The organism is Streptomyces sp. NPDC088733 (genome assembly GCF_044751185.1).
GTDB lineage: Bacteria > Actinomycetota > Actinomycetes > Streptomycetales > Streptomycetaceae > Actinacidiphila.
Genome location: NZ_JBIVLH010000041.1, coordinates 1 through 43,638, shown reverse-complemented (window position 1 = coordinate 43,638; position 43,638 = coordinate 1). Strand labels below are relative to the sequence as shown.

The 43,638-nt window shown below is 67.6% G+C and carries 37 protein-coding genes and 1 pseudogene; 16 read left to right on the top strand and 22 right to left on the bottom strand.

The features are described 5' to 3' along the window. Positions 1 to 719 precede the first annotated feature (719 nt). Complete coding sequence (locus tag ACIP64_RS39745) at positions 720 to 1,361, bottom strand: hypothetical protein (RefSeq protein WP_401597260.1); 642 nt, start codon at positions 1,359 to 1,361, stop codon at positions 720 to 722. A 477-nt stretch (positions 1,362 to 1,838) separates the two neighbouring features. Here ACIP64_RS39745 and ACIP64_RS39740 point away from each other — a divergent pair, with 477 nt between their 5' ends. From ACIP64_RS39740 to ACIP64_RS39725, 4 genes are all read left to right on the top strand, one after another. Next, a complete protein-coding gene (locus ACIP64_RS39740) occupies positions 1,839 to 2,573 on the top strand; it encodes a hypothetical protein (protein ID WP_401597257.1) in 735 nt (244 codons plus the stop codon). A gap of 619 nt (positions 2,574 to 3,192) precedes the next feature. Next, entirely contained in the window at positions 3,193 to 4,443 is a 1,251-nt protein-coding gene (locus ACIP64_RS39735; RefSeq protein ID WP_401597254.1) for a hypothetical protein, read from the top strand. A gap of 109 nt (positions 4,444 to 4,552) precedes the next feature. Continuing rightward, on the top strand, positions 4,553 to 5,002 hold the full coding sequence (locus tag ACIP64_RS39730; protein WP_401597266.1) for a transposase: 450 nt from the start codon (positions 4,553 to 4,555) through the stop codon (positions 5,000 to 5,002). A 249-nt stretch (positions 5,003 to 5,251) separates the two neighbouring features. Beyond that, positions 5,252 to 5,539 (top strand): hypothetical protein, encoded by a 288-nt coding sequence (locus ACIP64_RS39725; protein ID WP_401597251.1) that lies wholly within the window; start codon positions 5,252 to 5,254, stop codon positions 5,537 to 5,539. 111 nt (positions 5,540 to 5,650) lie between these two features. On the opposite strand, the gene ACIP64_RS39720 is transcribed toward ACIP64_RS39725, so the two are convergent. Next, a complete protein-coding gene (locus ACIP64_RS39720) occupies positions 5,651 to 6,427 on the bottom strand; it encodes a hypothetical protein (protein ID WP_401597248.1) in 777 nt (258 codons plus the stop codon). Positions 6,428 to 6,891: 464 nt separating this feature from the next. Here ACIP64_RS39720 and ACIP64_RS39715 point away from each other — a divergent pair, with 464 nt between their 5' ends. Beyond that, on the top strand, positions 6,892 to 7,242 hold the full coding sequence (locus ACIP64_RS39715) for a hypothetical protein (RefSeq protein ID WP_401597245.1): 351 nt from the start codon (positions 6,892 to 6,894) through the stop codon (positions 7,240 to 7,242). Positions 7,243 to 7,571: 329 nt separating this feature from the next. Beyond that, positions 7,572 to 8,510, top strand: a complete 939-nt coding sequence (locus ACIP64_RS39710) for a hypothetical protein (RefSeq protein ID WP_401597242.1) — start codon at positions 7,572 to 7,574, stop codon at positions 8,508 to 8,510. 34 nt (positions 8,511 to 8,544) lie between these two features. Here ACIP64_RS39710 and ACIP64_RS39705 read toward each other — a convergent pair whose 3' ends face one another. Beyond that, positions 8,545 to 8,745 (bottom strand): hypothetical protein, encoded by a 201-nt coding sequence (locus ACIP64_RS39705; protein ID WP_401597239.1) that lies wholly within the window; start codon positions 8,743 to 8,745, stop codon positions 8,545 to 8,547. 388 nt (positions 8,746 to 9,133) lie between these two features. On the opposite strand from ACIP64_RS39705, the gene ACIP64_RS39700 reads away from it, so the two are divergent. Further along, entirely contained in the window at positions 9,134 to 9,385 is a 252-nt protein-coding gene (locus tag ACIP64_RS39700; RefSeq protein WP_401597236.1) for a DUF4279 domain-containing protein, read from the top strand. A 269-nt stretch (positions 9,386 to 9,654) separates the two neighbouring features. Here the strand turns inward: ACIP64_RS39700 and ACIP64_RS39695 are convergent, their stop codons facing one another. Next, the gene (locus ACIP64_RS39695; RefSeq protein ID WP_401597233.1) at positions 9,655 to 10,074 is read right to left on the bottom strand and encodes a hypothetical protein; all 420 of its coding nucleotides are present in this window, start codon (positions 10,072 to 10,074) and stop codon (positions 9,655 to 9,657) included. 47 nt (positions 10,075 to 10,121) lie between these two features. Further along, entirely contained in the window at positions 10,122 to 12,269 is a 2,148-nt protein-coding gene (locus tag ACIP64_RS39690; protein WP_401597231.1) for a hypothetical protein, read from the bottom strand. Between the two features lie 736 nt (positions 12,270 to 13,005). Here ACIP64_RS39690 and ACIP64_RS39685 point away from each other — a divergent pair. Both ACIP64_RS39685 and ACIP64_RS39680 read left to right on the top strand, forming a co-directional pair. Further along, positions 13,006 to 13,156 (top strand): annotated as a pseudogene (locus ACIP64_RS39685) (repressor LexA); the annotation flags it as partial. A gap of 125 nt (positions 13,157 to 13,281) precedes the next feature. Then, on the top strand, positions 13,282 to 15,639 hold the full coding sequence (locus tag ACIP64_RS39680) for an AAA family ATPase (protein ID WP_401597228.1): 2,358 nt from the start codon (positions 13,282 to 13,284) through the stop codon (positions 15,637 to 15,639). 115 nt (positions 15,640 to 15,754) lie between these two features. On the opposite strand, the gene ACIP64_RS39675 is transcribed toward ACIP64_RS39680, so the two are convergent. From ACIP64_RS39675 to ACIP64_RS39660, 4 genes are all read right to left on the bottom strand, one after another. After that, positions 15,755 to 16,840, bottom strand: coding sequence for an AAA family ATPase (locus tag ACIP64_RS39675; RefSeq protein WP_401597225.1), 1,086 nt, complete (start codon positions 16,838 to 16,840; stop codon positions 15,755 to 15,757). A 34-nt stretch (positions 16,841 to 16,874) separates the two neighbouring features. Further along, complete coding sequence (locus tag ACIP64_RS39670; RefSeq protein WP_401597222.1) at positions 16,875 to 19,127, bottom strand: Mu transposase C-terminal domain-containing protein; 2,253 nt, start codon at positions 19,125 to 19,127, stop codon at positions 16,875 to 16,877. Then, a complete protein-coding gene (locus tag ACIP64_RS39665; RefSeq protein ID WP_401597264.1) occupies positions 19,124 to 19,762 on the bottom strand; it encodes a TnsA-like heteromeric transposase endonuclease subunit in 639 nt (212 codons plus the stop codon). The genes ACIP64_RS39670 and ACIP64_RS39665 overlap by 4 nt, the downstream gene beginning before the upstream one ends. Before the next feature lie 233 nt (positions 19,763 to 19,995). Then, the gene (locus ACIP64_RS39660) at positions 19,996 to 21,006 is read right to left on the bottom strand and encodes a TniQ family protein (RefSeq protein ID WP_401597219.1); all 1,011 of its coding nucleotides are present in this window, start codon (positions 21,004 to 21,006) and stop codon (positions 19,996 to 19,998) included. Between the two features lie 393 nt (positions 21,007 to 21,399). Between ACIP64_RS39660 and ACIP64_RS39655 the strand changes: the two genes are divergently transcribed. Beyond that, positions 21,400 to 23,772: a Helicase associated domain protein gene (locus tag ACIP64_RS39655; RefSeq protein ID WP_401597217.1), complete on the top strand. Its 2,373-nt coding sequence runs from the start codon at positions 21,400 to 21,402 to the stop codon at positions 23,770 to 23,772. 74 nt (positions 23,773 to 23,846) lie between these two features. On the opposite strand, the gene ACIP64_RS39650 is transcribed toward ACIP64_RS39655, so the two are convergent. Then, a complete protein-coding gene (locus ACIP64_RS39650) occupies positions 23,847 to 24,020 on the bottom strand; it encodes a hypothetical protein (protein WP_401597214.1) in 174 nt (57 codons plus the stop codon). 495 nt (positions 24,021 to 24,515) lie between these two features. Here ACIP64_RS39650 and ACIP64_RS39645 point away from each other — a divergent pair, with 495 nt between their 5' ends. Further along, positions 24,516 to 25,079 (top strand): HNH endonuclease, encoded by a 564-nt coding sequence (locus ACIP64_RS39645; protein ID WP_401597211.1) that lies wholly within the window; start codon positions 24,516 to 24,518, stop codon positions 25,077 to 25,079. A gap of 429 nt (positions 25,080 to 25,508) precedes the next feature. Here ACIP64_RS39645 and ACIP64_RS39640 read toward each other — a convergent pair whose 3' ends face one another. Then, a complete protein-coding gene (locus tag ACIP64_RS39640) occupies positions 25,509 to 25,781 on the bottom strand; it encodes a hypothetical protein (protein WP_401597208.1) in 273 nt (90 codons plus the stop codon). Between the two features lie 364 nt (positions 25,782 to 26,145). Next, the gene (locus tag ACIP64_RS39635) at positions 26,146 to 27,885 is read right to left on the bottom strand and encodes an AIPR family protein (protein WP_401597206.1); all 1,740 of its coding nucleotides are present in this window, start codon (positions 27,883 to 27,885) and stop codon (positions 26,146 to 26,148) included. Positions 27,886 to 28,967: 1,082 nt separating this feature from the next. Between ACIP64_RS39635 and ACIP64_RS39630 the strand changes: the two genes are divergently transcribed. Beyond that, a complete protein-coding gene (locus ACIP64_RS39630) occupies positions 28,968 to 29,234 on the top strand; it encodes a helix-turn-helix transcriptional regulator (protein ID WP_401597203.1) in 267 nt (88 codons plus the stop codon). A gap of 619 nt (positions 29,235 to 29,853) precedes the next feature. After that, positions 29,854 to 31,326 (top strand): UvrD-helicase domain-containing protein, encoded by a 1,473-nt coding sequence (locus tag ACIP64_RS39625; RefSeq protein ID WP_401597200.1) that lies wholly within the window; start codon positions 29,854 to 29,856, stop codon positions 31,324 to 31,326. 600 nt (positions 31,327 to 31,926) lie between these two features. On the opposite strand, the gene ACIP64_RS39620 is transcribed toward ACIP64_RS39625, so the two are convergent. From ACIP64_RS39620 to ACIP64_RS39600, 5 genes are all read right to left on the bottom strand, one after another. Continuing rightward, positions 31,927 to 32,106 carry a hypothetical protein gene (locus tag ACIP64_RS39620; protein ID WP_401597197.1) on the bottom strand — a complete coding sequence of 60 codons (180 nt, stop codon included), beginning with the start codon at positions 32,104 to 32,106 and terminating at the stop codon, positions 31,927 to 31,929. 205 nt (positions 32,107 to 32,311) lie between these two features. After that, on the bottom strand, positions 32,312 to 32,596 hold the full coding sequence (locus tag ACIP64_RS39615) for a DUF6233 domain-containing protein (protein WP_401597194.1): 285 nt from the start codon (positions 32,594 to 32,596) through the stop codon (positions 32,312 to 32,314). Positions 32,597 to 32,830: 234 nt separating this feature from the next. Further along, positions 32,831 to 33,919, bottom strand: a complete 1,089-nt coding sequence (locus ACIP64_RS39610) for a hypothetical protein (RefSeq protein WP_401597191.1) — start codon at positions 33,917 to 33,919, stop codon at positions 32,831 to 32,833. Beyond that, on the bottom strand, positions 33,916 to 34,479 hold the full coding sequence (locus ACIP64_RS39605; protein ID WP_401597188.1) for an RNA polymerase sigma factor: 564 nt from the start codon (positions 34,477 to 34,479) through the stop codon (positions 33,916 to 33,918). The genes ACIP64_RS39610 and ACIP64_RS39605 overlap by 4 nt, the downstream gene beginning before the upstream one ends. An 880-nt stretch (positions 34,480 to 35,359) precedes the next feature. Further along, a complete protein-coding gene (locus ACIP64_RS39600; protein WP_401597185.1) occupies positions 35,360 to 35,548 on the bottom strand; it encodes a hypothetical protein in 189 nt (62 codons plus the stop codon). Between the two features lie 683 nt (positions 35,549 to 36,231). On the opposite strand from ACIP64_RS39600, the gene ACIP64_RS39595 reads away from it, so the two are divergent. Beyond that, a complete protein-coding gene (locus tag ACIP64_RS39595; RefSeq protein ID WP_401597182.1) occupies positions 36,232 to 37,227 on the top strand; it encodes a hypothetical protein in 996 nt (331 codons plus the stop codon). Positions 37,228 to 37,505: 278 nt separating this feature from the next. Further along, on the top strand, positions 37,506 to 37,766 hold the full coding sequence (locus tag ACIP64_RS39590; protein WP_401597179.1) for a hypothetical protein: 261 nt from the start codon (positions 37,506 to 37,508) through the stop codon (positions 37,764 to 37,766). Positions 37,767 to 37,830: 64 nt separating this feature from the next. Here the strand turns inward: ACIP64_RS39590 and ACIP64_RS39585 are convergent, their stop codons facing one another. Both ACIP64_RS39585 and ACIP64_RS39580 read right to left on the bottom strand, forming a co-directional pair. Continuing rightward, a complete protein-coding gene (locus ACIP64_RS39585) occupies positions 37,831 to 37,971 on the bottom strand; it encodes a hypothetical protein (RefSeq protein ID WP_401597176.1) in 141 nt (46 codons plus the stop codon). A gap of 57 nt (positions 37,972 to 38,028) precedes the next feature. Next, a complete protein-coding gene (locus ACIP64_RS39580; protein WP_401597173.1) occupies positions 38,029 to 38,778 on the bottom strand; it encodes a hypothetical protein in 750 nt (249 codons plus the stop codon). Between the two features lie 169 nt (positions 38,779 to 38,947). On the opposite strand from ACIP64_RS39580, the gene ACIP64_RS39575 reads away from it, so the two are divergent. Then, a complete protein-coding gene (locus ACIP64_RS39575; RefSeq protein ID WP_401597170.1) occupies positions 38,948 to 39,616 on the top strand; it encodes a DUF4145 domain-containing protein in 669 nt (222 codons plus the stop codon). A 204-nt stretch (positions 39,617 to 39,820) separates the two neighbouring features. On the opposite strand, the gene ACIP64_RS39570 is transcribed toward ACIP64_RS39575, so the two are convergent. The 3 genes from ACIP64_RS39570 to ACIP64_RS39560 form a co-directional block, all read right to left on the bottom strand. Then, the gene (locus ACIP64_RS39570; RefSeq protein ID WP_401597167.1) at positions 39,821 to 39,949 is read right to left on the bottom strand and encodes a hypothetical protein; all 129 of its coding nucleotides are present in this window, start codon (positions 39,947 to 39,949) and stop codon (positions 39,821 to 39,823) included. A 200-nt stretch (positions 39,950 to 40,149) separates the two neighbouring features. Continuing rightward, positions 40,150 to 40,680, bottom strand: a complete 531-nt coding sequence (locus tag ACIP64_RS39565) for an SMI1/KNR4 family protein (protein WP_401597164.1) — start codon at positions 40,678 to 40,680, stop codon at positions 40,150 to 40,152. A 54-nt stretch (positions 40,681 to 40,734) separates the two neighbouring features. Further along, on the bottom strand, positions 40,735 to 43,194 hold the full coding sequence (locus ACIP64_RS39560) for a Helicase associated domain protein (protein WP_401597161.1): 2,460 nt from the start codon (positions 43,192 to 43,194) through the stop codon (positions 40,735 to 40,737). Positions 43,195 to 43,638 lie beyond the last annotated feature (444 nt).

Here is a 43,638-nt window from a genome sequence, read left to right as displayed (position 1 = left end):
AACCCGCTACGAGAAGACCGCCACCTCCTACGAAGCAGCGGTCACACTCGCGTCGTTCCTGCTTTGGGCAAGATCCGTTTGAAGACGGACCCTAGTACTCCAGCCGGGCTTTTGGCTGCCGTGGCAGATGGACTGGGCGGCCGGGGCGCGACAGGAATTGGACGCGATGTCCACCGACGGCCGGCAACTCGGCCCGGGCTGCCCGCGCGGAACCGATCACTGCCCCGGACCCCTACTACCGCGGTATCGACACCGACGCTTCCCTGCCGCACGGGATCACCGTCCGCCCCCTCGCCTCCACCAGCCCCGGCGGGCCCCGCATTGCTGATCTCGCCGGCGGTCGTGGATGGCTCATCTGTACCTTCATCCGCTGCCACGCCGGACCTCGGATCACCGTCACCGACGCCTTTTGGACCTGACAGGGCGGTGAGCTGGCAGCACCGTCCCAGCTCCACAACGCAGTCGTCGTGCGGAGCCCCCTCAGGGACCTGACCGTCCTCAACGACGTAGAACCGTCCGCCCCTCCTGGATGGCGCCCGTGCTCCCGCCGTACCACCGTGCCCACCCCGGGACGCCCCGATGGCGCGGATTGCCACCGCTGTTCCGGAGCAGTGGGCCGGGCAGCCTGTCAGGGTCTCGGCCTCACCTGACTCCCGCGAAGCCGGCTCGCCCGTTCCGCTTGCACGTGGCGACCGGCAGTCCTGCGGAAGCGGGTTCGTTCAGATGATCGCAAGGGGCACGGGATCCAGGTTCAGCTTGTTCCGGCATGAGTCGACGGCCTGCGTGACCCAGGCGGTCATGGCGTCGTGATCTGCCGCGATCGCGTGGAGCTCACTGGCCTTCTCCTGGGCTTGGACCATCCACGGGGCCAGCGGGTCTTCTCTAAGGACTCGTTCGAAGTGATCGCGGGCTGTGTCCGGAACGCCGACCAGGGCGGCTGCGATCCCGGCGTCGAAGCTGTCCCAGAAGTATCCCGGTCGCACCGGCCTGGACATCAGGTACCGGGCGACGTCCGGCAGGGCCGGGAACCTCTCCCTCAGCGCGGTCACGTGCGCAGCCGCCTGCCGGTTGAGTTCGAGTGCCAGCGGCGTGAACTGGTGCGGGGTGCGAAACAGTTCGGAGCCGACACGGACTGCGTCCACGTGGAAGGCCAAGTGGTCCACGTCGTGCCACAGCCACATTGCACCGACGTGCAAACCGCTGCCGGCGATCCGCGACGGGGTGAACTCCGCAACCCCGAGCCACCACCCGTGATCGTCAATCCACAGCCGCGACCGCCCACGCCGGGTCAGGCCGAGCGGCTTCAGGGACTCCCGCGCCGCCGAGGTGATGATCCGGAGCACCGGACTGCGATCTGCCATGACGGGCATTATCGACTGGCCCACTGACAGATTGCTGGTCGTGACGGCCTGAGCCCATGTGGTGAGGGGGCGGGGTCCATGGCCCGCGCCATCCTCCCCAGGAGGCTCCGGGGGACCCCTTTGTGCTCACCCTCCTTCGACTGCGGACCTCTGGCGTTGTCCGGCCGGGCTCTCTTCGTCACGCACGTGGGCAGAGGCCACCGGCAGCGGGTCCGGTGCCAGTCGGTCACGCCGGCGGCGCCACGGCAGTGAGGTTCAGCAACCGCTGCGACTGCAGCCGACCGTCACGAACTGCCCCCGACCTGCCGACCAGCCCAGCTCTCAGTGCTCCTCAGCGACCGTCATGCCTGTGGTTCGCATCGAGGGGGCCAGGGCGACGGGACGGTCCGGCATCGGTTCTGACCGCAGTTCCGTGAAGGATCCTGGAGTCTCTCGGCCCGGTGCGGCCCGTCCGGAGTCGCCTGGTTGGATGAACGTATGACGCAGTGGTCGGAACTCACCGACGCGTGCGGTTCGGCAGAGCACGTTCCTGCTCTGCTGGATCGGTTCGAGGCCGATCCGAGTGGTGTGTGGTCCGAGTTGATGGACCATCTGTGTCCGCAATTGGACACTGCCTGCACCGCCGGCTTCGCGGCACTTGCGCGCTTGGCCGAGATCGCGACCGCCTGCAGCCGGGAGACCTTGGGCGAGGTGCTGCTGGCGGCGGGAGCCGTCGCCTCCTGTGCGCCCGGGACGTCCGATCCCGACAGCCCGCTGGCGGTGTTCTCGGCGCCGATCGCGGTCCTGCACGACCTCACCGATCGCCGCCTGAGCCAGACGGCCGGGGCCGAGGAATACGTGCACCTGCTGCAGGCCCTGCTCTCCTTCGAGGGCGTCGAGATCTGGGACCGCTCCCTGGACGGCCTGCAAGCCGGGGAGTACGAGGTCGACTGCCCCTACTGCGGCGTCAACGTATTCGTCGTCATCGGACAGGACGACTCCTTCTGCTGCACCGACGACTACGCGCTGCAAGACGTGCAGAAGTCACCCCTCCGACCGGCGCTGACGCAGCAGTTGGAAGGGCTGCCCCGAAGACTGTTCACGCGGGCCATGGCGGACGGCCAGGAGGGCCTGGCGCATGGCGTCCGCCACCTGTTCGGGCGAGCCGCCTGTCCGGACTGCGGGACCGACTTCTCGGTGGCCGAGCGTGTGGTGGCCGGCTGGATCCCGTGACGGGCCGAGGCTCTGTGTGCCCCGCGTGAACGTTCCTGCATTCACCGTCCGACCCGGGCTTTCACGGAATTGCGGTCAGAACCTCGAAGCTCACCGCGTCCACGGTCCCCACCACTTCGCAGGCGGCGGGTCCGCCGGGGCTGACGTCGGCTGGTCGGGATGCAGCCCGAGCCGCCGAAGAGTGTCGGCACGGAAGCGAACAGCGATCGTACCGTGCCAGTGCCCGTCCGAACGCACGCCGCACACCAGGTCAACCCTGACCTCGTCTTCGGCGAACGGGCACCAGTCGATACCTCGGTCCCGTAGTCAATCCGCCGTCAGCTGGCCCGGCCGCGGGCAGCCGGCAACGTTCTCGTAGCGGAAGAGAGTCACCCATTCGAAAGCCTGATCGCCCATGCCGTCATCATGCCGCAGCGCGGGAACTCACTGCTCGACCTTTACCCATCACGCGAATCCGGTCAGAGCCATGAATTTCCCCCACCGGCTGCGTGGAGGTTCCTCAGACCTGCTCACTGCGCCTCCCCACCTGCGGCACGTTGTGGACCGGTGCCGCTCGGGCGGGACCAGTCGCTGCTGTGCCCCGGGAGGCTGTGTCAGTGCCTCCTGCGATCCTTCTTCGATGATCAACGAGTACGAGAAGCTGCTGGCGGGGCTGGACGATGTGAACTGGGCCGGCCTGTCCCACGCCTACGAGTCGGCGCATGACGTTCCCGGGCATATACGCACCCTGTGCGGGAGCGACGACGAGGCGCGCAAACAGGCGTTCAGCAGCCTGTTCAACAGCATTTTTCACCAGGGCAGCCGCTATTCGGCCTCTCCGGTCGCCGTGCCGTTCCTCGCGAGGATCGCCGTCGCGGGCCCCGCGGCCGCCCGCGAGGACACGATGTGGCTGCTCACCCGCCTGGCCGTGGACTGGCACGACGAGTACGACGTGACCACCGGCATCAACGTGGCCGGATGGCGTGCGGCCGCCGCGGAGGGCGGACCGCAGGAGCTCCTGCCGTGGTACGAGGAGCAGCTGGCCGCCGCAACGGATGCCGACCGGCGCGCACAGCTGCAGGAACTGCGGGACTGGGTGGCCGCCGGCAACTCGCCCGACTCCCGGTGGTCGGCACTCCAGTCGTACGACGCCGTCCTGGCCGAACTCCCCGGCCTTCTCGCCCTGCTCGACGACGATGACGCACGACTGCGGACCCGGATCGCCTACCTCCTGGCCTGGTTCCCCGAATTCTCCACCACCTCCCTGCCCCGCCTCCTCGCCCTTGCCGCACAAGACACGGACCCGGTCACCGCGGCCACCGCACTGCTCGCCGCCGGCCTCGTCGGACCTTCCTCCACGGCCGAGGACATCACCCCGTACCTGGATGCCGCAGATCCGTTGATGCGGTGGGCCGCGGCCACCGCCCTGATCCGTCTCGCCGGCCTCGACGCAACCCCGGTCGGCGCCGGCCTGCTCAGCCGGACTGTCACCGAACTCACCGCAGCTGCCCGCAGCCCGTTCGATCGCGTGACCGACTACTGCGATGGCGACCTTCACGGCCACATCGAGCGCACCCTGCACGCCCTGCCGCCCGGCCCGGACCCGGCCGCCGTGCGCGAGGCGCTCGACGTGTGCCTGCCCCGCATCGTCTGGGACTACTACGGCTCCCGCACCCGCAGGGCGATCCAGGAGCTCTTTCCCGCTCCGCAGCCGCACCCCGCACCCCGCTACGCCGACCTGACAGCGGCGCAGCAGCAGCTGTTGGGCGATCTCGCCGGCCACCGGCACGCCTGGCTCATCCGCTCGTCCGCCGACCGGCTGCGGGACCTCGGCCTTCCACACACGCAGGAAGACTTGCAGTCCTTCGTCGGAGCGCACCGCACCGCCTGAAGCACCGCAGCACCACGCAGCGAGCCAAGGAGCGCTCAGGAACGCAAGAGCGGCATGGCTGCTCGGCGCGACAGGGTTGGTTCCCGAGCACGCCCCGGTCACCTGCGGCATGGTCCGCGCCTACATCGCCACCTTCCGCGGGGCTCCGGCCGAGGCGCCGCCCCGGCCGCCGACGGTGAGGCAGGTGACAGGCCGGCTCACCCGTCACCCCGCTACCTTGACCGAGGAAGAGCGGGCCGGCCTGAAGGAGGTCCTGGCCCGCTGCCCCGAACTGGACAAGGCGGCGGAACACGTCCGCGACTTCGGCGAGATGCTCGCCGACCGGCTCGACTCCACACTCCCCACCTGGATCGACGCAGTGGACGCCAGCCGGCTTCCCGGCCTCACAGGCTCTGCACTCCACCTGCTTCGAGACCTCGACGCCGTGACGGCCGGGCTGACTCTCGACTGGAGCTCCGGCAGCATCGAGGGCGCGGTCGACCGCATCAAGAAGATCAAGCGGCAGCTCTACGGGCGAGCCGGATTCGGACTACTCCGCAAGATGGTCCTGCTCCAGTAACACTTCGAGACGCTCCCCGAGACCTGCGCGAGAATTGGGGAATAGGAACATTGGCTGCTACAGGGGTCCGTACGGATGTCCAGCCGCGGCAGTATGACCTCATGTTGATCCGAAAGGGCGATGCCGCGTAGGCGTCCCAGGGCCGTCCGTGCAGAGCGGTGGCGGCCACGATGGCGGTATCCGGTCCTGAGAGTCCGCGGTGTCTCCGCGCAGACTCGTGCAGCGATCCGCCGGGTCGAAGACCAGCACATGTGGCCCAACACGGTCGCCGATGCGCTCTCCCGCTTTGAGCGGGCCTTCAAGCAGCCTGGGCGCTGTCTGAACGCCTCCGAGGCCGTTTCGCCCGGGATGGAGGTGGAAGATGCCCGGGACGACCTGGAGTGCGCGATGCGACTCCTTCCTCCCGGAGCCAAAAGGGACTTGGGGCGACTGGTCACGCACATCGATGAGGAATTCGAGCGCCGCACCTTGCCGGAGCCCAACAACATCGAGTGGGCAATGGAAGGCTGGTGGTGGACCAGGATGCGTGAACGCTGACGAACCCCGGACCCGTGTGCCTTCAGTCGAACAGCACCGTCACCTTCTGTTACCGGTCCCCGAGATCTGTGCCAGAACCGAGAAACAACAGCGCGAGCGACGCGCGGTGCGTCATTGCCCGGCGGGTGCTCGGGTGAGTCCGATTCCGACCTTGTTCAGCATCTGTCCGAGGAGGTGGAGGGCTCGTGGCCGTGTTGGCACTGCGCGCGCTGTTCCCGTCCAGTAGGCGTCAGTGAGCTTCTCGGTCACTGTGAGGATCTGGTCCTCGTCCTGGGTGGCCAGGACGAGGACGAACCGTACGTAATCGCCGATGTCGGTGCCCTGGGGGTGCTGGTGCGTGAAGGTCCGTAGGCGCGGTGTCAGGGCGGGCAGGGTGCGGTCTGTCGGGCAGACCACGGCGAGTCCGGCGATGGCGAGGCGGACCGCTGGGCATTCGGCCGGCCAGCGTGCCAGCAGATCTGGAACGTGAGCCTGGACCACGCTGCTGGCTCGGGCCTCACTGTCGGGATCGGCATGCTGCGGGGTGGCCGGCCAGGTCGCGGCGAGATGGCGCTCAGCGACAGTGGCAGCTTTGAACAGCAGGCCAACGGCTTGGAACCGGTGTCGGGCGGGAATCCGGTCGTCGGCGGCGAGGGCCGCGAGCAGGACGAGGCCGTCAGCGGTGGCGGGTTGGCAGGTGTCCTGGTGGAGGATCTCGTTGTAGAAGTCGCCGAGGAAGCGCCGGTCGTCCCAGTCGGGGTCGACCTCGCCGTCGAACAGCATCGCCGCCTGGGGCGGCCTGCGACCGGGCAGACGGTCGGCAATGACGTCCCGGAACAGTTGCCGGATCGGCGGACCAGCACCGTTCGTGGTGTGCCGGGTCTGCTCGGGTTCGGCGTTCGTATCCATGGCCGGCGCAGCCTACTGGAGCGTCTCAGGCCGACGGCCCGTCGCCTGGGCGGGGCGGGGCGAGGCGCTGGCCTGGTGGAGACGGCCGACCGCCAAGGGCCACAGCAGCCCCGAAGACGGCTCGGCTGGCGCCGAAGAGAGGGGATTCCGTGGCCGTCCCGGCGCATGCGTCCGCACAGGCCGCCGGGCACCGCCGACACGGAGGCCGAAATGACGGGCGGGGGAGGCACGTCGACCGGGACACACAGATCATCGAACTGGTCCGATCCTGGTCCGGCTCCGCCGGACGCGGCCGACGTACGGTCACGCTGACGCGCCGGACTGCGCCCCGCTCGGCGCGCCCGCCGCGCGGCAGCAAGGTTCCGGGAGCGTGAGGTGAGAACCGCGGTGGCTGGGTCGGCCGGCCCTCCGGATTTGTCCGGCCGATCACGTTCGGAGCGGGTGGGGATGCCAGGGAGGGTGTTGTGGGGCGGGATGTTCAGCTGGTGCGGGACTTGGTGGCGGCCTCGCCGGGCTTCGAGGACCTGTTTGATGCTCACGTCGTCAACGAGGACGGTGTCCTGCCCCATGTGTTCTTCTGGGATGTCGTTCAGGAGACCGTCGCGTCGTTCCTCGGCGGGGAGGAGACGGACTGGCGTGTCACGCTGCGGTTCCTGGAAGAGCAGCTTCGGCTCGATGCCCCGGAGGTGACCCAGGTGATTGTCACCTCGTTCCTCTTCAGTCTGCCGTGGCCGGACCAGCCCGGATACGGCCTTGTCAACCACCTTGGCCTCACCATGAGCGCACGCTTTGCGGCGATTCGACCATCCGGCTAGGACCTGTCCGGTCGCGCTGATGACCACTCGGTGTCCAGCTCCTTGATGTGGACCTCGGGCGGGGTGATCTGACGGATGTCGAGTGGGAGCGGCTGCGGCCGGGCCTGCCGGTCAGCAAGAGACGCGTTGTGGCCGGTGGCGGGATCACCGGCGGGGCGCCGCTGGCGCCCAGCCTTCCACCGCTGTGGCCGGAGCCACGGCACCAAGCCCAGCCCAACCGGGAACCACCTGCTGGCGCCCTGGGCACGAAGCCGGGTCAGGCCTTCGTCGATTACGCTCACCGCGGCTCCTCAGAGGGGCGGCTGCGGGGGAACGGAAGGGGCGGAGGCATGGGCGTGGAGCGCAGCGATGTCACGCGGGACGACGGCACGTGGATCGGCCTGTCCCTGGACGTACAGGACCGTCACCAGCCGGGACTGTGCGTGTTCAGCGCCGGGCAGCGGCTGCTGGTCTCCCAACTGTCGCGGCCCCTGTTGCTCGCCGTTGTCGACGAACACCTCCACGGCGTGGACTTCTGGCGCACTGACGAATACCACTCCTTCGTCCCGCCACTACGCGCTGATGCGGGGCGCGCCCTGGCGGGCAGCCCGGACCGGTGGGCTCACCGCTTTGCCCAGCACCTCATCGAATCTCCGGACAGCCCGTTGCACGAGGGCCGGTGGCTGCTCTCGTGCGAAAGCCCGCTTCGGCGCTGGCGTCATGCCGACACTTCGCATGCCGAGTACTGGAGCTCCATGCTCGTCGACGGTCATCCGAACGGATACATCGACTGGTTCATCCACAATCATTCGTGGGAGATCCTTCCGCTGCGGCCGATGCCCGATGCCGACGACAGCCGGGTCAAGGCGTACCGCAAGCAGGCCCGTGAACGGACACTCCCGCCCGTCCTGATGTGGTGGGTCAGTGGCCTTGACTGCCATCTGATCCTGGACGGTCACGCGCGACTTGCCGCGGCGATAGCCGAGTCCGTCGATCCTCCATTGCTGCAGCTGCACCGCACGGTGCCACGCGATGACCGCACTGCGCGCATCGACGAGGCCGTGGGCTTCTACGAGAACGAACTGGCCCGCTTCGCCGAACTCCGCGCCATCCACGGCCCCACCGTCCCGGACGGCGCCACCACCGCCGGCCCACAGCTCGTCCGCCTCCTCCACGACCTGGACACCGCGGAACAGCCGACCTGGGCCTGGCCCCTACCTGGCGGGGAGGAACACTGGCGCCGCATCGCACGCGAGGTGACAGCCGGCCAGGATCGGCCCTGGACCTGAGACCGGGTCGGAGACCTGATGGTAGGAGGTCCGGTTACTTCAAGAAGTCCTGCCAGAAAGGGACAGTCGCCTTCGGGTTCCATTTCTCCTGGTCCCATTCGTGGTCCTCGTTGAACCCGTTGTCGATGTATTCGGCCAGGTCGGTGCCGTAGTAGATGATGTCGGTGCCCCAGATGGACAGGACGGGGTGTCCGTGGTTTCCGCGGCCCGCCGGAAGGAACCGGTGTGCGTACACGGGAACCAGCCGAGGCTGCGGCACACCGTCCAGCGGATCCTGGCCCGGCTTCAGCATGAGCTGGGGGCGGAGATCGCCTACTCGACCGTGTGGGACTACGTCCACCGGTGCCGGCAGGAGATCGCCGAGGCCGCCGGGGCCGCACCCTCAGCGGGGTTCGTGATCCGCCACAATCAGCCCGGCATGGAAGCGGAGGTCGGCTTCGGCGAGGCCTGGGTTGACCTGTCTTTCACCGACCCCGGCTCTGCGTGGCCATTGTCGATGCCTCACCTTCAACGGCACCATCATCGAGACCGGCACCGAGTCCTACCGCCTCCGCGAACCAAAGCCAGGCAGCAGGCGAGGAGATAGTCAGGCGGCCGTGCGGCTGCGTCGGTAGTCTCCGCGGGTGTCGTTGACTCAGTACGTCTACTTTGCGATCTCCAGCGCGGGCACCACTGCCGACGAGATTACCCAGTTGCTTGGCGTGGAACCGGACGAGGTCACGGTGCGGGGGAGTCTCACCACACCACCTCACACCATCCCGTTCTGTCACTGCTGGAAGGTTTTCTGCCGCGAGCCCGGCCTGCCAGTCGATGAGCAGATCGACCAGGTCATCGGCTGTGAGGTCTCAACTTTTCAGCGGGTACGACGGCAGTAGTTAGGGATCTGACCTAGTCATCTGGTGATTGAGTGAGACGGACTCCCGCTCGCTTTGCCCGCCAACTCGCCCTAGATATAGGACTGCTGCAGTGATGACCTGGGGTTCCGTCGATTAAGTGAGATTACGCTGCTCAGTTGAGACTGCCTATGGCGCCTCCGACCTCCTGTTGGACTTTGTGAGACCCTGCCGCGCCTCCCGGAAGGGATGGGGGGATGCCGCAGGGTGCGGCATCCCCCTCCCGTTCGGGCGTCTGCCCGGTGGACCTACTACCGCAGCGCCTTGGCGAGTGCACGCGGGGGTGCAGCCAGGTCAACTCGCGGGTGTGCCGAGCCTTCTTGGGGGCTGAGGAGCAGAGCCGCCCAGCCTTCGGCCGCCCGCACCGTCGTAAGCGGGGCGTCGGCACGGATCGGCAGCACCGACAGCAGTGCCCAGGAGGCGCGCCGGCGGGAGCCGTTGGAAATGGACCGGAAGTGCTCGTCGAGACGGTCTGCGATGGCTGTGTCGTGGCCGCGGCAGACGCTGCCGACGTAGAGGCAGTCGCCGCGCCGATCCCAGGCGACGTAGACCGCCTTGGCGCACTCCATGGTCTGGCGCAGGGCTTGGGGCTGAGCACGCCAGGTCCACGGAGGCAGCGGAGCGCCGGATGGGCGGGACGCCTGCGAGGCCAGGAGCGGTGCGAGAAGCACCTCCACACGGTTTAGGCGGCCTGCGATGTGCGGGGGCAGGGTGCTCATCAGGCGCCGGCCTCCTCGTCGCCCTCATTGAGGTCGTCGTCGAGGTCGAACGCGGCATGGCTCGGCCCGTACCGCAAGAGGATGTCGCTGATGCCCGAGAGCTTCTGCCGCAGCGCGTCGACGCCCTCCGGGGAGCCGAAGATGTCCCGCTCGCGGCCCTTCTGCACCACCATGCGCCTCAGGGCGCCGGCCGCCCGGGACGCGTCGGTCACAGCCTGGGTGAGCTGCTGGCGCAGGCGGACATGCTCGGGGATCTCGATGCCCGATCCGCCGTCCTTCTTCTTCTGCTGCTGCTCTGCCTGGAGCGTCGCCTTACGGCTTGCGGCCTCCGCCGGGTTGGCGTAGTACACCAGGTCCCACTCGTACTCCAAGGTGACGCGGGCCCCGGCACGGTCGATGACGGGCTGGCCGTCGTCGACCGCGGTGCCGTCGATCACAGCGTTGGCGGTGTGGAAGGCCTTCGGCAGGGTGGCCGGGTCATCGGCGACGTGGGCGACGGCGATGGAGTGGAGCATGCTCAGTCCGCCCCGGGTCCGGGAGAGCATGGTGAGCAGCCGCGTCGGCGTCGCCCGGAAGGGGGCCTTGAGGTCGGCGCGGGTGTAGTCCTCCTTGGAGCCGCGGTCGCGAGTGAGGAGACCGTCCAGGATGGCGGCAGTGCCGCCCAGCACCGTCAGTTCTGCGACCGCGTCGGGGTCGCCGGCCAGCGCCTTGTCGAGCAGTCCGTCCAGGATCTGCACGGGGTCCTCGCCCTTGGTGAGGTGCCAGTCGTGCCCCCAGACGATGTCGGTGATCGTGCCGCCGTTGTCGAACGTACGGACGGCTTGGTCGTGGTTGGCGGCGCTGCGGTAGGGAGCGAGGGCGACCGTGCCCATACGGCTGCCGAGGGCGGTTCGGGTGACGCGGCTGATCCCGAACTCCTGACGAACCAGGTCCTTCATGCGCCGGTAGTTGCCGGCCAGGAGCACCTGCTGTGGGACGGCAGTCGCCCACAGGCGGTGGGCGGGCAGCTGCAGGTTGCGGCGCATCTCGTCCAGGTCAGCCTGGCCAGTGAGTACGCGCATCACGGACTTGCTGATCAGGCCCTGACGGACGGCGTGCTGGAAGAGGCGCTGCATACCCTGGGCGGACTGGGCGCCCTCAGTCCACGGCGTGACGTGGACGTGCAGGTTGGCGAGGAGGTCGTCGCGGCCGGCGAGCAGGTCCTCCAGCGGGGTCCCGTCCTGGCGGCGGGCGCCGACCACCACGGTGGCCGGGAAGGTCATGGTGTGGCCCTCGCGCCTGGTCGCCTCAGTGAGAGTTTTCTCCCCCAGGCCCCGCAGCACCCGGGCAGCCATGGCCTCGACCTGCTGTCGGCTGTGCCGGATCTCGCTGGTGCTGCGGGGGCCGGGCTTGCCGAGCGGACCGATGACGGTGGCGATGCACAGGCGAGCAGCTGCATCGATGTCGCCACCACTGCGAGCCAGCCACATGCTGACGAGACGGCTGTTGCCGTCACCGCTGACCAGGTAGGTGTCGCTGGTCCCGTCGTCGTACTCCACGCGCACCAGGAACAGCGTCAGAGGTTCCTTGACGCCCTGCTGCAGGACGCTGTCGGTGTAGTCGTTCGCACCCCCCTGCGCCTCGTGGGTGCGCCGCATGCTGTCCTCGACCGCCTTGGCGAGCGCTGCGCGGTCCTTGATGCGGACCGCGAAGACTGCCAGGTACTCGACCTTGCCGTCGATGGTCACGGCGAGCGTGTCGTAGGTGAGCCGGGGCAGCGTCGGCGGCTCGACATCCATGGGGGTGTGCAGCTGGTGCGCCCAGCGCTGGTTGATGAAGTCCGGCAGGACGCCGAGGTCGGTGTACCTGCGGTGAGGCGCGATCGAGTACAGCGTCCCGCCGACGACCGGCTTGGCCATCAGCAGATTGGTGCCCTCGCCGTCGACGAGGGCGGCGAGCAGTTCGGGGTCGACCGCGCCGGAGGTGACCGCGGTGGCCGCGTCCTCGTCGAGGTCGGTCAGCGGGTTGTCCAGCAGCATCTTGCGGGCCCCGCGCAGTGCGGTGACCGGCGCGGGGCCGGGGGTCGGCTCCGGGCGGCGCAGTAGCGGCGGGAGGGAGGTGTCATCGGCGTCGTCGAACTCGGAGTCACCGAAGGCAGGAGTAATCATAAGCTCGCCCTTTCAGCAAGCAGCGCGCTCGTGGACCCGCAGGTCCGGCTGCCCTGGCGCCTTGCCAGGACCCGCCGCGCGCCGCCGGAGGGCGGCGAGCGCCGTCACGTCTCGGGGCCGGCTCATGGTCCGACTCGATCAGTGCCGACCGGCATTCGGCGGTCCCGGGTGGGCTCTTGGTCAGCGGGGTCAAATCGACCCCGGTCTCCCGTCGAGGACGGGTGCCAATTGCCCTTCACGTGCAGTTCATACGCCTGCGCGTGCGGTTCCGCGTATCCGGAGCGGTGCGCGGTCAGTGCAGATTTACCTACACCGACTCAGTTAGCGTACATGCAGGAGCATTTAGAGTGAAGTCGTCGGCATGTGCCAACACGTGGACATCTAGCGCTTTGCGAGGAGCCGGAGTTGATCGTTGTGATGTGCGTGTCGCACTCCGAGCGTGGACTTCCCCAGCTCGGGGAGGCTTGACCCCAGGCAGGGTCGAGGCCTGGGGGGAATGCCGTTCTGGACTGCGGCAGGTGGCGTGGGCGGGTTACGGGATCTTCGGGAGTGGGTCGGGCAGGTTCCGAATGCGGAGGTGCGGCCGCTGGTGCGCGAGGCGTACCGGAGTACGGGGCCGGAGCAGCACGGGCGGTGATCGTACTGACATGGACGGCGGTGTGGGCCGCCCTGATCGCAAGGTGCCCGCGGAGCAGGTCGCCGTGCATCCAGATGGAGGGTTCACTCCTGCAGACCGCCGGTGCTGGCCGAGGAGGCCATCGAGGACCTGCTTGTGCTGTCGCGGGCAACTGGTCGGTGAGACGGAGCTGTTCGCACACCAGGTGGTCGGTGACTCCATGGTGGAGGCGGCGATCTACCGCGTCGACGTTGTCACCGTCTGCCGCCAGGGCGGGCGGGTCTGGCTGATGCCGGCGTAGGCGCACCCGAAGCTGCCTGGGACCGGCCTCCTGTCGGTGCTGGGGCCTAATATGACTGTCAGTTAGTTCAGGGCCCCTGGGAAAAGAGACCTCGGATGTTCATCGCCAACGTCTACATCCGCTTCTTCCGCTCATTCAACTTCGACTACCTCCGCAAGGCCGATGACAGGTTCGTTCCAGACCCCTGGGACGCTCTGGGCTCTGACGGTCTGCAGTACCCCTTTGTCAGAGTGCCGCTCGAGGACGGCGTGACCACGGTCGTAGGGGCCAACGAGTCCGGAAAGAGTCAGCTCCTGGGGGCGATCAAGCGTGCACTGACCGGAGAGGACCTTGAGCGGGGTGACTTCTGCCGTTACTCCCAGTTCTTTGCCGTGGACAAGTCAATGTCATACCCGGACTTCGGCCTGGAGTTGAAGAACCTGGATGCTAGTGACCAGGAAGCAGTACGGAAGGCTTGTGGCATCGAACTCGATGACGAGTTCGACAGCTTCTCGCTGTTCCGTCTCAACAACGCAGACCCAGTAGTCTTTCTCCGACAGGGTGACGACTGGGCCAGGTTCGAGGTCGAGGACTTGCAGATCCTCGACGAGATACTTCCCGAGTGGTTCGAGATCGACGCACATGTCGCGCTGCCGGAGAGCGTCTCGATTCAGTACCTGGCCCAGGGCAAGGCTTCCCTGCGCACCAGTCCGAGAAGGGGACGTCAAACGTTCCTCGGTGTCCTCTTCGATAACACCGACTGGTTCACCTCCGCAGAGCATATCGCTGCGGCGGCACCCAGCCTGGTCAGCGCTTTCAGCACGGCGAGCCAGCAGACTGACAGCCACGACAAGCAGCTCGTCTTGGCTGAGGACCTTCTGCTGAAGGTGGCAAAGATCGATCGGGTCGCCTTCAAGGAGCTGCTCAAGGCCGTGGATGACAGCAGAGACGGCTTCGCCAACGGCATCGTCGAGCGAATGAACGACGCCTTGGCTGCTTCCCTGAACTTCCCCAGATGGTGGTCACAAGACCACCAGTTCCAACTTCTGTTGACGCTGCGTGACCAAGACCTCGTCTTCACCATCCGCGACAGGACCGGCACCGAGTACTCCGCTGATGAACGCAGTGGTGGACTGAAGTTCTTCCTCAGCTACTTCGTGCAGTACCTTGCCCATGAGGCGCCCACGTCCGGCGCCCGAGAGATCCTGCTGATGGACGAGCCGGACGCCTACCTGTCCAGCACTGGCCAGCAGGATCTGCTGCGCATCTTCGAGGACTTCGCCAGTCCTCAGGATCCCTCCCGCACTCCCTGCCAGGTCGTCTACGTCACGCACTCACCGTTCCTCATCGACAAGAACCACGGGGAACGGATCAGGGTCCTTGAAAAAGGGGAAGGTGACGAGGGGACCCGCGTGGTACGCAATGCGGCGCGTAATCACTACGAGCCGCTGAGGTCCGCCTTCGGAAACTTCGTTGCTGAGACGACTTTCATCAGCAACTGCAACCTGATGCTGGAGGGGATGTCTGACCAGGTCCTCCTCGCCGGGATGTCAGCGCGGCTCAGGCGCCAGGGGTCGTCCTCGCTGGACAACCTCGACCTCAACACGTTGACACTGGTGCCGGCTGGCTCCGCACCTCATATTCCGTATCTGGTGTACCTCGCCCGCGGTCGCGACGCCGACCGGCCCGCTGTCATCGTCCTTCTCGACAGCGACTCCTCAGGAGATCAGGCAAAGAAGGCGCTCCAGCGCGGCCCCTTGGGTAAGGCATTGCTTGATTCCCAGTTCATCCTGCAACTGGGGGACCTGCCGGCCGATCGAGTCGAGAGCACGCTGCCCGCAGGTGTGGTTGCCATCGAAGACCTCGTACCTCTCGAGATCGCTGTCGCGGCCGTCAAGCGATACGCACATGACTTCCTGTTGCCTGATGAGGCAAGCAAGGTAGCGAGCCTGCGGGCCGAAGATGTCTCTGTCACTGACCAGGCCAGCGCCCATGCCGCTTTGGTGAAGGCGTGCGCGAGCAAGCTTCCCGATTTCCACCTGGACAAGGTGGGCTTCGCCCGAAGTGTCATGGAAGCCGTCCGTCACGACGACGACCTGGTCGACGCGGCGGCCATCATGGACCGGAATTTCCGGACGCTGTTCCGTGAACTGGCCCGCATGCAGCGCCAAGCGATGAGGGAGATCACCACAGAACGCACCAGTGCCAAGATCAAGCGCCTCAAGAGGTCCTTCCTACTGGATCACCCAGTTGGAGCCACTCGAGAGGCCGCCGCGCTCCTCCTGGAAGACGTCGAAGCTCTCCTCGACAACTCTGTAGATGCAGAGGCTCTGAGGAGTGAGATTCGCGGGATCGTGCGCACGTTCGACCTCGACGATGACCCCATTGAGCCGATCACGAACTTCGAGGCTTTCCGGGGCGCGTTGGAGACGTTGGTGTACCGCGAGGTCAACGACGCACAAGAAGACGAGTGAATGGTCGATGCTCCCGCGGGACTAACCATGAAGTTCGCGACCTCCGGTGTGGGTTACCCGCGCCGAGGATGTACTGCCTAAAAAACGAGGTGAGTGATCGCCGCTGCGCGAGTCGCTACCCGGCCGTCTGTGACCTTCCCCTGCTGGTGAAGCCGATGTTGATGGATTCCAGGAGTTCCAGGGTGATGGTCTCTTCGCCTGTGTAGATGGCTGCTTGTGCGGCTTGGCACACGAGGTGGGACAGGTAGAGCAGGCGGCCTCCGGTGCGCTGGTGGAGGTATGTGGCGTGCCGGGTGAGGTCGCCTTCGGTGAGGCGGTGCAGGCGCAGCTGTTTCTCGAAGCCTTTGACCAGGCGCGGCCAGGTCTCCAGGTCGACGCCGTTTTTGAACGGGATGGGGTCCAGACGGCGGATGGGGAGGGCGTTGCGCTGCGGGTCTTTGGCGTACCGGTTGGCCTTCAGGCGTGCTGCGTGGAGGATCTCGGTGGCGCCGGTGCCGCAGTAGATGGTGGCGATGCCGAACTTGTTGCGGAGGTAGTCGCTCAGGGGCAGGAACACGGCGAGTTGGTCGACGGTGATGCGGTGGATGTCGTCGACGAGGAGCATGCGGGTCTTGGCGTGTTCCAGCACGTGCATGACCGGGATTTTGAGGTCGGGGTAGCGCGGCTGCTTGGTTTGCGCCCACTGCATGGCTTCGGCGAGGGATTTCGGTTCGGGGGCAAGGCCGAGGAACTGCCCGATCTCCCACAGCCAGGCTTGTTCGGTGTCCGCGTTGTGCGGGGCGAGGATGTGCACGACCGGGATGCGGTCGCTGTACTGCTTCTCGATTCTCTGCTGGAAGTCGCGGCCGATGGCGCGGAGCAGGAACGTCTTGCCGGTGCCGTCGTCTCCGTCCAGGGCCATGCCCAGCAGTCCCTGCGGGCGGGTGATGTTGGTTCCGTAGACGCGGGCTGCGTCGAGGATCGCCTGCTCGATGACGGGGATGTTCACCACGCACAGATGGCCGTTGTAGATCACGCGCGGGTCGGTGTCGTCGACCTTGGTTCCGGCTGGTGCGCAGTCACGCAGGTCGGGAGGCTTGAGGTCGGTGCGGGCGAAGTAGTTCCAGCCGTCCAGGCGCACCAGCATCTCGGGAGTGAGGAGACGCGGGGCCAGCACGGCCCGGCGCAGCGCCTCGGGTTGTTGCGTGTCGGTCTTGGGCATCGGCTTCTCCGTTCAAGCGGGTCAGGAGCGGGGGTCAGGTATCGGGGTCCTCAGGGCTCAGCTCGCCTGCGGGGCCGGGCTCCGGGTAGTCCCCGGTGGCGGGGGAGGGGAGCGTGGGGGAGGCCAGTAGGTAGGTGTCCCTGCCGGGGATCGGCAGGGACTCGTAGGGCTGGATGGCGACGGGGTCGAAGTCGGGGACGCCGGCGTAGGGGTCTTCGGGTTCCTCGTCGTGGACCGGCAGCGTGAAGCCGCCCTGGAACGGCATCGGAGGCTGCGCCGGGGGCTGCGGCCCGCGCGGGCGGGGCGGGCCGGCTTTGGCGCGCAGCCGGCGGTCCCTCATCGCCAGCGCGATGCCTTCCTCGTCCGATGCCGCGCCGCCCTGCTCGACGTACTGGGCTGTGGCCTCTTCCCAGCAGTACTGGGTCCATGGGTCTTCCAGCAGGGCCTCCTGCACGAACCGGGTCTGGAGCCAGTGGCCCTGCTCGCGGTGGTCGTACACCCACACCACGGCGGGGTGGTACGGGTCCCAGCGGGCTTCCCAGCGGCCGCCTGCCTCGGTCAGCCCGGAGGACCGGCCCTGCAGGCCGGCCAGCTCGCGGGTGGGGGACTGGTAGGTGCGGTTCTCGACGGTGATGCCCTTGTCGGTGACGGTGACCCAGGCCGGGATGAGGAGCTTGCGGTTCTCCTCCGGGGTCATCAGCCGTGGCCGGTGGCCGGTGCCGGCAACCAAAGCGGCGTACATCATGTTGGGGGAGACCACCATGCCGGGCGCGTACGGGTTGCGCAGGCCTTTGTGTGGGCGCTGCTGATGTTCGAGGGCGACCCACTCGTAGGCGAGTTGCTGCAGCTGGGTCAGGGTCCACAGCGGCTTGCGGTCCAGGCGCTTGCCGCGGTGTTCCAGCCGCCTTGCGGTCCAGCCCACGACGTGCTGGCTGAAGCGGTCGCCGAGCGTGCGGAAGTAGCGCTCGGCCAGCGGCTTGTCGGTGGGGCATCCCTTGCGGGCGAGGCGGACGCTGATGCCGAGGAAGTCGCAGGCGGTCTGGAAGTGCTCGCTCAGGTAGGGGCTGCCCTGGTCGATGATGATGGTGCGGGGCCGGATCACCGGGCGGGCTGCAGTGGCCTCGGTGAAGCGCGGGTCGGCGGCGTTCAGCGCCGCATAGGGCAGCGCCGAGCCGGCTGCCGCGGTCAGCGGGGACCACCCGGGGCGGGTCGGCATCGGCGCCAGGGCCTGGGCCAGGGTGAGAACGATGTCGAAGGCGCGGGTGGCGCGGCCACCGATTCTCTTGCCGACCGGTCCGTCGCCGGGGACGACCGGCACCATCATGACGGCCATGATGGTGCGGGTGGCGACGTCGACCATCGCGGTGAGCTCGACGGAGATCATCTTTCCGTTGTCGCCGAGCGCTTTGATTTTCAGTGGGCAGGTGTCGATCTGCACCAGCTGCCCGGGCAGCATGGCGTGCGAGGGCGTGTAGGGAGGGGGCGGCTTGCGGACGCGGCTGCTGCGGGTACTGGTCGGTGCCTGCAGCAGATCACTCAGTCCGAGGTCGTCCATCCGCCGGTAGTACGTTGCCCGTGAAAAGCTCAGCCTCTTGCGTTCGGCGGGATCGTCCAGGTCGATGCCGAAGCGCTCTTTGGCCAGCCGGGCGATCGCGTCCATGTGACTGTCGATGGTGCTGGTGGACTCATCCGCGTTGGCGTGGGCTACTTCGCGCAGCAGGTCCAGCAGCCGCGGATCGGTTCGGCCCGCCGGCAGGCGTGCCCGGGTTTTGCGGCCGTCGACCAGGGCCAGCGGATTGCGGTTGGCGCGCAGCCATTTGCGGCGCTTGGCCTCCAGGGCCTTGACGCTGATGGGCTTGCCGCGGGCCGCGAGTTCCGCGGCCTTGGCCGCGTACCGTTCGCCGAGTGTGGTGCGGTCGGGGTCGTAGCCGTCCCGCGGTTTCTGGCCCGGCCGCCGCACCCCGGTGTCGATCTCCATCATGTCTTCGTGCAGGCGCAGCAGCTTCTTACGCTGCTTGCGGCTCAGCGTGCTCTGCATGGTTCCCAGCGCTGGCAGCACGCTCGGTTCGGCCGACGTGTCGTCGGCGGCGAGGATCTGGAAGTCCTGCGAGGAGAGCATCGCCCGGTACAGGGCCTCCACGGGCGCGCCGCTGGTCTCGGGCAGCAGCACCACGACGCCGGTGTCGTTCTTGAACGCGGCGACCTGGTAGGTCGCCCCGAGCCATGTCACCCGGTCCCCGAGGCCGACGTCGTCACCGGGTGCCTGGCCGGGCAGCGGGCGGCTCATGTCGCCGCCCAGGCGCGAGCGGTGGGGAGCAGCGGGGCATCCCAATCGATGTGCAGCCGGTGCCGCCAGATCAGCCGGTAGGCGTGGTCCAGCGCCAGCAGTTCGGGCATGCCACTGGCCCTCGCCCCCTCGATCAGCCGCCTTGGCTCGGAGAAGGCCCGCAGCAGCTCCTGTTCGCACGCCGCCTCGTCCTCGATGGGATCAGGGCCCCGGTACTCGGCCAGCCATTCCAGGGTGTCCCGCCGCACCCCGCGCGGCACCTGCCGCACCTCGACCCGCCAGCCGGCCTCCTCGGCCACCGCATGCAGAAGCACGAGCTTGTCCCGCCACTCCTGGTCGGGACTGTCCGGCTCCACGGCCACCACCAGCCGGTCACCCTCGGCGGTGCGAGCGATGAAGTCCGGCCGCCACCTACGCCGTCGGCCCTTCGCGGTCTGCCACCGCAGCTCCACCGGCTCCCCGGAAAACCACGCCACCTCAGGGTCCCAGTCCAGCCCGATCGCCACCCGCATCCGCCGCAGCGACCCACACGCCACCTGGGTCCGGGTCGTCGCCGACCACCACCACGTCACCACACTCTTCCGGCCGTGATACGCCACCGGAGCCGTCGGCGGCCTGCGTTGCTCCAACGCCACCCCGCGCAGCTCGCCAGGGGCCGACCGCACCAGCAGGCCACGTTCGTCCAGGTGATGAGCCCACACCGAATCCACCGGCACCTCCGCACCGTCCCCGCATGCCACGGCATGTTCAGCGTGGCCACACCACCGGCCTCGGCCGGCCCTGGGGTGGTGGCCGTTCACCCGAAGGAGGGAAACGCTCTTGACGACCTCCCCAGGCCATGCCGCGCCCAGGCCATGCCCTGACCGGGCTACTCCGCATGTCCCAGGCCTAGTTGCCACGGCAGACAGGACCGGTCGACCAGAGAACCGGCCATTTCCGCACTGCTCTGATGCCCCGGGCCCAGCGCCAGCAGCGGCCGGCGCCGGCTGCCTCCGGACCGCGGAGCCGGCTCGCGATGCCGCATCACCCACTCCCGCAGCGGCGACCTGGCGCGTGCCACGTCCAGCCCCCACCGCTCCAGCGCCACGTCCAGCACCGCCAGGACCACGGCCCCGTCACCGCCCGCTGCCAGGCGCCGTTCGTAATCGACCAGGGCACCGGCGACGAACACCGCCTCCGGGTAGAACACCAACGGGGCAGCCCGCGCCTCCAGCGGATCCAGGCCCACTTCGGTGGCACGCTCGTGCCACACCGGCGTGCCCGGAGCGGAGCTCCACCAGTGCCCGGCGATCTGGAAGGCATCGGCGAACAGGCCCTCAGCGGCCGCTCCGACCCGACGCCGCCGCGACAGCCGCCGCCGGTGGGCGTCGATCACCTCCGGCAGCTTGTCCAGCCGCACCACCCCGGCGGTGTCACCGCGCGCGTCATCGGTCCACCGGCTGTGCCGCACGCAGATGTGCCAATTGTCCGGGCACATCAGCCACACCGGCTCGCGGGCTCCCCGCGCCGCGGCGCACAGGTCGCAGCCACGGACCAGGTAGCCGTCCGTCGGCTCCCACGGCCAGTGCCAGCGGGCCGGCCCGTCCCCGGGCGGAATCCGCTCCGGCGCCAGACTGGGAAGCGCCTGCTGCAACGCCGCCGCGGGACGGCCGGCCAGCACCGCCAGGTACTCCAGCCCGGCCTGGTTGACGTACATCTCCGCATACCGCGGGTCGACGGCCGTCTGACCCAGCCCGACCCGGTCCAGCAGTTCGCCCAGCTGAAGACCGTTGGCGCGGGCGAGCCGGTTCACGAACGATCCCGTCGACTCGCCCGGCACATGGCGCACCGGCAACGCCAGCCGGACATGAGGCCCCCACAACCGTGGCGCATCCAGCATCACCGGAACCTCCCAGCTGCCCGGGCTCACCCGTCGCCGATACGGGCGGGCGTAACTGCCATCGTGGCCACCACCGGGAGTGCGGGACATAGCCCCTCACTCCTTCGAGTGAACTCCAGCCGTCCGGCCTGGACATGACCCGTACACCTGGAGTCCGACCCTTCCCGACAGGCAGCAGCTGCCCGCAACGATCAGCCCCTGGCCCCGCACGGGCCCCTGCCGCTGCTCCGCACCTGTCCGCTGTACGCGCCGGCGGAGAACTGTCCCGCCTGCGATGCCTCGCGCAAGACCCCGCCACTCCTTCGAGTGAATCCCCGCCCCCGTCCGACGTGCTGCCACACGCGGCTCCTCCACTCTCACAAAGGGAAGGCAGCAAAACCGTTCGGAGGAGCCATGGCCACGCTGACCAGGACCGACACCGGCCTGAAAACCGTGCTGCGCGGACACCAGGAACTCGCGGTCGACGCCTGCGTCAGCCACTTCCTCGACGGATCAGACCGCATCTCGGTCATCATGGCCTGCGGCACCGGCAAGACTCTCGTCGCCCTGAACGCCGCCCACGAAGCCGCCCCCCGCGGCCGCGCCCTGGTCGTCATGCCAACCAAGAAACTCCTCGAGCAGACCGCAGCCGCCTGGCACGCGGAAGGCCGCGGCGGCCTCTACATCGCGGTCTGCGGACTCGACACGCCAGAGGACCCCGACCTGCGCGGCGTGCTCACCACCACCGGGCAGGCGGGCACCGCCACCGAACAAGCCCGCTTCCTCACCAACCAGATCGCCCAGGCCGACGGTCCCGTCAGCGTCTTCAGCACCTACGCGTCCCTCAACAAGATCGCCAAGGCGCACCGGGACTTCCTCCTTCCCGACTGGGACATCCTGATCGCCGACGAAGCCCACCGCACCGCAGGCAACGCCGAAAGCCCCTGGGCGATCGTTCACGACAACGACGAGCTCCCTGCCCGCCACCGCCTCTACATGACCGCCACCGAGCGCGTCTTCGACTACCAGGCAGTGGCAGACGGCCGCATCGACATGCCGCTGACCGAGATCGCCTCCATGGACGACCTCAGCCTGTACGGACCCGTGGTCTACCGGCTCTCCCTGGCCGAGGCAATCGAACAGGGACTCCTGGCCGACTACCGGGTCGTGGCCGTCGTCATCGACGACGACGACCTGCGCACAGTCCTCAACCGGCACTCGTGCTTCCGGTCCTCCACCGAAGGTCTACGGGTCGCCGCAGCACAAGTCGCACTCCTGAACGCACAGCACACCTACGACCTACGCCGCACCCTGACCTTCCACACCCGCGTCAGGTCCGCCGAGATCTTCGCCGATACCCTGCACGAAACCGCCGCCCTGATGCCCCGCCGCCTTCAGGGGCCGCTGCAGGTAGGGACCGTCAACGCCGAACAGAACCGGTTCGACCGCCTGCAGGCCTTCACCCAGTTCGCTTCCGCACCTCTGCACACAGACCCGTCCACCGGGGCGCCGCTGCGCTCCGTGCTGACCAACTGCCGCTGCTGCACTGAGGGCGTCGACATCCCGGCGATCGACTCCATCCTGTTCGCCGACCCCAAGACCAGCTCGGTGGAGATCACCCAGGCCGTCGGCCGCCCCCTGCGGCAGACCCCCGGCGCCGGCAAGGTCTCCACCATCGTCATCCCGGTCTACCTCGAGCCCGGCCAGGAGATGGCAGAAGGCACCAAGCGCACCGCGTACCGGCTGCTCTACCAGGTCCTGATCGCCCTGTCGGTCTACGACGAGCACGTCTTCTACCGCTTGGACATCAAACACTGGAAGCCCCCGCCTCCCCGGATCCTGCCACCGTCGGTAGGGCCCGAACGCGCCGACGAAATCATCCCCGTCCTCAGCCTGGAAGCCGAAGAATCACCCAACCGCGTGTGGGAGCTGGGCTTCGAAAGCGCCGAACGCTTCCACACCGAGTTCGGCCACCTCGACGTCCCCAGCCGCTACATCGGCCCCGACCGGTTCTATCTGGGCTGGTGGATCGGCAAACAACGCTCCCTGCGCATGAACCGCATGCTCCTGCAAGAACGCATCGACACGCTCGACACCATCCAGATGCGCTGGGAGCACCCCCCGCACAGCATCGAACACCGCCTGCTCATCGCCCGCGACTACGCCGCCCATCACGGCCACCTCCACCCCCTGGCGAAGGAAACCTTCGGCGGTATCCGCCTGGGCCGGTGGCTGGCCGAACGCCGCCGCGAAGCCCGCGAACGCACCCTGCCCCACCCCTACCACCGGGCCCTGAACGAAATCGACCCCTGGTGGAACGCCCGCTGGTCCCACGACTGGCAACGCACCTACGTTCAGGCTTTGGCGGCCGCCCGCCGCGGCGACCTGGCCCTGGCCGACCTACGGCCCGACCGTGAGGACACCGCCCTCGCCCGGTGGTTGGAAGAGCAGATCACCGCCTTCGACGCCCTCCATCCCGACCAGCAGAACCTTCTGGGCGTTCTGCCCCTCCGCCACCCTCTGGCCGTGCTGCTGCGCCGACCCCGCGGCGCCGCCGAATACGCCTTTATCCGCGGCCTGCGCGTCGCCCGCGCCTACTGGCGCAGCTACCAGCACCTCAACGTCCCCCTCAACTACGTCGCCACGAACCGTGGCTCCGTCTTCCGACTGGGGGAGTGGATCTCTGGCAAACGCCGCCACCCAGAGCACCTGACCCAAGCGCAGCTAGACGCACTTGAAGCCCTGGACATGCGTTGGATCCCCCGCCAGTCCGTCAGCCGCCGATAGCCGGACCGCAGTTACGAAGGAGAACGCCGACGATGCTCCCTGCAGATACCGTCGGCTTTGTCGGCGAAGGCGCTTCACTTGCCGGTCAAGAGAGCCTGGTTGCCCTCAAGCACCCGGAGCTGATCCTGCAACGCAGCAATGTCTGAATTGATCCGATGACATTCCTTCGCGATGAGCTCCAGGTCAGCATCGACCTTGGAGACGTAAGCAGCGCGGAGGGCTAGAAGGTCCACTTCGGTGTCTGCCATGGGTACCCCGCTCTCCAGGCTCAGCACTCTCGATCACGACGCTACCGGCCGACCTCGTCTCGAAAACGCCCGAGTACGCAAGAGATCTGTCGGCTGACCACGTGTGTTCAGAACCGCTCTGCAGACGAGCAATTCTGACGCGATCGGGCGTTCCACGCCGCGCTACTGCTGGCGGACTGCCTGCTCGGCTATGCCTCAACCCCTCTTGGGTAACTCTCGCAGTCTGTAGCCCGACTGGGGAGGCGAAGTAGACGAATGCGACGCACCGGACCCAAGTTCTTGAGCCTCTTCTCGGCCCACGCTGGCGGGGCGTCGGCCGAGCGAGCCCAGATCACTCCGAGGCAGCATCCTTGCCACTTCTTCCAGAGGCGGCCTGCTGCTCCTCGGTGCGGCACCGCTCATTGGACTGGCTATCAAGTTTGCGGTGGCTCTCCAAGAGTCGGTGAGTAGTTGTCAGTGGTGCTCGCTACCTTCTTCGGGAGCCAGGGAGGGCAGTTGGGGCGCAAGAAGCAGGACATGTGGGTCCGATTGATGGTGTTGTTCGCCAATATGGGGCGCTGTGTCTACTGCGACTGTGCCGAGTCGCAGGTGATTGATCACGTTGTCCCAGTGAAGGACGGTGGGTCGGAGCACTGGCACAACCTGGTCCCGGCCTGCGAGGCGTGCAACCTAGGCAAGAGCGGCAAGGGACTGTTCGAGTGGGTTACGCAGCTGACATACCAGCGGTACGGCGCGGAGGCCAGCACCTGGCCGCACGGCCCCAAAGGGCTTTGGTGGATGCGCGCCAAGCTCGAATATGCCTTCGATGAGGCTGTAGCCCGCATCGAAGGCGTCAAGTCGGAGCTTGACGACAAGGCGCGCAGCGATTGGTTCTTTGACCGGTACTGGAAGCTCACGAAGAACGATCCGGTGTATCTGTGGCGTGGCTGGGTGGCCGCGTCAGTGACAAAAGCCCGCGAGAACGGCTGGCCCAAGCCACCCCCGCCTCCGCGCATGCGGATCGTTCGAGACCGCCTTGGGCAGCTGTTCGAGCCAATTCCTGAGGACGATACAGCCTGAGGCTGGCTAACGCCGAGGTCCGTGGAGCGACCCTGGTGGCGCGAGAGCGCAAGATTGATGCCTTGGCTGCAAACGGCAAACTGGGTGGGCCGCCGACGCTACGACAGCCCACCCAGGTGGTTCAGCTTGACCTTTGTTGGCCTCCACTATTGAGCATCTGCAGGGCGTCCTGGGTGCGCAGAAGCCTTGAGACGTGTGACGGGTACCAGTAGCTCCCACCTCCTGGAGTGGGCTCACCGCGTCTGTTCAGTTCAGTGGCAATGTCGATCAACTTCAAACCGTTATGCCGGAGTGCCACTGCCAGGGCCAGCACGTGGTCAGGGCACGCCCGTGGCCTTCCAAGCCGCACTCCAGAAGCACGTTTGACAGCCAGGGCTTCGATCGTACGTGCGGAAATGAGGTTTCGTCGTTCGTGAGATGAACGGCTGCTCATACGCAGCCGCCCTCGGTCCGTTCCACGCCTGCTTCGGGAGGGCCGGCTGGCGTGCCGGTCTCCGAGGCGGCGGGTGGAAACTGCCGCAAACGAGGGATGAGGACCGCCCATTCCCGCGGGCTAAATGCGCGAGCGATGGCGGGTGTGGCTTTGAGCCCTTCAACGCCGTACCACTTGGCGATGACGAGGTTGAACAGCAACCAGGTGATCCACGCCGTGAGAACGAGGAGCACCGGTGCCACAAGGACAAGCGTCCAGTGAGTGTCCATGATGGGGTGCTCCAGAGAGTCGACTGTAAATGCATCAGTGATCCCTGAAGCCGCAACGCATGGCCGGCTTGCCATGCTGCGTCCACCGGTGGTGCTCTTTTACCTGCGGGTGGTGTCCTCCCGCAGAACGGACCGCGCGCTAGCGGGCCGTCTGGGCTCGCATACCCAAGCAGTCGACTTCCATGACGCCATGGTGGCACGCGTGATGACCGTTCCCGCTAATCGGTGCCGCTCTCCGCACATCGGGGTACAGCGCCTCGGAGAGCAAGCTCATTCACCTGGTCTGTCTCAGCCCTGGCGGGTGGCGGCGATCCGTCAATCGTCGCCTGCGTGGGGTGGACAGAGCCTTCCAATGCCGGGCGGACTAGCGTTCGATGTGGAAGCGGCCTTGAGAGATGACGGCCTGGCGGAGCTTGGTGGTGAAGTCCGGCGTGCGGGCGATGCGGTCCACTCCGCCGGCTTTGCTCTGGCGCAGGGCGGTTTTGAAGTTCTGCTCGAGGACTCCTGTCATGCGGGTCATCAGGTCGTCGTTGAGGTGCTCGAGGTCGATATGGAGCAGGTCCCGCGGGGCGGGCTGGCGTAGCCGCGTGAGGGCGTAAGCGGACATGGCGGCTACGGGGTAGAGCCAGTTCTCCAGGGTTTCCCCGAGCAAGGGGTGGTCCTCGGCGTACTGGGTGAGGAAGGCGCGCAGGCGGGCGTGCACGTCCAGACACAACCGGTAGATGTCCAGGTCCTGCTTGGAGGTGAAGATCTGGCTGTAGTACTGGTCGTCCAGAAGCAGCGCTTCTGAGTGCCGGAGCGCGGTGTGCGGCTCACGCAGGACGAACGCGGTGAACTCGCGTGCCAGGCGCGTCATGCTGACGACCCGGTCGAGGGGGAAGCCGAGGTTGCGGTAGTAGCTGGCCCGGCGCTCGTAGTAGTAGCCACCGGAGTGGGTGAGGCTCTCTTCGATGTCCTTCTGGATGGGCTCTGTCGCCCGCAGTGCGCCTGCCGGCAGTTGTGTCTGGCTGTTAGTGGCGCGGATGATCCTGTCGCGGGCGGTCCCTGACTCCGGTGCCACGACGATCTTGACCAGGAGAGACCTGTCGCGGTGCTGTCCGCCGTCTTGGAAGTAGGCGTAGACCTCGTGACTGGTCTGGAGGCCGTTGACGATCTGCGGATCCTTCACGACGATCTTCTTGCCGGCTATCTGGGCCGCATCGGCCACCACGGTGACGCCGTTGTTGAACCACCAGAAGTCCTCGCCGGTACCCGACTTGAGGGTCTCACCGATGGCATTGTTCACAGCGGTGGATCCCGCGTAGTCCCGCACGTTCGACTCGAACAGCTCCAACCGCAGCGCCTCGTTGTCGGAGGTGATGAACCGGTAATACTCGTCCAGCCGTGCCAGGCAGACGTACCCCTCACCCAGCGAGGTGCTCATCGGGGTCTCGGAGAACACCAGCTGCGCCACGGCCTTGGCGCCGCGGGCGGTGCGTTCACGCAGGTCCGCGGCATTGAGGTACTCGATGGTCGCGGTGGCATCGGAGGTGATCTTCGCCAGCTCCCGCCGTAGCCGGTCGCCCTTGGACTTCACGTTCGGGTGGGGACTGTCGGCGGCCTTACTGGCGTAGATCACCTTGATCCGCACCTGGGGGAATGAAGAGGCCAGCTCCTCGAGGATGTGCAGGAAGCGCCGGGTGCGGTCCAGAAGCTTGGCATTCGTGTGCGGCGCCAGAGCCTCTTCGTCACGGCTCATATCGAGTAGCTCAGGCAGATGGAAGTGCAGCTTCTCGATCACCGTCTCCTGATAGCCCGTCGAGCTCTTGGACTGAAGGATGACCAGCTCGATAGTGCCGGCGCGCGAGGGCAGATATCGGTGCGCGTCAGCGGTGACGTACCGGCCGTCCACGAAGGTCCAGATGCCGTCGATGCCGCAGTCGTGTGCCCCGTCGACGATGCCGTCCATGATCTCGTCGTTGTCGAGATCCCAGTCCTGCAGCGCTTTGTCGGCGGAAAAGAAGGTGAAGAAGTCCTCCCGACCCTTCTCCGGCGCCAGGCGCCGGTGCTGGTCATCCAGGATGCGGTCGAGCAGCCGCTGGTCGTTGTTCTGCACGGACGTCATGCAACCCCCCACTGATCAGCAAACCCCAAAAAATGCTGACAGGAGATGGCTTGAGTGAACACCCCCATGCACGTGGGTAAGCGACACGCGAACCGATTGCAGGCGACTACCGTCCGCGTTCCGGGCCTTGGCCGTGCAGCGTCACCCGATCGTGCAGCGGACCCTTCTAGGGGCGGGCGGCTGCAGCAGGCCACGCCGTGGTCAGGGCGGTGTGGGCTTGAGACGTGGTCGCGATCCGCGACCAGTACGTCGCTTCGTAGCGGACAGCACGTTCGTCGTATCGCGTAGCAAAGGCCCGGTGCCGCTTCAGCCGGTTGACGCCGCATTCGACGGCGTGCCCGGCGTTGTGGACCTGCGGGGGTCGATTCGGTGGACGTCCGCCGCCGGGGGCGGGTGTGTGCCGCCGTCACCCGTACAGCGCGCCATCGGTCCACCAGGGTGCTTCCTCGGCCGCAAGTTCCGGATCGACCACGTGCAACGGATCGTCACTCCTGGCAAGAGCTCTGCTATTCAGCAGCGCCGTATCGCTCGCCCCTCCCTGGGGTTCGCGAACGGCTGCGGCGTGCCGTGTGGCGGCCGCACAGGCATGGCACGCATCGGTAAGACGCCAGATGCGGCGGCAGGTGCTGCGCGTCAGCAGGAGCGAGATCGGCCCGTCGCAGCCGCGGTGGCGCTGATGCCACTGGCAGCCGTGCTCACCGCACCGGCACGTCCGTAGGTGGCCGGGGAGTGGTTCGGAGCGTGCGTGCTGTGCCAGATGCCTGACGACCGCTGCCTGCGTCGCGACTGCCCCAGTAGACGCCGGGATACGGCCGCAGTGCAGGCAGATGAGGTCTGTCTCGCCAAGGATGGGACGGACCTCGAGTGTCCAGGTGCGCCGCACCGGGCGGGGGAGTGCGCCGTGCCCCATCGAGAGCTGTCCTCCCTGCTGAATGACGGGTGGTCCGGCCGGCGCCCTGAGTGGGAGGGCCGGTGGCGGCACCGTAGTGCAGACCCCTGCCCTGCCGCTCGGTGGCCCGTCTGGGCAAATAGGGCAGAGGTCTGCACTGACAGGGCAGGGTTCTGCACCGTCGGATAGAGCGGTGACGATCATTCCGCCGCCCGACCCGAACCTCGACGCGCTCCGCCAGGAGTTGTCGCGGCTGCGGGCCGAGCGTGGCTGGACCTACGACGAACTCGCCGCCAGAACCGGCCTGTCACGCCGCACGCTGATCGAGATCGAGCAGGGCCGCACCATCGGCACCCTCGCCACCTGGTACGCCCTCGCCCACGCGCTGGGCGCCCCGCTGGACCAGCTCTTCGGCACCCTCTGCGTCGGCCATCAACCCCCGGCGCCCCCGGCCTCCTGACCTGCGCCGAAGCACCGATCGCCAGCCTTGGGCGGCTGGGGGAGCGTCACCCGATCCGGCACCTTGCCGCGAACGGTTACTCGAAAACGGGAACGCCAGTACGGCACGTGAGGCCGGCTGGGCGATGGGACCGGCCCCGATACCGCTGATACGGCGTGTTGGCCGTCATCGTCTGCGGTCATGCGCTCCACCACCAACGTCTCCGCCGACAACAGCCGTGCCGGTGACACCGGCTGCGCCGGCTCAAAAGGCGCCTCTGAAGCCCCGTCACCGCAGATAGGTCGCCGGACGGCGAGCGAACTGGCCGGGCAGCCTAGCCCTGACCCCACCCGCATCCCCGCTCAGTCTGGGAGAGGGACTTTCGCCATCGTCCTCGCCGCCTGCCCCAGGTGCGAGGTCTGGGTGACGTCTGGTCGCCGATCTTGCTCGTACCGCAACTCCGCCCAGCCGGCCCTGGTGTACTGCGCAGCGATTGTCGGCGACCGCCGGCAGCGGGCCGACGTTCCCCGCCGAGGGTGCGGCGCCAGCGCAGATGCGCGGCTTTGTGATCGATGAAGACGAGACCTGACCCGACCTCTGGGCGCACTCGCGCCCTGTTCAGCTCGACGGAGTACTTTTGATGCTGCAGCCCACTCACGAACAGGCCGTGGCGGCCGATGCTTTCGCCAGCGGGGATCATCTGGTGATTCAAGCCGGAGCCGGCACCGGGAAGACCATCACGCTGACTCAGCTCGCCGCCAGCACCTCGCGTCGTGGCCTGTATGTCGCGTTCAACCGGTCGATCGCGCAGGACGCGGCGACGCGCTTCCCGGCCTTGGTGCTGTGCAAGACCGCGCACTCCCTGGCCTATGCGGCTGTCGGTTACCGGTATCGGGCCCGGTTGAACGGGCCGCGGGTGCCTGGCCGGCAGACCGCTCAGGCGCTCGGGATCACCAAACCGATCAAGGTCGGGAACCGGGTCGTGCTGCCTCCGGCGCTGACGTCGACGGTCCAGCGCACCGTGACCCGGTTCTGTCATTCCGCGGACCAGACGATCGGACTTCAGCATGTGGCGCGGCTGCGCGGCATCGACACCGAGGACCTGCACGCCGAATTCGCCCGCCGTGTCCTGCCGTACGCCCGCGCTGCCTGGGCGGACCTGCAACATCCCGACGCCGGGGCGGTGCGTTTCGAGCACGACCACTATCTGAAGATGTGGGCGCTGTCCGACCCGAAACTCAAGGCCGACTTCGTTCTCCTGGACGAGGCCCAGGACACCAATCCGGTCCTGGAACAGGTCCTGCTCAACCAGCGCGGCCACGCCCAGCTGGTGATGGTCGGGGATTCCGCGCAGGCCATCTACGGCTGGCGCGGCGCCAGGGACGTCATGACCGGCTTCGACGGCGCCGCCCTGTCGTTGACCCGGTCCTTCCGGTTCGGTCCCGTGCTGGCTCTGGAGGCCAACCGGTGGCTGGCGCTCGCCGGCGCCCCGATCCGACTGGAGGGCACCGAGACGATCCCCACCGAGATCGACACCGTCACCAGGCCGGACGCGGTCCTGTGCCGGAGCAACATCGGCGCCATGGCCGAGGTTTTTCGCCTTCTCGGCCTCGGCCGCCGGGTCGCCCTGGCCGGGGGAGGGGACAGCCTGCGCACCCTGGCCTACGCGGCGCGGGACCTGCAGGACGGCCGCCGCACTTCTCACCCGGAACTGGTGCTGTTCACCACGTGGGGCGAAGTCCAGGACTACGCGGCGCAGGATCCCGCCGGCGGCGACCTGCAGCCCTTCGTCGACCTCGTCGACCTGCACGAGGCGGACGCCGTCCTGGCCGCGGTCAACCGCCTCGTCGACGAAAAGAACGCGCAGGTCACGGTGTCCACTGTGCACAAGGCCAAGGGACGTGAATGGCCCCAGGTGAAGATCGCCGAAGACTTCCACCCGCCCAAGGACATCGACAAACACGACGAGCACGGCAACCCCCTGCCCGGGCCGATCGACGACGCCGACGCCCGCCTCGCCTACGTTGCCATTACTCGTGCGCGCTCCCGCCTTGACCTCGGCGGCCTGGAATGGATCAATGACCACCCCGATGGCCATGCTGGGGCAGGCTAGCCACTGGGCAACCACCCAAGTCCTGCTCGGCATGCCCACCTGCCGCTGGGCACCCACATGCGGGCTGGCCGTCGGTCCCGCACCGCCGTGCGGTCCGGGACCAGGGCAGAAAGGTTTCACGACCGTCGAGGTCATGACGTCCCCCGGGTAGGCGAGGCCGCGACGAACTTGAGCGCCCCGGCAACGGACATGGAACAGGTGTCCGCGTCCGGAGCGTGCCCCGCCGGGCACGCAGTCGTACCGTCCGCTTTCCTGCGATACATAAGGATTTACCACTTACGTGACTACGCCGCGTGACTTTCAGGGCAACACGGACGAACTCGGCGAACCGTGACGCCCCGTGGATCCCGGACTGCGGCAGCCCGGGGACCGGTACGGGACAGCGGGCGGCGCAACGGAAGGGGCCTGGATGCTGCTCCGCCTGTGCATCGGCTGGTAGCCGTTCACGAATGCCACGTTCGTGCTCCCCGTCGAGCCGAATCCGCTGTGCGAGGGCAGCCGCCATGCGGCTGGCGCGGGGTGGCCAACCGGACGGCGAGCCCGCAGCCCGCAGCGCACCACTGTGTCTGGCCCCCGGTGGAGACTGCGTCGTGACGCCTTTCACCGTGAGGCCGCGCAGTCCTCGAGCTCCGCTGCGAGTTCGGGATCCGGCTTGGGGATGGTGCCGAAGTCCGCGTTGCGGTGCGCTTCCAGGCGCTGCACGGCCTTGGTGATCGAGTTCGACAGCGGCAGGGACGAGGCGGGCCGGCACGCACGATGAACGACATCGACCGTGACCACGGTGGGCACCGTCGCTGTCCGGGACGGCGGCGGCCCCCACAGCCAATGTGTCAGGGCCCGATCGGTTGTCGCCTGCGACCACCTTCAGCCACGGCGAACCGTCCATTCGCCCGTGCACGTTCCCCGCAACGACGCCCCAGCCCGGCTCCTCCGCGATGACCATCGCCTGCCCGTGACGGCCGCACCGGCCTCGCAGTCAGTGGCGCTAGAGCAGTACGCGGTCGGGCCGGCAGACGGGACACGGGATCGCACCGCGCTGGCAGAGGGCCGCCTGTGCCTGTCCGTCGTCAACGGGTCGATGATCTCCGTTACCCGCTCGACAGTCGCCGCGGTGCACGAGATACCGGTCCGCCTCGGAGACATCGACACGGTGCTCTATGGACCAGGACAAACGCGCGCTCGCCCAGTCGCTGGGAACTGTGGAGTAGTCCTGGCCGGCTACGGGGGAGCAGTCCGGGGCCGGTGCCCAAAACCGTACGGGGGAAGGCATGACCCGTCCAGCTCCTGGCGGCGGCCGCGCACGACCGCGTAGATGCTCTGCCCGTCAGGCAGCGCCACGCGCGTCACGGGGCCGTCCGTGACAGGCAGCTTTCCACCCTCAAGCATTGTTCGATGTTAGTTCGAAACCGTGGCGAAGCTCAGCCGGGCGACCCGTGCCCAGGCCTCATGGCCGAGCTCCGCTCACGCTCTGGCCCCTACTGAGACCTTTGCTGCTTCGTCACGCTTACTTCCTCCCCCTAGGAGTCTGCGATGGTGCCGCGGGAGCCTCCGTCCGCTTGCCCAACGCTTCGAGCACTTCCCGAGGGCTGCCTAGGCTGAAGACGATCACACAGCCGTCCGCTCGAGCCTCCCGCCAGATTGCACCGTCCTCCCCGGAATGCGACTGCATCCGCGCTGGAAGCGGTTCGAGGTCGAACGTGTAGATGAAGCTGCCGGCCCTGGAGTCCAGGGACCGCTTGAGGTCCTCGGTGTCCGGGCTGTGGTGCTTGCACCGGAGGAGTTCCAAAGGCATCGCAGGCAACGAGGAGATTTCCCTGGGCGAGCAGGCTTCTCTAGGCAGATTCGTGTAGGGGGAGGAAAGCCAATCAAGCCGATCGCGCCGGACCGTATGCATGTAGAGGGAGAACGTCTTCCCTCCGCTGTGCATGAGGTCGACGCGGCCCGTACCGGAGCTGTCCTCGGGCTTCGCAGTGCTGACTGCGTCTGCTCCCTTGCGGGCCTGGACCAGGATCGTGTCGGCTTCCCGATGTGCCTCGGTGAGGATCGTGTCTGCCTCCCGGCGGCTGGTGGTGATGACCTCGGCGGCTTCCTCGCGGGCCCGGGACACGATGGCCTCAGCTTCCTGGCGGGCCGCCGCCCGGATTTGGCGCGTGCGCGCCGCGGCGGTGACCCCCGCCAGGACATCAGGCTCTGCCGGCTGGCTGTGCTGCGCCGAGTCACCACAAGCCGGGGTGGGGAAGGCGATCAATGTCTGTGACGGGACAACCTTGTGGGAGCTGATGTCCACGGCTCGGCGCCGGAAGTCGCCGGCGCGGGCATCGGCTGCGGCGAGTACGTCCTGGGCGCCGGGCACCTGGTAGCGGGCGGCGGTGCGCAGCCAGCGTTGTGCGGCGGGCAGGTCATTGCGGTCCAGGAGCTCCAGACCCAGCAGATAGGCATCGTGGCCGAGGAGAGCGTGCTCGGCACGCTGCCTTACAGCGTCGGTTTCCTGCTCGGTGAGGCTGTCCAGGTCGTCCATGATGGCGGCGAAGCCTGCCGTCAGTTCGTCCTCGGTGACTTCGAGGCGCTCGTTCCGGTCGTTGTCGTAGGTCACTTGCGCACCTCCTGTGACATGGCCTCGGGTCGGTAGGACTGCAAGGCAGGCAACCCGCGCAGAGTCGCCATTGCGGTTTTGAGGAGCTTCTTCACGGTGTTTTCGCTAATGCCCATCTCGACGGCTGTGGTCGGCACCGTCAGGTCCTCGGTATAGCGGTGGAACAGAGCCTGTCGCTGCCTCCTCGGCAACGTGGCCAGTGCCTTCTCCACGTCGAGTTGTGACAGGGCTGCATTGAGGGCCAGTTCAGGCTGGACCGCCTCGGCCAGCATGCGCAGGGCTGCCAGGTCCCCGTCTTCGGTGGCCGTCTCATGTCTGCCGGGACGTGATCGCCAGAATTCTGGAATGTAGTTTCTGGCGATCCCGTACAGCGCCTGTCCTGGTTCTTCGTAGTCCGCAAGGACCGCGTCGAAGATTGCGAAGAAGCGCCGCCAGATCTCCTGGCACACGTCCTCCGCATTCAGCCGACCGTCGACTCTCTTCGCCACGTACGCCAATAGGCGAGGATGCCGCACACGGTAGAAATCCTCCATGGCCTTGCGACGTTCAGCACTGGTCATCCGACCGCCTGGATCACCATCCGCTGAGTGGCTCACCGGCGCCGCCCGTTGACCGACTGCGAGCCTTCGGCGCCTTCCAGACCAGGACCGGTAGCAGTACCCAGGTCCAAGGACCACTCGCTGCCCCCAGCGCGTTGCCGAGCTCGAACCGCCCGACCGTCCCCGGCTAGCGCACCGGCGACTTCCGCCATTGCCCGCCGCTGCTCCCGGGCCAGCCGTACCCGGCACCGCATCGCCGCGACGACGAGGCCCGCCAGACCCGTGACGACGGCCGCGATCGCGGGATCTTGCAATTGGAGCACCTTGGACCACCTGTTCTTCACCGTGCTGAAATCGTGTCACCTCCTACATCGGGCGCACCTCCCGAAACCGGGTACCCTCCCGTCAAAAATCGCTCCAGACACCACCGCTAGCGGGGTCCGGATCGCGGTGTCGCGCTGCACCACTGAGATCGGCCCTGATGCGGCCCTGCGGGCAGCCCCGGACCCGCCGACCCGCCGACTCGGCGCTCTGCGCCCCGCCGGAGCGGCGTGCTGATGGCAGGGGCGCCGGACTCCATACGGCGATCCGAATCCAACTCGCCGCCAAGAGCGGGCGGCCAGCAGACCTCGCAGGTGCCGCGGAGACGGGATGTGCCCGCCGTCCTCGGCATGGATGGCGCAGCGCGCGATGCCCTGCTCCTCCACGGCGGAATGAAGCGTCACGGGGATCGTGACGAGTCCGGACGTGATGGCCAAGCACGCAACGGTCTGGGGTAAGACCTCATCGCACCCGGCAGTGCGATGCCCCGTATTACGTGCAGGCCAATTGGGACGACAGCCCGAGGGCCCCGCACCGGCGTGATGCGGGGCCCTCGCGGCAGTGAGTGCCTGTCGGAGCATCAGCGATAGTGCTGCCACCAGGCGATCAGCACGATGGCCGAGTATTCGCCCAGCTGGTAGGCGGCGCCTTTCACCGTCTCCAACGTGATGGCGGCGCGGTGCCGGCGTATGGCGGAGCGGATGGCATGGCCCGCTGTGGTGATGCGCTTGCGGGATCGCTGCGCCGTCCGCCTACACTGTTGGTGCATTCAGGCTCCGTTCTGTCGTGAGGATCGTTCGGGGTCGCACTTTGGGAGTCCTTCGACCGTGGCCTAGGAACCGTGTGGTCGGGAGTGGCTCCCTTTGTGCTGCGGAACAGAGTACCGAGGGGGTCCGCTAACCACGGACCGGACGGCGGTCGGTGAGGGGCTTTCAGGTTCATGCGGTCACCCGGTGGGGGGATATAAAGGCCCGCTGGGATCCGCGTTCACATCCTCCGAACTGGGGCTTTGGCGGCGCCTCGAAGTAGCGTGTGGCCGCCATCACATCTGTGACACCGGAACGCGAAAACGGACTTTTCGGCTTCCTCCGAGTCACCCAACCGTTGTCGATTTCGGTCCGGATGTCTTTGCTGCAGGCGTTGGCCAGCCCAATCGTCCACCCCAGTCGAGCAATATGACCTCGCCAGTGTTGTCCACCTACCCCTCGACGTTTCCGACGTTGGCGGTCTTGGCTCTGTTGGTTGGTTTCGAGAACGTCTGTTGCTCAGTGGCAGGAACGCTCTCCTCATCCGGGAAGTGATGTTGCCGAGATTCGGGAACGCCTACGTTGTGTCAGAACCGTGGTTGTGCTCGGTCCGGGGCGCGTTGATCTGGCCGGACATGGTGTCCTCGTGGGAGGGATCGCGGTAACCCGTTCGCGTGGCATGCTCCCGGCCGCGTACGTTCCGCCTATGACCAGGACAACGCCGGCCAGGCCGGTTGCCGTGGAGGCCGTGTTCCCGGAGCTGGCGGCATACCGAGGGCGGACGACCCGCCTGCACCCGCGGCCGGGGCAGCCCGGGCGGCACGACAGCCATGTCGGAGGGCCGTTGCTGTGGCCCAGCGACGAGCCGTGGCCGGTCTGCCGCGAGCCGCACGAGCCCGAGAGTGAGGGGTACGCACCGGAGGACATCCGCGTCGCCCGGGCCGCGGGCGTGTGGCCCCGGAGTCGCCCGTGGCCCGGCGCCGGCAGCCCGGGGGAGGACGGGCCGACGCCCTTCGTGGGGCTCGCCCAGTTCTTCGGCCGGGATGTCCCAGGCCTTGCCGCCGGTCCCGGCGGCGCTGACCTGGTGCAGCTCTTCCGTTGCCCGCGCACCCACGGCCCGTACCTGGAGCGCCGATACCTCCTGCGGTGGAGGCTGGCCGCGCAGACGGAGCAAGCGGACCGCTTCCTTGCCGCCGCGTCCGAAGTGCCGCTGCTCCGGTGGGAGCACGAACTTCCCGAACCCTGCGTCGTGCACCCCGAGGTGGTGGACACCTATCCGTGGGCGGAGGACGACACGCTGCCCGCGGCTCTGATCGCCTGCATCGATGCCTGGGACGACGCCCAGGCAGCGGAAGGCGGCCGCAACGCCCCGAATTACCAGGGCGCTCTCTCGATCCCGCCCGGCTGGCGGGTCGGCGGCTTTCCCAACTGGGCGTCGACGGGCCCGATGGACATCACTTGCGCGTCCTGTGGCGCCCCGATGCGGCTCCTGCTGACGGCCGGGGGCGACGAGATGGACCCTGACTCGCACAGCTGGATGCCGCCGGAAGACCGCGATCCGTCCCTGCAGGGGATGGCCTCGATCCGGGGCGGCCGGTCCGTCGCCCAGCCCACCCGGCTCCGCTTCGGCCGTGACCGGGACCTACACGTCTTCACCTGTCCGGACGACCCGGGACACCCGCCCCAATGGGTGCTCTCCTGATCCGTTCCAAAGGCGGCAGATCCGGCCGGCACGCACCGCTGCGAGCCGTCGGCTCCGTTCCTGGATCTCGCCGACATTTCCCACGACAACCAGCCGCGACCGTTCCCCGAATCCAGCTGCAACCGTTCCTGCAAGTCGCCTACGTAGCCAGCGGTCTGGACGACGATGCCAGGTCGCCTGCGGTGTCCGCGCCTGCCGGTAGCGTGGGGATACTTCGGACTGCCGTGGGCCGCAGAGACCCGTACCCGCTGGGTGGTCCCTGTGTGCAGGAGGTTCCGATGGCCCGTTTCGAGATCGATCAGAACGCTGTGGATGCCGCCATCAATGCGGGCATGCAGAAGTTCACGTCCAACCTGACCAGCGCGCTCGGAGCCCTGTCCGAGCAGTACCAGGGCAGGCCGCTGGAAGAGATCAAGCCGGAGATCCAACGCGTCTGGGCACAGCGGACAGGCGGAGGAACCATCATGGACCCGGAGCTGACCCAGTACGCGGAGCAGATCCAGGCGGGCGGCACGGTCACGTTCCGCCCGGAGTCCTGAAGCAGCCTGCAAGACGATGGGGCCCCGCCTTCTCAGGCGGGGCCCCATCACGTTTGTGCACCTTTTACGGTTCGGTGGTCAGGGATTGCATCGACAGATTCACCTCGCGGGTCAGGGGCGGGTAGTCCGCGTCGACCCTCTCGTGCCAGCGGACGTGGCGGATGTCGAGCGAGTCGAAGCAGTCGCGGAGGCCGCTGCCCTCCACTGCGGCACGGTGAACGGGTTGGCCTCGAACTCGCAGGTCTCTACGTCGATCACTGGTTCAGGCCCCCTGTTCGGTGGCTACGGAGTTCTGTATGGCCAGGACATCGGCGATCTCGGCTTCAAGGCGAGGCAGAGCCCTCTCCACCCGCGCTCGCTGGTCGGCGCTGAGATCGTTGCCGGTCAGGGCGTTCTGGAGGTTCGCGACGCCGGCACGGAGGCGTTCCACGTCGGGCAGCAGTTCTGTGGAACGTGTAGTCGGGTCGATTCCGCGGCCGCGGAGCACGGCGTAGATGGTCGTCCGCGACAGGCCGGTGATCTGCCGGATCTCCTGGACGTTCTCCAGCCCGTCCCGCCAGAGTTCTACGGCTACGGACTGGAGGGCGTCGGTGGAGTCCTCCCGCTGGCCGCGCCAGTCCTCGGCCGCCGCGATCAGCTGGTCACGGGTGTCAGGGCGGCCGGCCCATCCGTCTGCGATCTGGAAGACGTCCACGACCGCCTCGGGTCCGATCTGTGCGTACAGGCGGGCGAACAGGTCGGGGAACTTCTCGGTGTCGGTGCCCTCCAGCTCCTGGCGCTCGGCCTGGAGGAGGCGTTCGACGGTCCAGGGGTCGGTCGGTAGGCGCGGCTCCAGGTGAGGTCGCGAGGGGTTCGCGGTCTGCACCGTGATGCTGGCCTCGTACAGGCGCTTACGGGCGACCTCACGGAGTCGCGCGGCGAAGCGCTTGGCGTTGGTCTTGGAGATGAACGGTCCGATGCAGACGTCAGGTTGGCCTGCCGCTTCGATGAGCACGGCGTAGGTGCTGAACAAGGATCCGCCCCCTTTCTGTGTTCATCACTGAACATACCCTGTCCAGCACTGGACAGTTGGGGACTTGAGGCGATTCGCGGTACGCGTGTCGCGAGCGACGCTCAGGATCGTTCCTGACGAAGCGCATAACGTGTGTTAAGTGTCGGTGGGCCTGCGTATCGTCTCCGTCATGGCAAGCACAATCTGCGGCTGGTGCGGCGACCGCACCCACATGACCCTGGTCCACGGACCCGCCCTGGTGCCCTCGCCGGGATACGTGGCCAACAGGCGGTACACGTACACCGCCGCCTTCACGTGTGCGAACGAGAACTGCGAGCGCATCTCGGTTGCTTGGCGCTTCCAAAGCACCGCCTACACCAACCCGAAGGTCGAATTCCTGAGGGACGAACTGTTCTGGCACCCCGCCAAAGTCAGCAGGCCGGAGTACCCCGGGGTTCCCGACCAAATCGCGGGGACCGCGAGTGAGGCTCACGCTTGCCTGTCCATACAGGCATACCGCGGGGCGGTAGCCCTGGCGCGCGCCGTGGTGGAGGCCACCGCCAAGGAGAAGGGCATCACGGGTGGGCCGCTCGTGCAGAAGATCGACAAGTTGTGCGAGCAGGGGCACATCCGCGAGTTCACACGGCAGTTGGCCCACGAGATCCGTGAGGGCGGTAACGAGATCGCGCACGGCGACCTGGGAGATGAGCCGATGCCGCCGGAGGACGCCGAGGCCATCGTGAGCCTGATGGACGAAATCCTCCAGGAGGTCTATCAGGCGCCGGCTAAGATGATGGCCCTTCGGCAGAGCCGGCTGGACCGTGAGCAGCGGAACGCTGAGGCTACCGCTGCTCCTTAGGCTCCTGACGAAGAATCGAACGGATCGAACTACTACAACTACTAGTGATCTACCGTTTCGTGCCAGATTAGTAGTTGGTGGCAGGCCGGGCTGGGCATCCGGATCATCTGACCCCGGATACTCTCCTCATATCCCAGCCGACTGCTGGTCTCGCCAGACCTGCCACTGGCGATCACCTACGAAGAACGCGGTGATCTCAAGTGCTCAGCTCCAGCGCATGCCGAGCACGGTCAGCTCGGCAACCCGCTCGGGGGCGAGGGTGGCTTCTCGGGCGTGTTGGTTGGCGATGAAGATGCCAAGAGCCTGGCCAGTGCCGTCGACGGTCGCGCCCAAGCGGTGCCCGAGGTGTCCACCGGAGCCCTGCCGACAGGGACGGGCAAGCACTGCCAGAGCCGCCCGGCGGTCCGGCTGGCAACCCCCGTGCCCGCCCGGTGGGAGTCTGACGAGGTCCTCGGCCCGGCCCGCCCGCGCGTGGCAGGAGCGGTTACAACGTCGTGACCCGCGATGCCTGCAGGTGGGGATATCGAGACAACTTAGAGGCGTCCCGGTTCACCGGTGGCGATGAACCGTGTCAAGGACTCCTGGAGTTGTTCCAGGAAGTGCTGCAGGTCATTGGCGACCTGGTCGAGTTCGGGTTCGTCCAGCGTTGCTGTCCGAGTACGCCAGATGACCCCTTGGCGGTCGGTGATGTAGTTGCGGCCTCCGCCGTCTGTGCCGATCACCAGCCCGTACGGTTCTGCGTTGTTGCCGATGGGGATGGCTCCGTACGCCGCGAGCATTTCGCGGGTGTCACCGGCCGAGTGGAGGAAGTAGCCGTTGCCGACGTCGCTCCACGCGATCTCGCCGATGCTGTCGTAGAGGGTGATCAGGTCATCCGGTGCCTGTGCATCATGGGCCAGAGCACGCGCAGCGTCTTGGTCGTCCTGGTCGGCTGACCGCACTAGATTGGTCCCCGGGGGATAGCCGTGCCTGCGTTCGAAGCCTTCTGTCATGTGGTTGAGGGCATCGGAGACGGTGCTGGCCCATGACGAGAGCCAGTGCGGCGACAGCGAACGCTCACTCATGGGTCGGATCATGCCACGCCTCTTGGACACCACGGCCCACCCACATTGACCCGTTCAGCTCCAGCGCATGCCGAGTGCGGTGAGTTCTGCGATGCGTTCGGGGGCGAGGCCGGTACGTCGGGCCCGCTGATTGGCGATGAAGACGCCAAGAGCGTGGCCGGTGCCGGCGACGTCCTCGACGTGGGATCGGGGGACGTTGAGGTGGCCCTCACGTTCGGCGTATTGGCGGGCGGCGGTGAGGTTGGCGGCCCAGATCTGTGCCCGGGTGCGTTTCGGCTTTGCAGCCCTCGGGGCCGGTGCCCGCTTCTCTGTTGCGGCGGTGATGCCGAGGACCTCGGTCAGGAGCCATTGCTGGACGGTGGTGAGGGTGTCCCACTGGGTTCGCTGGGCTTGGGCCCAGCTGCCGATGTCCTCGCCTTGGACGATGAGCTGGCCATCCCGATCGGGTAGGGCGCCGCCGGCGGCGTAGTAAATGCGGGCGAGGTGGAAACACCTCTGCCACACCACGGGCCACGCGGGGCACCAGGCGGGGTCGATCTCCTCGAGCGCCTGCCTCCGCTCCCGTTCCAGCCTCGCGGCCTTCCCAGCACCGGCTGTGGTGCTGCGGCGGGCTGCTGCGCGTTGGTTCTTCAGCCATTGCCCGATGGGGTGGCCCTGCCAGGTGGCGTCGGTGGGGGCGAGGAGGTGGCCGTGTTCGGCGGCCCAGCCGCGGGCGGCGGCCAAGCCTTCGGCGAAGGCCACGTCGGCGTGGTTCCAGATCATGCCGAGCTCGTCGAGCTGCTTCACGCGTTCGGTGTCGAGGCGGCCGCGGGTGTGAGCCTGGCGCTGACGGGTGATCCACACACCGAGGGGAAAGCCGTCTGGGGTGCGGTGGCCGTAGGGGACGCGGAGGTCGTGGTAGTCGCCGTGGTAGGCGAGTGCGGCTTGCAGGCCGCGCCGCCAGAACTCGGTTTCCGGCTGCAGTACCCGCAGGCTGATGAACGCTGCCAGCTGCGCGGGGTTCCGGGGTGCGGAGAACGCCAGCAGCCCGCCTGCCGGCGCACTGACACCTCCGACCGCACCCTGCCCTCCACCCGCCGCCCCAGCCGGGGCGGCCGCACGCCGGGACGCTGCCTGAGGGGTGGCCAGCTGCTCGACGGCCTCGGTGTCATGTGCCCGCAGCGCGGTGAGGACTTTGATCAGGCCTTCGTAGGAGCGGGAGGAGAGCATGTCATCGGGCTCCTCGCCCGGGCTGAGGAAGACCGGGACGACCAGGCTGGCCACCTTGCCTTCGCCGGGCTGCATGCGCAGGGCCCGGCCGACGGCCTGGACGATGTCGACCGTGGAGCCGAGGACGTCCGCGAAGACCACCGCATCACAGTTCTTGGTGTCCACGCCCTCGCCCAGCACCCGCACCGAAGCCAGCACGCACCGCTCCATCACCGCACCCTCGGCGGTGGCGCCTGCGGTGAACTCGCCCAGCACCCGGCGCCGGTAAGAGGGCTTGTGCTCCCCGTACAGCCACTGCGCCCAGACCGAGCCTGGCTCCGGGTACGCCTCGGGGTCGCTGTCCCACAGGGCTTTGGCCACGGCCGGCAGGCCGCTGGCGAAGGCCTCGGCTTCGCTTGTGCGGTAGTGAAATGTCAGCATCCGGCGCAGCTTCTGCTCGGCCCCGGTCTTCAGCACGGCGGTCTGCAGCGCGGCCAGGCGGGCCCCTCGGACGGTATCGGTGCGGGCGTCCTGCCCGATCAGCAGCGCCGCCTGGAGCTGCGGGTCGGCGATGTCCACGCACACGACCTGGTACTGCGCGATCAAGCCCCGCTCGACCGCGTCCGACAACGTCAGCCGGTAGACCACGGGCCCGAACACGGCCTCGTCATCCATCGACGCCACCACCCGCCCCGGCCCACCATGCGCACGGCCGGCTTCGCCGGACGAGTCGGCCGGCTCCGCAGCAGCGACCTCCCACAACCGCGGAGTCGCCGTCATATACAGCCGACGAGCTGCCGGCAGCCGCCCGTTGTCATGAACCCCCGCCCACGGCTTGCCCAACGCCCCCGACGTGCGGTGCGCCTCATCGACCACCACCAGATCCCACGCACCCAGCCCCGCCGCATGCGCACGCTCCAGGACCCCGAGCCCCACCGCCGCATACGTGGCGAACAGCGTGACCCGCCCCCCACCATCGAGCCACCGCACCAACTCGACAGGGTCCGTGGTGCACGGCATCCCCAGCGCATCACCCTCAGACAGCGAACACGCCCCGAACAACCGACCGGTGCGCCCGCCTTCCCGCCACACGGTGGCCATCTGAGCGAGCAGATCGAGAGTGGGCACCAGAACCAGCACCCGCTCGGCGCGGAGCTCGTACGCGGCGTGCACCGCGATCAAGCTCTTGCCCGTCCCAGTGGCCGCAACGACCTGAGCGCGCAACCCGCCCTCAGATACCGGCCCTTCCGCAGTCGCCTGCAGTGCACGGACCACCGCATCCACCGCCTCGATCTGGTGGGGATGAAGCCGGTACTGACTGGACATAAGATCCACTCCTCCCGCAGACCCGGGCCCCAACAGAGGCAGTGGGCTCTAGCTGTAGAGTTTATCCCGGACCCTTTGATGCACAGAGACCTCCCGATCACCGAGTGGAGGGCCAGCAGTCCTAACGCTCGGGGGCACCGTTCCCACCATCCCAGCCACGGAAGTCACCGTCCCGGGATTTCGGCAACTTCACCCGCAAGTGCGGGGGGCTGCTGACTGGTCACCAGGCGACTGCCAGTCAGCAGCCCCCCGCCCCGTAGCCAGCCGTGCCCGCGCCAGCGGGCAGCAGGCCCGCAGGCGAAGCCGGAGGGCCCAAGGCAGGGGAGCGAAGCGGACCTGCCGTCCCGTCAATCCGGGCGCGCAGCGCCCCGCATTAACGGGCAACCCCATTGCGGCCGAAGGGCCCGTGTTTCCCGCATCCGCAAACCCTGCCGGCGAAGGCCG

Excerpts from the sequence above, each read along its gene's own strand:
- ACIP64_RS39745 (WP_401597260.1), bottom strand. The coding sequence starts at position 1,361 with ATGGCAGATCGCAGTCCGGTGCTCCGGATCATCACCTCGGCGGCGCGG.
- ACIP64_RS39740 (WP_401597257.1), top strand. The coding sequence starts at position 1,839 with ATGACGCAGTGGTCGGAACTCACCGACGCGTGCGGTTCGGCAGAGCAC.
- ACIP64_RS39735 (WP_401597254.1), top strand. The coding sequence starts at position 3,193 with ATGATCAACGAGTACGAGAAGCTGCTGGCGGGGCTGGACGATGTGAAC.
- ACIP64_RS39730 (WP_401597266.1), top strand. The coding sequence starts at position 4,553 with ATGGTCCGCGCCTACATCGCCACCTTCCGCGGGGCTCCGGCCGAGGCG.
- ACIP64_RS39725 (WP_401597251.1), top strand. The coding sequence starts at position 5,252 with ATGTGGCCCAACACGGTCGCCGATGCGCTCTCCCGCTTTGAGCGGGCC.
- ACIP64_RS39720 (WP_401597248.1), bottom strand. The coding sequence starts at position 6,427 with ATGGATACGAACGCCGAACCCGAGCAGACCCGGCACACCACGAACGGT.
- ACIP64_RS39710 (WP_401597242.1), top strand. The coding sequence starts at position 7,572 with ATGGGCGTGGAGCGCAGCGATGTCACGCGGGACGACGGCACGTGGATC.
- ACIP64_RS39690 (WP_401597231.1), bottom strand. The coding sequence starts at position 12,269 with ATGATTACTCCTGCCTTCGGTGACTCCGAGTTCGACGACGCCGATGAC.
- ACIP64_RS39680 (WP_401597228.1), top strand. The coding sequence starts at position 13,282 with ATGTTCATCGCCAACGTCTACATCCGCTTCTTCCGCTCATTCAACTTC.
- ACIP64_RS39675 (WP_401597225.1), bottom strand. The coding sequence starts at position 16,840 with ATGCCCAAGACCGACACGCAACAACCCGAGGCGCTGCGCCGGGCCGTG.
- ACIP64_RS39670 (WP_401597222.1), bottom strand. The coding sequence starts at position 19,127 with ATGAGCCGCCCGCTGCCCGGCCAGGCACCCGGTGACGACGTCGGCCTC.
- ACIP64_RS39660 (WP_401597219.1), bottom strand. The coding sequence starts at position 21,006 with ATGCTGGATGCGCCACGGTTGTGGGGGCCTCATGTCCGGCTGGCGTTG.
- ACIP64_RS39655 (WP_401597217.1), top strand. The coding sequence starts at position 21,400 with ATGGCCACGCTGACCAGGACCGACACCGGCCTGAAAACCGTGCTGCGC.
- ACIP64_RS39650 (WP_401597214.1), bottom strand. The coding sequence starts at position 24,020 with ATGGCAGACACCGAAGTGGACCTTCTAGCCCTCCGCGCTGCTTACGTC.
- ACIP64_RS39640 (WP_401597208.1), bottom strand. The coding sequence starts at position 25,781 with ATGGACACTCACTGGACGCTTGTCCTTGTGGCACCGGTGCTCCTCGTT.
- ACIP64_RS39635 (WP_401597206.1), bottom strand. The coding sequence starts at position 27,885 with ATGACGTCCGTGCAGAACAACGACCAGCGGCTGCTCGACCGCATCCTG.
- ACIP64_RS39625 (WP_401597200.1), top strand. The coding sequence starts at position 29,854 with ATGCTGCAGCCCACTCACGAACAGGCCGTGGCGGCCGATGCTTTCGCC.
- ACIP64_RS39615 (WP_401597194.1), bottom strand. The coding sequence starts at position 32,596 with ATGCCTTCCCCCGTACGGTTTTGGGCACCGGCCCCGGACTGCTCCCCC.
- ACIP64_RS39605 (WP_401597188.1), bottom strand. The coding sequence starts at position 34,479 with ATGACCAGTGCTGAACGTCGCAAGGCCATGGAGGATTTCTACCGTGTG.
- ACIP64_RS39600 (WP_401597185.1), bottom strand. The coding sequence starts at position 35,548 with ATGCACCAACAGTGTAGGCGGACGGCGCAGCGATCCCGCAAGCGCATC.
- ACIP64_RS39595 (WP_401597182.1), top strand. The coding sequence starts at position 36,232 with ATGACCAGGACAACGCCGGCCAGGCCGGTTGCCGTGGAGGCCGTGTTC.
- ACIP64_RS39590 (WP_401597179.1), top strand. The coding sequence starts at position 37,506 with ATGGCCCGTTTCGAGATCGATCAGAACGCTGTGGATGCCGCCATCAAT.
- ACIP64_RS39575 (WP_401597170.1), top strand. The coding sequence starts at position 38,948 with ATGGCAAGCACAATCTGCGGCTGGTGCGGCGACCGCACCCACATGACC.
- ACIP64_RS39565 (WP_401597164.1), bottom strand. The coding sequence starts at position 40,680 with ATGAGTGAGCGTTCGCTGTCGCCGCACTGGCTCTCGTCATGGGCCAGC.
- ACIP64_RS39560 (WP_401597161.1), bottom strand. The coding sequence starts at position 43,194 with ATGTCCAGTCAGTACCGGCTTCATCCCCACCAGATCGAGGCGGTGGAT.